This window comes from Dyella sp. LX-66 (assembly GCF_018599165.1).
In the GTDB taxonomy this organism is placed as follows: domain Bacteria; phylum Pseudomonadota; class Gammaproteobacteria; order Xanthomonadales; family Rhodanobacteraceae; genus Dyella_D; species Dyella_D marensis.
In genome coordinates this window covers 54,665-109,954 of sequence record NZ_JAHFVJ010000011.1, presented here as the reverse complement: position 1 = coordinate 109,954, position 55,290 = coordinate 54,665, and the positions used below count along the sequence as shown (strand labels likewise).

At 67.6% G+C, this 55,290-nt stretch carries 57 protein-coding genes (2 of these 57 only partly in view); 26 read left to right on the top strand and 31 right to left on the bottom strand.

The features are described 5' to 3' along the window. The 4 genes from minE to KK141_RS18725 form a co-directional block, all read right to left on the bottom strand. A protein-coding gene (minE, locus tag KK141_RS18740) for a cell division topological specificity factor MinE (RefSeq protein ID WP_167257787.1) crosses the window boundary here: on the bottom strand, positions 1–243 show its 5' portion. It extends 42 nt beyond the left edge of the window; 243 of the gene's 285 nt are visible here — the first part of the coding sequence; it begins with the start codon at positions 241–243; its stop codon lies off the left edge, out of view. Positions 244–248: 5 nt separating this feature from the next. Continuing rightward, complete coding sequence (gene minD, locus KK141_RS18735; protein WP_214572625.1) at positions 249–1,064, bottom strand: septum site-determining protein MinD; 816 nt, start codon at positions 1,062–1,064, stop codon at positions 249–251. An 81-nt stretch (positions 1,065–1,145) separates the two neighbouring features. Further along, positions 1,146–1,931, bottom strand: a complete 786-nt coding sequence (gene minC / locus KK141_RS18730; RefSeq protein WP_214572624.1) for a septum site-determining protein MinC — start codon at positions 1,929–1,931, stop codon at positions 1,146–1,148. After that, entirely contained in the window at positions 1,928–2,545 is a 618-nt protein-coding gene (locus tag KK141_RS18725; protein ID WP_214572623.1) for a GNAT family N-acetyltransferase, read from the bottom strand. The genes minC and KK141_RS18725 overlap by 4 nt, the downstream gene beginning before the upstream one ends. Positions 2,546–2,787: 242 nt before the next feature. Between KK141_RS18725 and KK141_RS18720 the strand changes: the two genes are divergently transcribed. The 7 genes from KK141_RS18720 (at position 2,788) to KK141_RS18690 (ending at position 11,033) form a co-directional block, all read left to right on the top strand. Then, on the top strand, positions 2,788–4,011 hold the full coding sequence (locus KK141_RS18720) for a sensor histidine kinase (RefSeq protein ID WP_167257783.1): 1,224 nt from the start codon (positions 2,788–2,790) through the stop codon (positions 4,009–4,011). Between the two features lie 121 nt (positions 4,012–4,132). Then, entirely contained in the window at positions 4,133–4,774 is a 642-nt protein-coding gene (locus tag KK141_RS18715) for a response regulator transcription factor (RefSeq protein WP_026635939.1), read from the top strand. Positions 4,775–4,999: 225 nt separating this feature from the next. Next, positions 5,000–6,346, top strand: a complete 1,347-nt coding sequence (locus tag KK141_RS18710) for a polyketide cyclase (protein WP_214572622.1) — start codon at positions 5,000–5,002, stop codon at positions 6,344–6,346. Between the two features lie 176 nt (positions 6,347–6,522). Further along, positions 6,523–7,476 (top strand): ABC transporter ATP-binding protein, encoded by a 954-nt coding sequence (locus KK141_RS18705; protein ID WP_214572621.1) that lies wholly within the window; start codon positions 6,523–6,525, stop codon positions 7,474–7,476. Beyond that, positions 7,473–8,207 carry an ABC transporter permease subunit gene (locus KK141_RS18700; protein WP_167257780.1) on the top strand — a complete coding sequence of 245 codons (735 nt, stop codon included), beginning with the start codon at positions 7,473–7,475 and terminating at the stop codon, positions 8,205–8,207. Before KK141_RS18705 ends, KK141_RS18700 begins: the two co-directional genes overlap by 4 nt. Further along, a complete protein-coding gene (locus KK141_RS18695) occupies positions 8,204–10,099 on the top strand; it encodes a GldG family protein (protein WP_214572620.1) in 1,896 nt (631 codons plus the stop codon). Before KK141_RS18700 ends, KK141_RS18695 begins: the two co-directional genes overlap by 4 nt. A gap of 79 nt (positions 10,100–10,178) precedes the next feature. Beyond that, positions 10,179–11,033, top strand: coding sequence for a cytochrome c oxidase assembly protein (locus tag KK141_RS18690; protein ID WP_214572619.1), 855 nt, complete (start codon positions 10,179–10,181; stop codon positions 11,031–11,033). A gap of 62 nt (positions 11,034–11,095) precedes the next feature. Here the strand turns inward: KK141_RS18690 and KK141_RS18685 are convergent, their stop codons facing one another. Further along, positions 11,096–11,566, bottom strand: a complete 471-nt coding sequence (locus tag KK141_RS18685; protein ID WP_214572618.1) for a copper chaperone PCu(A)C — start codon at positions 11,564–11,566, stop codon at positions 11,096–11,098. Then, positions 11,563–12,180: an SCO family protein gene (locus tag KK141_RS18680; protein ID WP_214572617.1), complete on the bottom strand. Its 618-nt coding sequence runs from the start codon at positions 12,178–12,180 to the stop codon at positions 11,563–11,565. The genes KK141_RS18685 and KK141_RS18680 overlap by 4 nt, the downstream gene beginning before the upstream one ends. 72 nt (positions 12,181–12,252) lie before the next feature. On the opposite strand from KK141_RS18680, the gene KK141_RS18675 reads away from it, so the two are divergent. Beyond that, complete coding sequence (locus KK141_RS18675) at positions 12,253–12,630, top strand: DUF423 domain-containing protein (protein ID WP_214572616.1); 378 nt, start codon at positions 12,253–12,255, stop codon at positions 12,628–12,630. 1 nt (position 12,631) lies between these two features. Here KK141_RS18675 and KK141_RS18670 read toward each other — a convergent pair whose 3' ends face one another. The 5 genes from KK141_RS18670 to KK141_RS18650 are packed head-to-tail and all read right to left on the bottom strand — an operon-like array spanning position 12,632 to position 16,518. Further along, a complete protein-coding gene (locus KK141_RS18670; protein WP_214572615.1) occupies positions 12,632–13,405 on the bottom strand; it encodes a CPBP family intramembrane glutamic endopeptidase in 774 nt (257 codons plus the stop codon). Positions 13,406–13,421: 16 nt separating this feature from the next. Further along, on the bottom strand, positions 13,422–13,802 hold the full coding sequence (locus tag KK141_RS18665; RefSeq protein ID WP_214572614.1) for a DUF3887 domain-containing protein: 381 nt from the start codon (positions 13,800–13,802) through the stop codon (positions 13,422–13,424). Positions 13,803–13,844: 42 nt separating this feature from the next. After that, on the bottom strand, positions 13,845–14,042 hold the full coding sequence (locus tag KK141_RS18660) for an Arc family DNA-binding protein (protein WP_167257772.1): 198 nt from the start codon (positions 14,040–14,042) through the stop codon (positions 13,845–13,847). A gap of 11 nt (positions 14,043–14,053) precedes the next feature. Further along, positions 14,054–14,926, bottom strand: a complete 873-nt coding sequence (locus tag KK141_RS18655; protein ID WP_214572613.1) for an SPFH domain-containing protein — start codon at positions 14,924–14,926, stop codon at positions 14,054–14,056. 59 nt (positions 14,927–14,985) lie between these two features. Continuing rightward, positions 14,986–16,518, bottom strand: a complete 1,533-nt coding sequence (locus tag KK141_RS18650) for a transglutaminase-like domain-containing protein (RefSeq protein ID WP_214572612.1) — start codon at positions 16,516–16,518, stop codon at positions 14,986–14,988. A gap of 247 nt (positions 16,519–16,765) precedes the next feature. On the opposite strand from KK141_RS18650, the gene KK141_RS18645 reads away from it, so the two are divergent. Then, complete coding sequence (locus KK141_RS18645; RefSeq protein ID WP_214572611.1) at positions 16,766–18,280, top strand: FMN-binding glutamate synthase family protein; 1,515 nt, start codon at positions 16,766–16,768, stop codon at positions 18,278–18,280. A gap of 10 nt (positions 18,281–18,290) precedes the next feature. On the opposite strand, the gene KK141_RS18640 is transcribed toward KK141_RS18645, so the two are convergent. From KK141_RS18640 to KK141_RS18625, 4 genes are all read right to left on the bottom strand, one after another. Continuing rightward, complete coding sequence (locus tag KK141_RS18640; RefSeq protein ID WP_214572610.1) at positions 18,291–18,998, bottom strand: arginyltransferase; 708 nt, start codon at positions 18,996–18,998, stop codon at positions 18,291–18,293. A gap of 100 nt (positions 18,999–19,098) precedes the next feature. After that, entirely contained in the window at positions 19,099–19,491 is a 393-nt protein-coding gene (locus KK141_RS18635) for a DUF2007 domain-containing protein (protein ID WP_214572609.1), read from the bottom strand. Between the two features lie 22 nt (positions 19,492–19,513). Continuing rightward, positions 19,514–20,377, bottom strand: coding sequence for an acyl-CoA thioesterase II (gene tesB, locus KK141_RS18630; protein WP_214572608.1), 864 nt, complete (start codon positions 20,375–20,377; stop codon positions 19,514–19,516). A gap of 82 nt (positions 20,378–20,459) precedes the next feature. After that, positions 20,460–21,017: an N-acetylmuramoyl-L-alanine amidase gene (locus KK141_RS18625; protein ID WP_214572607.1), complete on the bottom strand. Its 558-nt coding sequence runs from the start codon at positions 21,015–21,017 to the stop codon at positions 20,460–20,462. A 64-nt stretch (positions 21,018–21,081) separates the two neighbouring features. On the opposite strand from KK141_RS18625, the gene KK141_RS18620 reads away from it, so the two are divergent. From KK141_RS18620 to KK141_RS18610, 3 genes are all read left to right on the top strand, one after another. After that, positions 21,082–21,624 carry an alpha/beta hydrolase gene (locus KK141_RS18620; RefSeq protein WP_214572606.1) on the top strand — a complete coding sequence of 181 codons (543 nt, stop codon included), beginning with the start codon at positions 21,082–21,084 and terminating at the stop codon, positions 21,622–21,624. Beyond that, positions 21,621–23,816 carry a bifunctional 23S rRNA (guanine(2069)-N(7))-methyltransferase RlmK/23S rRNA (guanine(2445)-N(2))-methyltransferase RlmL gene (rlmKL, locus tag KK141_RS18615; protein WP_214572605.1) on the top strand — a complete coding sequence of 732 codons (2,196 nt, stop codon included), beginning with the start codon at positions 21,621–21,623 and terminating at the stop codon, positions 23,814–23,816. Before KK141_RS18620 ends, rlmKL begins: the two co-directional genes overlap by 4 nt. Before the next feature lie 144 nt (positions 23,817–23,960). Then, positions 23,961–24,314, top strand: a complete 354-nt coding sequence (locus KK141_RS18610) for a hypothetical protein (protein WP_214572604.1) — start codon at positions 23,961–23,963, stop codon at positions 24,312–24,314. Positions 24,315–24,394: 80 nt separating this feature from the next. Here KK141_RS18610 and KK141_RS18605 read toward each other — a convergent pair whose 3' ends face one another. Beyond that, a complete protein-coding gene (locus tag KK141_RS18605; protein WP_214572603.1) occupies positions 24,395–24,841 on the bottom strand; it encodes a DUF6491 family protein in 447 nt (148 codons plus the stop codon). A 252-nt stretch (positions 24,842–25,093) separates the two neighbouring features. Between KK141_RS18605 and egtB the strand changes: the two genes are divergently transcribed. Both egtB and egtD read left to right on the top strand, forming a co-directional pair. Further along, positions 25,094–26,341: an ergothioneine biosynthesis protein EgtB gene (gene egtB / locus KK141_RS18600; RefSeq protein WP_250901873.1), complete on the top strand. Its 1,248-nt coding sequence runs from the start codon at positions 25,094–25,096 to the stop codon at positions 26,339–26,341. Between the two features lie 14 nt (positions 26,342–26,355). Further along, a complete protein-coding gene (gene egtD, locus KK141_RS18595) occupies positions 26,356–27,333 on the top strand; it encodes an L-histidine N(alpha)-methyltransferase (protein ID WP_214572602.1) in 978 nt (325 codons plus the stop codon). 967 nt (positions 27,334–28,300) lie between these two features. Here egtD and mfd read toward each other — a convergent pair. After that, complete coding sequence (mfd, locus tag KK141_RS18590) at positions 28,301–31,759, bottom strand: transcription-repair coupling factor (RefSeq protein WP_214572651.1); 3,459 nt, start codon at positions 31,757–31,759, stop codon at positions 28,301–28,303. Positions 31,760–31,903: 144 nt separating this feature from the next. Continuing rightward, positions 31,904–32,518, bottom strand: a complete 615-nt coding sequence (locus KK141_RS18585; protein WP_214572601.1) for a GNAT family N-acetyltransferase — start codon at positions 32,516–32,518, stop codon at positions 31,904–31,906. Between the two features lie 182 nt (positions 32,519–32,700). Between KK141_RS18585 and KK141_RS18580 the strand changes: the two genes are divergently transcribed. Both KK141_RS18580 and KK141_RS18575 read left to right on the top strand, forming a co-directional pair. Beyond that, positions 32,701–33,087 carry an MmcQ/YjbR family DNA-binding protein gene (locus KK141_RS18580; protein WP_167253838.1) on the top strand — a complete coding sequence of 129 codons (387 nt, stop codon included), beginning with the start codon at positions 32,701–32,703 and terminating at the stop codon, positions 33,085–33,087. A gap of 16 nt (positions 33,088–33,103) precedes the next feature. Continuing rightward, the gene (locus tag KK141_RS18575) at positions 33,104–33,493 is read left to right on the top strand and encodes a VOC family protein (RefSeq protein WP_214572600.1); all 390 of its coding nucleotides are present in this window, start codon (positions 33,104–33,106) and stop codon (positions 33,491–33,493) included. Between the two features lie 10 nt (positions 33,494–33,503). On the opposite strand, the gene KK141_RS18570 is transcribed toward KK141_RS18575, so the two are convergent. From KK141_RS18570 to rlmJ, 3 genes are all read right to left on the bottom strand, one after another. Next, the gene (locus tag KK141_RS18570; RefSeq protein WP_214572599.1) at positions 33,504–34,412 is read right to left on the bottom strand and encodes a cation diffusion facilitator family transporter; all 909 of its coding nucleotides are present in this window, start codon (positions 34,410–34,412) and stop codon (positions 33,504–33,506) included. Positions 34,413–34,494: 82 nt separating this feature from the next. Continuing rightward, a complete protein-coding gene (locus KK141_RS18565) occupies positions 34,495–35,007 on the bottom strand; it encodes a Slp family lipoprotein (protein ID WP_214572598.1) in 513 nt (170 codons plus the stop codon). Positions 35,008–35,139: 132 nt separating this feature from the next. Next, entirely contained in the window at positions 35,140–36,015 is an 876-nt protein-coding gene (gene rlmJ / locus KK141_RS18560; RefSeq protein WP_214572597.1) for a 23S rRNA (adenine(2030)-N(6))-methyltransferase RlmJ, read from the bottom strand. Between the two features lie 158 nt (positions 36,016–36,173). Between rlmJ and KK141_RS18555 the strand changes: the two genes are divergently transcribed. The 4 genes from KK141_RS18555 to KK141_RS18540 all read left to right on the top strand — a co-directional run bounded on the left by KK141_RS18555 (position 36,174) and on the right by KK141_RS18540 (position 39,842). Then, positions 36,174–36,551, top strand: coding sequence for a hypothetical protein (locus KK141_RS18555; RefSeq protein ID WP_214572596.1), 378 nt, complete (start codon positions 36,174–36,176; stop codon positions 36,549–36,551). A gap of 81 nt (positions 36,552–36,632) precedes the next feature. Beyond that, positions 36,633–38,342 carry a copper resistance system multicopper oxidase gene (locus KK141_RS18550; RefSeq protein WP_214572595.1) on the top strand — a complete coding sequence of 570 codons (1,710 nt, stop codon included), beginning with the start codon at positions 36,633–36,635 and terminating at the stop codon, positions 38,340–38,342. Further along, positions 38,339–39,271 (top strand): copper resistance protein B, encoded by a 933-nt coding sequence (locus KK141_RS18545; protein WP_214572594.1) that lies wholly within the window; start codon positions 38,339–38,341, stop codon positions 39,269–39,271. Before KK141_RS18550 ends, KK141_RS18545 begins: the two co-directional genes overlap by 4 nt. 13 nt (positions 39,272–39,284) lie before the next feature. Then, complete coding sequence (locus KK141_RS18540) at positions 39,285–39,842, top strand: cytochrome c (RefSeq protein ID WP_214572593.1); 558 nt, start codon at positions 39,285–39,287, stop codon at positions 39,840–39,842. 104 nt (positions 39,843–39,946) lie between these two features. On the opposite strand, the gene KK141_RS18535 is transcribed toward KK141_RS18540, so the two are convergent. Together KK141_RS18535 and KK141_RS18530 are read right to left on the bottom strand one after the other, a co-directional pair. Then, complete coding sequence (locus KK141_RS18535) at positions 39,947–40,585, bottom strand: NAD(P)-dependent oxidoreductase (RefSeq protein WP_214572592.1); 639 nt, start codon at positions 40,583–40,585, stop codon at positions 39,947–39,949. A 64-nt stretch (positions 40,586–40,649) separates the two neighbouring features. Next, positions 40,650–41,528, bottom strand: a complete 879-nt coding sequence (locus tag KK141_RS18530; protein ID WP_214572591.1) for an MBL fold metallo-hydrolase — start codon at positions 41,526–41,528, stop codon at positions 40,650–40,652. Between the two features lie 113 nt (positions 41,529–41,641). Here KK141_RS18530 and KK141_RS18525 point away from each other — a divergent pair, with 113 nt between their 5' ends. Beyond that, the gene (locus KK141_RS18525) at positions 41,642–42,547 is read left to right on the top strand and encodes a LysR family transcriptional regulator (protein ID WP_214572590.1); all 906 of its coding nucleotides are present in this window, start codon (positions 41,642–41,644) and stop codon (positions 42,545–42,547) included. Here the strand turns inward: KK141_RS18525 and KK141_RS18520 are convergent. From KK141_RS18520 to KK141_RS18485, 8 genes are all read right to left on the bottom strand, one after another. Then, complete coding sequence (locus KK141_RS18520) at positions 42,537–43,460, bottom strand: DMT family transporter (RefSeq protein WP_214572589.1); 924 nt, start codon at positions 43,458–43,460, stop codon at positions 42,537–42,539. The genes KK141_RS18525 and KK141_RS18520 overlap by 11 nt on opposite strands. A gap of 113 nt (positions 43,461–43,573) precedes the next feature. Further along, positions 43,574–44,365 carry a siderophore-interacting protein gene (locus KK141_RS18515; protein ID WP_214572588.1) on the bottom strand — a complete coding sequence of 264 codons (792 nt, stop codon included), beginning with the start codon at positions 44,363–44,365 and terminating at the stop codon, positions 43,574–43,576. Positions 44,366–44,540: 175 nt separating this feature from the next. Beyond that, positions 44,541–45,248: a PadR family transcriptional regulator gene (locus KK141_RS18510; protein ID WP_250901862.1), complete on the bottom strand. Its 708-nt coding sequence runs from the start codon at positions 45,246–45,248 to the stop codon at positions 44,541–44,543. A 115-nt stretch (positions 45,249–45,363) separates the two neighbouring features. Continuing rightward, positions 45,364–47,493 (bottom strand): AsmA family protein, encoded by a 2,130-nt coding sequence (locus tag KK141_RS18505; protein WP_214572587.1) that lies wholly within the window; start codon positions 47,491–47,493, stop codon positions 45,364–45,366. A gap of 204 nt (positions 47,494–47,697) precedes the next feature. Continuing rightward, positions 47,698–48,633, bottom strand: a complete 936-nt coding sequence (locus KK141_RS18500) for a peptidylprolyl isomerase (protein ID WP_214572586.1) — start codon at positions 48,631–48,633, stop codon at positions 47,698–47,700. Between the two features lie 112 nt (positions 48,634–48,745). Continuing rightward, entirely contained in the window at positions 48,746–49,834 is a 1,089-nt protein-coding gene (locus tag KK141_RS18495; protein WP_214572585.1) for an alginate lyase family protein, read from the bottom strand. Between the two features lie 90 nt (positions 49,835–49,924). Continuing rightward, positions 49,925–50,818, bottom strand: a complete 894-nt coding sequence (locus KK141_RS18490) for an alpha/beta fold hydrolase (RefSeq protein WP_214572584.1) — start codon at positions 50,816–50,818, stop codon at positions 49,925–49,927. Next, positions 50,815–51,420 carry a TetR/AcrR family transcriptional regulator gene (locus KK141_RS18485; protein ID WP_214572583.1) on the bottom strand — a complete coding sequence of 202 codons (606 nt, stop codon included), beginning with the start codon at positions 51,418–51,420 and terminating at the stop codon, positions 50,815–50,817. Before KK141_RS18485 ends, KK141_RS18490 begins: the two co-directional genes overlap by 4 nt. A gap of 90 nt (positions 51,421–51,510) precedes the next feature. Between KK141_RS18485 and KK141_RS18480 the strand changes: the two genes are divergently transcribed. The 5 genes from KK141_RS18480 to KK141_RS18460 all read left to right on the top strand — a co-directional run. Further along, on the top strand, positions 51,511–52,440 hold the full coding sequence (locus KK141_RS18480) for a hypothetical protein (RefSeq protein WP_214572582.1): 930 nt from the start codon (positions 51,511–51,513) through the stop codon (positions 52,438–52,440). A 117-nt stretch (positions 52,441–52,557) separates the two neighbouring features. After that, on the top strand, positions 52,558–53,067 hold the full coding sequence (locus KK141_RS18475) for a helix-turn-helix domain-containing protein (protein ID WP_214572581.1): 510 nt from the start codon (positions 52,558–52,560) through the stop codon (positions 53,065–53,067). Positions 53,068–53,078: 11 nt separating this feature from the next. Next, positions 53,079–54,383, top strand: coding sequence for a S41 family peptidase (locus tag KK141_RS18470; protein ID WP_214572580.1), 1,305 nt, complete (start codon positions 53,079–53,081; stop codon positions 54,381–54,383). A gap of 59 nt (positions 54,384–54,442) precedes the next feature. Further along, positions 54,443–54,880, top strand: coding sequence for a tetratricopeptide repeat protein (locus KK141_RS18465; RefSeq protein WP_214572579.1), 438 nt, complete (start codon positions 54,443–54,445; stop codon positions 54,878–54,880). 15 nt (positions 54,881–54,895) lie between these two features. Further along, on the top strand, positions 54,896–55,290 hold the 5' portion of the coding sequence (locus KK141_RS18460; protein ID WP_214572578.1) for a hypothetical protein. Its footprint extends 28 nt past the window's final position; the window shows 395 of its 423 coding nt (coding positions 1–395); its start codon is at positions 54,896–54,898; its stop codon lies off the right edge, out of view.

Here is a 55,290-nt window from a genome sequence, read left to right as displayed (position 1 = left end):
GGGCAGGGCGACGGAGAGTTCCAGCACCTCGTGCCCGCTGTCGCGCTCGACGTTGATGTTGATCGCTTCGATGTCCACGTGGACATATTTCTTGATCACTTCGAGCAGCTCGTTGCGCAGCAGCGGCAAGTAGTCGGGCGCTCCGCGGGTGGAGCGCTCCTGCGCCACGATGATGCGCAGGCGCTCCTTGGCCACCACGGCGGACGGCTCAGGCCTGCGCTTGAGGAAATCAAGAATACCCATCGCGTTCAACCTCCGAATACGCGCTGGAAGAAGCCCTTCTTCTGCACTTCGAGGAAGCGCAGCGGGCGCTCTTCGCCCAGCAGGCGGGCCACGGTGTCGGTATAAGCCTGGCCGGCATGCGAGGTCTCGTCGAGAATCACCGGCACGCCCGAGTTGGATGCGGCCAGCACGTTTTCCGATTCCGGAATGACGCCGACCACCGAGATGCCGAGGATGTCCTCCACGTCCTTGACGCTGAGCATTTCGCCCACCGCCACGCGCGCGGGGTTGTAGCGGGTCAGCAGCAGGTGCTGCTTGATCGCGTCCTCGCCCTTTTCGGCGCGGCGGGTCTTGCTGGACAGCAGGCCCAGGATGCGGTCGGAATCGCGCACCGAGGAGACTTCCGGATTGACCACCACCACCGCGTGGTCGGCGAAGTACATGGCCAGGTGCGCGCCCTTTTCGATGCCGGCGGGCGAGTCGCACACGACGTAGTCGAAGCCCTCGTCGGACAGGCCCTGCAGCACCTTCTCGACGCCCTCCTGGGTGAGCGCGTCCTTGTCGCGCGTCTGGCTGGCGGCCAGCACGTAGAGGGTCTCGTAGCGCTTGTCCTTGATCAGGGCCTGCTTGAGCGTGGCCTCGCCGTGCACGACGTTGACGAAGTCGTACACCACGCGGCGCTCGCAGCCCATGATCAGGTCGAGGTTGCGCAGGCCGACGTCGAAGTCGATCACGGCGACCTTCTTGCCCTGGATGGCCAGGCCGGTGGCGAGCGAGGCGCTGGTCGTGGTCTTGCCCACGCCACCTTTGCCCGAGGTGACTACGATGATCTCTGCGGTCAAGGGTTCATCTCCCAGAATTTGTTTTTTGTAATGGTGTTGCGATTAGTAATGTCGCGATCGTTGCAGGCGGGCGGCGCCGCGTCAAAGTTTCGCGATCAGCAATTTTTCACCGTCGAGCCAGCATTGCACAGCCTGGCCTTCGAGGTCCTTCGGCAACTGTTCAAAGACGCGGTAGTGGCCGGCGATGGCCACGAGTTCCGCGCGAAAGTCGGACACGTAGATGCGCGCCTTGGCGTCGCCCTGGGCACCGGCCATGGCGCGGCCGCGCAGGCCACCGTAGATATGGATGCTGCCGTCGGCGATCACCTCGGCGCCGTTGGCGACGCCGCCGGTGACGATCAGGTCGCGATCGCGCGCATAGATCTGCTGGCCGGAGCGCACGGTGCCGTCGTGGTACTGGCCGCCGAGCCCGGCGGGCGCGGGTTCCGCCTCGCGCGCGGCGGGTGCGGGTGCCGGAACCGGTGCGGCGGCGGGCGCTGCCGGCGCCGGCGCGGCGGCCGGCGGGGCGATGCTGCCGCCGTCGGCGGGTTCGTAGGCGGCGCGGAACTTGGCCAGCAGCGGCAGGCCCATGCGGCGCGACAGCGCCTCGGTCTCGCTGGTGCCGTAGGCCAGGCCCACCGGCAGCATGCCGGCGCTGCGCACCGCTTCGAGCAGGGCGTCGACGATGCCGTCGTCGGGCAGGTTGAGCAGGTGGCTGAAGTCGAGGATCACCGCGGCGCGGGAAAACAGCTGCGGCGCGGTGCGCACGCGGCGCTCCAATTCCTCGAACAGCGCGGCGGCGTCGGGACGGCGCACGCGCACGCTGGCAATACCGACCTGGCCGAAGCGCAGGTCGCAGACATCGGTGGTATCCATGCGGGCATTCACGGGCGCCGCTCTCCAGCGAGGCGGCGCTTGTCATTGTTATGGGTGGGACGGGGACGCTCGGCCAGCCAGCTCACGTCGGGCAGGCCGCCGCGCTCCAGGTAGGTTTCGCGCACATAGGGGTAGCTGGGCAGTTCCTTGGCCAGCAGGCTGACCTGCGGACCTTCCTCGCCCATGCGCTGCTGGCCGACTTCCTGGAAGCCGTAGGTGCCGTGGAACAGCAGCACCTTGTCGTCGCGCGGCTCCAGGAACACCTCGCAGGTGAGCAGCGGCGCGCGCACTTCGGCGTAGCTGGTCACGTCGCAATAGAAGATGCGGCCCAGGCCGTGGCGGCGGTAGGCATTGGCGATGACGATGCGGTCGATATAGACGAACTGCGCATAGCGCTCGCCGAACCACTGGTAATTGGTGCTGTCGTAGCCGCCGCCCTCGCGCAGGGCGATCAGGAAACCGGCGATGTGGCCGTCGATCTCGGCCACGCGGAAATAATCGGCGTGGTCGTAGAAGTAACGCAGTTGCCCGGCGTCCAGGGCGAGGATGGTGCGCCCGGCGGCGTTGTTGAGCGCCAGCACGGCATCCAGGTCGTGCTCGCGCACGTCGCGGATGGCAAGGGCCATTCGTTGCTCCGCAATAGATGTTGCTAAAGAGATTGCTCGGGACAGACCGGCTGACGGCCCCACGTATCGGGGCGCATTATGACACGGGGGCAGGGGGCGCACATATCACGGCGCACCATGTAAAACCTTTGTAAAGCGCACAGTGCGGTGGCCGCGGGCCTGCCTGCCATGGCTTCTGGCAGGGATGGGCCAGTGACTTCTCGCGCATTGCACCACGGGACCTCCGGCCTATGATGCTTCGCATGCGATGGTCCAACTTCAATCATATCCGGCTGCTGCGCCTGACCGGCCTGTTCGCCTACGTCTGTTCCGGCACGCCGCTGATCATCCAGTGGGCGGTCGAGCGCATGGACCGGCTGCACCAGCCCAATTTCGCGCTGCTGCTGTGGTCGCTGTTCTATCTGCTGTTCGGCGTGCTGTACCTGCTGCTGACCAGCAACCTGGGCTCGCGCCGCAACCTGGGGGCGCGCCTGGTCGGCCTGACCCTGATCACCGCCTCGGCCCTGGCCGTGGGCTGGTACAGCCATAGCGGCCTGTCGGCGATCCTGATGGTGGTGTCCTCGGTGATCCTGCCGTGGCTGCTGCCGTTCTGGCTGAGCGTGGCGTGGATCCTGCTGCAGTGCCTGGGCCTGGCCGTGCTGTTCTCGACCTTCCCGGAATTCAACTACAGCGTGACCCTGGCCCTGCTGCAGGCTTGCATCTATACGGGCTTCTCGGCGGTGGGCTTCGTCGCCTCGGTCATCGCCAGCCAGCAGGCCGAGGAGCGCGAGATGCAGCGCCGGCTCAATTCCGAGCTGCGCGCCACCCGCGCCCTGCTGGCCGAATCCACCCGCATCGCCGAGCGCATGCGCATCGCGCGCGACCTGCACGACCTGGTCGGCCACCACCTCACCGCGCTCACTTTGAACCTGGAAGTGGCCAGCCACCTGAGCAACCCCGCCGCGGCCGAGCACGTGCTCAAGGCCCAGGCCACCGCCAAGCACCTGCTCAGCGACGTGCGCGAGGTGGTCAGCGAGCTGCGCCAGGACGACGCCATCGACCTGACCCAGGCGCTGCGCAGCCTGGTCGAAGGCGTGCCGGGCCTGAACGTGCACGTGGAGACGCCGCCGCGCTTCAGCGTGGAGGACCCGCGCCGCGCCCAGGTGCTGCTGCGCGTGGCGCAGGAAATCATCACCAATACCGCCCGCCATGCCGGCGCGCGCAACCTGTGGCTGGACTTCTGCTACGACGAAGCCGGCGTGCTGCAGCTGCGTGCGCGCGACGACGGCCGCGGCGCCGACCAGTTCCGCCCCGGCAACGGCTTGTCGGGCATGCGCGAGCGGCTGGCGGAATTCGGCGGCACGGTCCAGGTGGACACCGCCGCCGGCCAGGGCTTCGCCCTCAACGTCAGCTTGCCGCTGGGCGAGGAATCGGCCCTGGCGCATGCGCCGACCCGCTTCGAGCCGCCCGCCCTGAGCGTGTCGTGAGTCCGCACCGCCTGCCTTCAGCCATGCCAGAATGGGCGGCCGGCCTGGAAGGCCGCGCCGCTGTCTATCCCGTCGTCCCCGGCGATGGCGCCGGGGAACGCAATCGCTCCGAGGAACCGCGATGATTTCCGTGTGTCTTGTCGACGACCAGAACCTGGTACGCCAGGGCGTTCGCTCGCTGCTGGATCTGGCTGAGGACATCCGCGTCGTGGCCGAATGCGCCGACGGCGCCCAGGCCGTGCAGGACATCCCCCGCATCAAGCCCGACGTAGTGCTGCTGGACCTGCGCATGCCGAACATGAGCGGCCTGGAAGTGCTGCAGGCGCTGTCCGCCCGCAACGAACTGCCGCCGACCATCATCCTCACCACCTTCGACGACGACCAGCTGGTGCTGCAGGGCCTGAAGGCCGGCGCCCGCGGGTATCTGCTTAAAGATGTGTCACTGGAACAGCTGGTGGAAGCGGTGCGCACCGTCGCCGCGGGCGGTTCGCTGGTGGCGCCGATGGTCACCCAGCGCCTGCTGGCCGGCGTCGGCCGCATGCAGAACCAGTTCACCAGCCTCGAGCAGCCGGACCCGCTGACCGAGCGCGAGACCGAGATCCTGCGCCTGCTGTCCGGCGGCTACAGCAACAAGGAGATCGCCAACTCCCTGAAAGTGGCGGAGGGCACCGTGAAGAACCACGTGTCCAACATCCTCTCCAAGCTCGGCGTGCGCGACCGTACCCGCGCCGTGCTCAAGGCGCTGGAACTGGGCATCGTCTAAGGCCCCGCGCAGGCTCCGGAAGGCCCATTCCGGGGCCTTTCGGGGCGCCCTCCGGGGCGGATAGCGTTCCAGGCCATGAACCGGTACCATCGGTGGCTTCGGCGCTGGCCGACCCCTGTCACGAATGCGATTCCTTCGGGCTTTTCATAAGGAAGCGCATCCGTGCCGGACCGGTCTCCGGCGACGCACTCGTGCCGCCAAGAGAGATGTTCGGAGAGCCCTGGAATGATGCGTGTTCTTGAATTCATTGTTGCCCTAGTCATCGTCGTCGTGGTCGGCGTCGTGGTGGGCGTGATCATGCCTGGCAGTGGCCATGTGGAGAGGTCGCTGGTGGTCGGCAAGGACATGCGTCAGGTGTACGACGTGCTCGCCAATTTCCGCCGCTACCCCGATTTCACGGTGCAGCGCAAATACGACCGCAATACCCAGTTCACCTTCTCCGGCAAGGCCTATGGCCCGGGCGCGGAGCTGAGCTGGAGCAGCAACGACGACAAGGTGGGCAAGGGCAAGCTGACCGTTGCCACCGCCGAGCCGTCGTTCGACAAGATCGACTCGACCGCCAAGTCCGCCAAGATCGTCTGGAACCTGGACAACGACTGGCGCGGCCAGGACAAGCACTTCACGCTGGACCTGGATCGCCAGGGCAGCCGCGGCCAGCTGACCAAGATCACCTGGTCGTATGACGTGGCCTACGGCTTCAACCTGGTCGACCGCTACTCGAACCTGTACATCCACGGCGACCCGGATGCCTTCATCCAGTTCAGCCTGAACGATCTGCAGAACGTGCTGGCCTCGGTGCAGAACATCGACTACGGCAAACTGATCCCCTACATCGAGCAGACCCAGCCCACGCCGATGCTGCTGGTGTCCAGCTCGATCGAGCGCAAGGGCGGCCTCGAGGCGCTCAACGAAGCGACCGACAAGGCCGAGGGCCAGCTGCAGGCCGCCGCCAAGAAGCTGGGTGTGACCGTCACCGGTCCGCGCACCATCTTCACCACCAACTATGGCGACCAGACCTACACGTTCGACGTGGGCCTGCCGATCAGCGCCACCAGCCTGACCGTCAACGGCCAGAGCCACGAGCTGACCGCCGCCAAGGCGCCGGACCTCACCGCTCCCGCCAGCAGCGGCACCGCTGCCGCGCCGGCCAGCGACAACACCCCCGGCAACACCGACCGCTTCGGCCGCCTGATCGTCGACAACGACGTGCGTGGCGTGCTCGCCTTCGGCGGCCCGGCGCTCAAGGGCATCTGGAACGGTACCGCCGCCGGCGTGCCGCAGACCCGCGACATGCTGAAGGCCTACTCGCAGACCCACGGCTACAAGTTCGACGAAGTGGTCAACCGCCCGTACGACATCCTGGTCAAGCCGGAAGTGAAGCAGGGCGACCAGGTCACCAGCTACGCGCAGTTCGCCATCTACCTGCCGCTGACCGGCGACGCCCCGGAGAAGACCCCGGAGCAGGAAGCCAACCTGCAGCCGCCGTCGCTGGACACGGGCGCCACGCAGGCCCCGGCCTCGTCGGGCACCGCTGCCGCTCCGGCCTCGGCCGCCAGCGCCGGCCAGCAGTAAGCCTCAGCGCTGCGCAAGATCGAAAGGCCCTTCGTTCGCGAAGGGCCTTTTTCTTTGCGCGCGGTTTTTTGCACGGCGCGGCGGCGCGAACTTTTCCGCTTCGATGGGGTACATTGCTTCGTCGCTGCGCCGCTCGGGCCCACGACCATTCCGTCGTTTTTCCTTCCGCTCCGGACATGATCGAAACCGAACAGCTCACCCGTCGCTACGGCACGCTCACCGCGGTCGACGCGCTCAGCTTCCGCGCCGAACCGGGACAGGTGCTGGGCCTGCTCGGTCCCAACGGTGCCGGCAAATCCACCGTGATGCGCATGATCGCCGGCTTCCTGCGGCCCACCGCGGGCACCGCGCGCGTGTGCGGCCACGACGTGCGCAAGGAGTCGCTCAAGGCCAAGCGTGCGCTCGGCTATCTGCCCGAAGGCGCGCCCAGCTACGGCGAGCTGACGGTGCGCGAATTCCTCACGTTCATCGTGCGCTCGCGCGGCCTCTCGGCCGACCAGGGCTTCCGGCGCTTCGAGGAAGTGGTGGGCCATCTGCAGCTGGAAGAAGTGCTCGACACCTGCATCGAAACCTTGTCCAAGGGCCTGCGCCGCCGCGTCGGCCTGGCCCAGGCCATCGTGCACAACCCGCCGGTGCTGATGCTGGACGAACCCACGGACGGTCTGGACCCGAACCAGAAACACGCCGTGCGCCAGCTGATCGACACCATGGCGCGCGAGCGCACCATCCTGATTTCCACCCATCTGCTGGAAGAAGTGCACGCGCTGTGCAACCGCGTGGTGATCATCGCCAACGGCCGCCTGCTCGCCGATGCCACGCCAGCGGAACTGGAAGCGCGCTCGCGCTATCACGGCGCGGTGTCCTTCAGCGCGCCGGGCAGCGGCGTGTCGCAGGAGATGCTGGGGCGATTGCCCCAAGTGGCCTCGATCGAAGTGGATCCGCTGGACGGACGCATCACCGTGTTCCCGCGGCCGGGCGAACGCATCCTGGAACCGGTGGAATTGCTGCTGCGCCAGCAGGGGTTGGAAGTGTCGGAAATCCAGCTCGAACGCGGCCGCCTGGACGAAGTGTTCCGCCAGATCACCACCGGCCAGACCAGGCCCGAGCCCGTGCGCGAGGCCGGCGCATGAGCCCCGTGATGGCGGTCGCGCGCCGCGAACTGCGCAGCTTCTTCGTTACGCCGGTGGCGTATGTCTTCCTGGTGATCTTCCTGGTGCTGGCCGGCATCCTCACGTTCTATGCCGGCGATTTCTACGACCGCGGCCAGGCCGACCTGCAGCCGTTCTTCGTGATGCATCCCTGGCTGTACCTGCTGCTGGCGCCGGCGGTATCGATGCGCATGTGGGCGGAGGAAGCCAAGGGCGGCACGCTGGAGCTGCTGCTCAGCCTGCCGATGACGTTAGCGCAGGCCATGCTGGGCAAGTTCCTGGCTGCGTGGTTCTTCATGGGCATCGGCCTGCTGCTGACCTTCCCGATCTGGATCACGGTGAACTACCTGGGCTCGCCCGATAACGGCGTGATCGTTGCCGGTTATCTCGGCAGCTGGCTGATGGCCGGTTCCTTCCTCGCCATCGGCGCCTGCCTGTCCGCGCTGACGCAGAGCCAGGTGGTGGCCTTCATCCTCACCATGGTGGTGTGCTTCCTGCTGCTGCTCGCGGGCCAGCCGCAGGTGCTGGATTTCCTGCAGGGCTCGGTGCCGCGGCGCCTGCTCAACGGCGTGGCGCACCTGAGCCTGCTGCGCCACTTCGAGGCGATCGCGCGCGGCGTGCTGGACGTGCGCGACGTGCTGTACTTCGTGCTGTGCATCGCCTCCTGGCTCACGGCCGGCGTGCTGGTGCTCGACCTGAAGCGCACGCCATGAGCCTGCTGCGTCCCGCCTTCTCCCGCCGCGTGCGCGTGATCGGCCTGCTGATCCTGCTGGTGGCCGTGTCGGTGACCCTGGCCGTGGCCGGCAGCCGCTGGATGCGCGCCACGCGCTTCGATCTCACCTCGGACCGCCTCTACACGCTCACGCCGGGCACCGTGCGCATCGTGGACAAGCTGCGCGCGCCGCTGCGGCTCACCCTGTATTTCTCCGAGCACTCCACCCGCGACCTGCCGCAGCTGCGCAGCTACGAGCAGCGCGTGCGCGAGCTGCTGCAGGAAATGGTGGCGCGCTCGCATGGCCGCCTGCGCCTGCAGGTGGTGGACCCGGTGCCGTATTCGGACGACGAAGCCGCCGCCGAAGGCAGCGGGCTGAGTCCCCTGAGCGGCGGCACCAACGGCGAGCGCGTGTTCTTCGGCCTGGTCGGCACCACCTTGCCGGGCCTGCAGGACGGCGAGGCCGACAACGAGACCCGTCCCGGCGCCAAGAACCTGGCCATCCCATTGTTCGATCCGGGCCGCGAGACCTTTCTCGAATACGACGTGGCCAAGCTGCTGTACGAGCTCAACGAGCCGGCCAAGCCGCATATCGGCGTGATCAGCAGCCTGCCGGTGCAGGGCAATCCGGTGCTGGGCGAAGAACCCTGGACGGTGATCCGCCAGCTCGGCCAGCTGTTCGAAGTGAAGTCGCTGGACCCGAACAAGCTCGACCGCGTCAGCGACGACATCCAGGTGCTGCTGCTGATCCATCCCAAGCACCTGTCCGACGGCGCGCTGTATGCGATCGATCAGTACGTGCTGCGCGGCGGCCATCTGGTGGCCTTCGTCGATCCGTATTCGGAACTGGACACCACACCCTTCGTCGACAGCAACGGCGTGATCGACGACCACGACTCCGATCTGCAGCGCCTGTTCGAAGCCTGGGGCGTGCAGTTCGATCCGCAGAAAGTGGTGCTGGACCGCTCGCGCGCATTGCGCATCGAACTGGCCGACAACAGCGCGGCCAACCATCCGGCCATGCTTGGCCTCACCGGCCAGGAGCTCAACCACGGCGACGTCACCACGGCGAGCCTGCAGCGCATCAATCTGTCCAGCGTCGGTTATCTGGATCTCTCGCCCAAGGCCACCACGCGCCTGATCCCGCTGATGCAGACCACCACCGACGCCGAAGTGGTGCCGGCGCAGCGCGTGCGCGAAGCCACCACCGACCCCAACGCGTTGCTGGACGGCTACAAGGCCGACAACACCCGCTACGTGGTGGCCGGCCGCGTGCGCGGCAGCTTCCCCTCGGCTTTCCCGGAGCGCGCGAAACAGCCCGGGTTTATCGCGCAGGCCAATGCCGAAGTGATCCTGGTGGCGGATACCGACCTGCTCACCGACCGCCTGTGGGTGTCGTACTCGCAGAGCCTGCTCGGGCCGCTGCAGCTGAGCGCGCTGGCCAACAACGGCGACTTCGTCACCAACCTGGCGGACAACCTCAGCGGCTCGTCCGAGCTGCTGTCGATCCACGGCCGCACCAGTTCGCAGCGTCCGTTCACCCGCGTGCTGGCGCTGCAGGCAGCGGCGGACCAGAAGTTCCTGGCCAAGAAGCAGGAGCTGCAGCGCGAGCTGGCCGTCACCCGCAGCCGCCTGTCCGAACTGCAGCCGGCCAAGGCCGCGCGCAGCGACAACGCCAGCACCGAGCAGCGCGCGGAGATCGAGCAGTTCCTGCAGCGGCAGCTGGCGATCAACAAGGAGCTGCGCGACGTGCAGCACCAGCTCAACGCCGAGATCGACGCGCTGGGCATGCGCCTGAAGTTCCTCAATATCGTGCTGGTGCCGGCCCTGGTCACGCTGTTCGGCCTGGCTTACGGCTGGCGGCGCTCGCGCCGCAACCGGCGCCGCGCATGATGCGGGCATCTGCCGCAGTCCCGCCGGCAAGGGGCGGGACTATGCTTGGCGCCTGCCGTGCGCCGGGATCCGAACCGCGATGATGTCGAGCCTGCTCAAGTGGATCGTGCCCTGGGAGTTCTCCTGGGTCTTTCTGCTGAGCTTCGTGGCGATCTGCGCGCTGTATGTGCGCGGCAGCCGCCAGCTGCAGGTGAGCTTCAGCCGCAAGCTCTCGTTCTGGACCGGCATGGCCATCGTCTACGTGTCGCTGCACACGTACTTCGATTACTACGCCGAGCACGAATTCTTCATGCACCGCATCCAGCAGGTGCTGCTGCATCACCTGGCGCCGCTGCTGATCGTGGCTTCGTATCCGGGCACGGTGCTGCGCGCGGGCCTGCCGCTGGCGTGGCGCGCGCGTGCGCTGCGGCCGCTGGAGCGTTCCTGGCCGTGGCGCGCGGTGACCGGCGTGCTGCTCAACCCGGCGGTGGCGACGGTGCTGTTCGTCGGCTTCATCCTGATCTGGCTGATCCCGGCGATGCAGACGCTGGCGATGCTGGACTGGCGCATCTACCGCTTCATGAACTGGTCGATGATGCTCAGCGGGCTGAGCTACTGGTGGCTGGTGCTGGATCACCGCCCGCGTCCGCCGGGACGGATGACGCCGGGAGTGCGCGTGCTGTCGCCGGCCATCACCATGAGCCCGCAGATCCTCGCCGGCGCCATCGTCACTTTTTCCAAGAGCGATCTCTATCCGATCTTCGAGATCTGCGGCCGCGCCTTCGCCTTCAACGTGCTGACCGGTCAGCTGGTGGGTGGCGTGATCATGTGGGTGCCGGCGGCGCTGATCGAATCGATCGGCGGCCTGCTGGCGCTGCGGCAGTGGGTGCGCCTGTCGCGCAATGGGCGGATCAAGTCGAAGCGGCAGTTGCAACTCGAGCGTAGGTTGGGGTGATAACCCCAACAATGCGGTGCCAATGCAGATGAGCGATGTTGGGGTTGCCACCCCAACCTACGTCAGTGGTGATGCATTTCCGGCATGTCGCCACCATCCACCGTATTCGCCGGCTTGGCCTCGAACTCCGTATCCAGCGTGCTGCCATCGGCGAAGCGCAGCGTGACGCGCACCTTGTCGCCGACCTTCACCGGCGCGGCCGCCTTCATCAGCATCAGGTGATAGCCGCCGGGCGACAGCGCCGCCTTGCCGTGCGCGGGAATCGGCAGCGCATCGACGCTTTCCATGCGGCCCATGCCGGTGTCGGTGCTGCTCTTGTGCAGCATCACGTCGGCGTAGGCCGGGCTGCTGGCCGAGCGCAGCGACACGGGATGGTCGCCATGATTTTCCAGCACCACATAGCCGCCGGCGGGCAGGGCGCCGGGCATCACGCGGATCCAGCCGCGGCTCGCCGCGACATGCTCGGCATCGCCGGCACTGGCCGCGCCCGCGAACAGCAGGCCGGCGAACAGGAAAGCGCAGCGTGCGTTCATGGCTTGGCTCCGGGGTCGAGCAGCAGGTGCAGGTCGTGGACCAGGTCGTCCTGGGCGTCGGCGGCGGTGGAGAGCAGGCGCGCCTTGCCGTCGCGGTCGAACAGATAGATGGCCGAGCTGTGGCTCACTTCGTACTGGCCGTCGGCCTTGTCCGGTTCGCGCGTGTACGCGGAGCGATAGCGCTTGCTCAGCGCCTCCAGCGCGCGCGGTTCGCCGGACAGGCCCACGGCACGCGGATCGAAGGCGTTGACGTAGGCGTGCATCACGTCGGGCGTGTCGCGCGCGGGGTCGACGCTGACGAACAGGATGCGCGCGCCATCGGCGAGCGGCCCCAGGCGCTGCATCACCACGTGCAGTTGCGCGAGCGTGAGCGGGCATACGTCGGGGCAATGCGTGTAGCCGAAGTACAGCAGCACCACCTTGCCGCGGTAGTCGGCGCCGGTGACCGGCTTGCCGTGGTCGTCGACCAGCTTGAAGTCGAGGTCCGGCATATGGCCGGTGACATTGGTGAGCTTCCACGGCAGCTCGTCGCCGCGCTGGCAGCCGGCCAGCAGCAGCGCAGCGAGCAGCAGGGGGAGCAGGAACAGGCTGCGGACGAGGCGTCGGGGCTTCATGCGAGAATCCTGGATCGGCATCGCGCCAGCATACGACACCGGCACGGCCGCCAGCCCGAGGACTCCTTTCCCATGCGACAAAGTGTCAGTTCCGCCGCCGGCCTTATGGCCGGTTTCGCCGGCGCCAGCGCGGTGATCCTCGGTGCGTTCGGCGCGCACGCCTTGCGCGGCGTGCTGGACGAACGCGGCACCGAGCTGTGGCATACGGCCGTGAACTACCACGTGTGGCATGCGCTGGCCTTGTGCCTGGCGCTGTTCGTGCTCGACGCACCGCACCGGCGCCGCGCGGTGATCGCCTTCGCCATCGGCATCGTGCTGTTCAGCGGCAGCCTGTATGCGCTGGCGCTGGGCGCGCCGCGCTGGTTCGGCGCGATCACGCCGCTGGGCGGCGTGGCGTTTATCGCGGGGTGGTTGCTGCTGGGCTGGGGTGCGAGCCGGCGCGGCGCCTGACTCAGCTGCCGGCGAGTGCCGCCAGCGCCAGCTGCGCGCCGACGTGCAGCACCAGGTCGGCGCTGAAGTGCGCGGCCATCGCGTGTTCCAGTCCGTACTTCCAGAACAGCCAGCCGCAGGGCAGGCCGACCAGCGCATTCAAGGCAATGATGCGGACGTACGACAGCGGGCCGTGCAGCATGCCCGCGGAAGCGGCGGCAGGCAGATGGCCGGCGCCGAACAGCAACGCGGCCAGCACGATCGCCACGACATACATCCAAGGCCGCGCGCCGGCGCCCAGGCGTGCCAGCAGCCATACCAGCAGGCTGACCAGGAACAGGCGGCACAAGGTTTCCTCGGCGATGCCGCCGTAGAACGAAGCGAGCGCGCCGCGCCAGGCCTGATCCAGCAACTGCGACGCGGCGGCATGCACCTGGCCATGCCAGTCGAGCGCCAGCACCAGCAGGGCCGATGCGAGGCCGAGCACGATCGCCAGCAGCCATCTCGAGTTTCCCTGCGGCCGCGGCTCGCGGTAGATCCATGCGCGCAGCCACGGCGCACTCAAGCCATAACGCTCGCCCAGCCACAGGCCGAACCAGGCGAGCAGGCCGCACAGCACGCCCGCCTGCAGCGACTGCAGGATCGCCAGCAGCGGAACCGGTACCGGCAGCTTCGTCAGCCGCGGCATCAGCACGATCAGATAGGGAAACAGCGCCAGCGTGGCGATGGCCGCGGCGATTCCCAGCGCCAGGGCCAGTTTCAGCCGCGGCGCGCCGGTAGCGGGCAGGGCGGGCATGGTGGAGTCCTCGCGCTCAGTGGTGCGGTTGGATAAAGAACCCGGCCACCTTGCCTTGCGCATCGCAGGTGACCTTGGAGTCGATCGTGCTCTGGCCGTAATGCAGCGGCGTGAGCACGACGGTGAGATCGCCGGCCGGCACCACGGTCGCCGCGTCGCGCGCCCCGCGCTCGCCGAACTGCTGCGCCACCGCCGGCCAGATCTGGCCGAGTTTTTCCGGCAGCAGCCTGGCCTTCATGGTGTCGTTGAAATCGCCGGTGGCGCCGGCGTAGTCGCCTTTGTCGAGCGCGTCGAGCAGATGCGTCGAGGCGGTTTCGCACGGCGATTCGGCACGCGCGCCCGCCGCGGCGGACAAACAGATACCCAGGCAGACGATGACTGCCAGCGACTTCTTCATGGTGCGGTTCCCCTGTTCCTGTCGGTGTCGGTTTGCGTGGATTTAGGTGGGATCGTCCTGGTCGTCCGCCACCGGCGCGGCCTGGCCGGCCTTGAGGCGTCCGCTCTTGCGCAGCGCTTCGCGCAGTACGTATTCGATCTGCGCGTTGACGCTGCGCAAGTCGTCGTCGGCCCAGCGTTGCATCGCCTCCAGCACGGCGGGGCTGATGCGCAGCGGATAGGCTTTCTTTTCGGCCGGCACGTGCGACTCGCTCAGCCGCCGTAGAGCGTGCCGGCGTTGACCACCGGCTGCGTGGCGCGGTCGCCGCACAGCACCACCAGCAGGTTGCTGACCATGGCCGCCTTGCGCTCTTCGTCCAGTTCCACCACGCCCTGCTGGCGCAGGCTGTCCAGCGCCATGGCGACCATGCCGACGGCGCCTTCGACGATGCGTCCGCGCGCCGCCACGATGGCGCTGGCCTGCTGGCGCTGCAGCATGGCCTGGGCGATTTCCTGGGCGTAGGCGAGGTGGCTGATGCGCGACTCGATCACGCTGACGCCGGCCTTGTCCAGGCGCGCCTGGATCTCGTCGCGCAGATGGTTGTTGATCACTTCGCCGTGGCTGCGCAGCGAGGGCTTGCCGTCGTCGTGCGCGTCGTAGGGGTAGTTCTGCGCCATCTGGCGCAGCGCCGACTCGCTCTGGATATGCACGAAGTTCTCGTAGTCGTCGACCTGAAACACCGCCTCGGCCGTGTCCACCACCTGCCACACCACCACCGCGGCGATCTCGATCGGATTGCCGTCGCTGTCGTTGACCTTGAGCTTGCCGCTCTCGAAGTTGCGCACGCGCAGCGAGACGCGGCGGCGGGTGAAGAACGGATTGGTCCAGCGCAGCCCTTCCACGCGCACCGTGCCGGCGTACTTGCCGAACAGCTGCATGACCTGGCCTTCGTTCGGCGCGACCTGGAAGAAGCCCTTCAGCAGGAACGCGGTGAACACCAGCACGGCCACGCCACCGAAGAAGCTGGCCAGCGGCGGCTGGTGGCCGGCGGAACTGAGCACCAGCCAGATGCCGAAGGCGGCCAGCAGCAGGCAGAAACCGACGAACGGGATACCGGCAAGCGAAAAACCCTGACGCTCATTCATGGTGATACCTCCCTTGGATGGGAGGTATCTGATATCAAAATGATGTCATTTGCAAGTGCCTAGTGGCTGCCCCCGCCCCCGTTGCCCACCGGGGCGACCGGCGCCGCCACCACAGGAGCCGTGTTCATGAACTCCCAGGAGGGCACCACGTCGACGATCTGCATGGCGTTGAACAGGTTGGTGACGGCGAAGAAGTGCCAGGGGTCGCCGTCGCCGGTGTCCAGCGCGATATGTGTGCTGTCGAAGCGGCGCAGCGCCGCGTCGTAGCTTTGCCAGCGCCCGTCCACCCAGGCCTGCACCCATTCGTGCGGTACGAACACGCGCGAGGTGTTGGCGTAGCGGTCGGCGTAGACCATGCCGGTGACCACCCGCGCCGGAATGCCCTGGGCGCGCGCCATCGCCGCCAGCAGCACGGCGTATTCGGTGCAGTCGCCCTGGCGCGTGTTCACCACTTCCAGCGCCGAGGCGTAGCCGATGTCCAGGCCGTGCTGGGTGATGTAGTGGCTGACGAAGCTGCGCAGCCGGCGCATCTTCTGCCGGTTGTCCACCGCGCTGCCCACCGCCTCTGCGGCCAGCTCGCGGATCTCCGGGGCGTCGGACTGCAGCCAGTCGTTGGCGCGCAGGTCTTCCGGTTGCGGCGGCGCCTGGCCGCCGGCGTAGGCGTTGCCGATGTCGATCTGCCAGTCGTGGCCGCCCAGGTGCAGCACGCGCTGTTCGTCGGTGTTGATGATCGGCGTGGGGATGTCGCCCTCGATGGTCAGCCGGTAGCGCAGGAAGGAATCGCGCAGGTTCGGCGTCAGCGGCCGCGGCGAATCGACCATGGCGGCGCGGAACATGTCCACGTCCTGCTCCGGCGCGAGCGCGCAGGCCTGGTCGCAGGCGATCATTTCCAGCTGCCGCCCGAGCATCGAGATGATGCCCTTGCGCGCGCGGCCCTGGCCGTCCAGCCACAGGTCCAGGATCTGGTCGCCGCGGTCCTGGTGCAGGCGCTGGCGCTGGTGGCTGAGCGTCTCGGTGCCGCCGGGCAGGTCGACCGCCTCGTTGCCCATCACTTCCACCGCCACGTCCATCACCTGCTGGGTGGCGGGGTCGAACATTTCCATGCGGTAGCGCAGGCCGGGCTGCTTCGCGGCGTCGAGCATGGTGCGGCGCTGGGCGTCGTTGAGCAGGGCCTGGCCGGGCCAGGGGATATAGGCGTAGCGCGTGGCGCCGCCCACCGTGGTGGTGATGCGGAACGAGCCGTCGGCCTGGCGCTCGCCGTTCACCGTGCTGTCCATGGCGGACATCGAGGTGCGGGTGGAAAAGCCTAGCGGCTGGCCGGCGGTGCTTTCCACGCTGCGGATCATGTTGCTCAGCGGGATGCTCTTGCCGCTGCGGTTGAGGAGGATCGACAGCGTCTGGGTGGTGGTCACCGTGCCTTGCGCGGTGGCGCGGTCGATGCGCAGGTGGCCGATCTTGCGGCCGCCCAGCAGGACGCTCATCCAGGTGGTGTCGGCGGAGTTGCCGGGCACGCTGTCGGCGGCCATGGTCCCGGCGACGGGACACGGCAACAGCAACAGCACCAGCAATAGCTTGGCGGTCTTCAGTCGCATATGCGTATCCGTGGGGACGGCTTGGATGACAGTGAATGCCGACTTAAGGCTGTCGTCAATCCGCAATGCAGCGAGACCGCAGATGGGCTGGGGCAAGGCTTGCGGGGCGCTTACGGGAAGCGCGGCTTTTTGCGTTTCCGGGCCTGTGGCCGGAAGCGTTTTTCCGCCCGGCGATTGTGCGAGGATCGCCGGATTCAACCAACCCAACGGTGCGGCGCCGGCCGTGCCAACTAGGCAGGGAGCAGGCATGCAGTCCTCGGCATTTGCGCATTGGCTGGTAGTGATCGTGGAGACTTTCGCGGCGCTGTTCCTGCTGCTGCTGGCGATCGGCGTGATGGTGGTGCTGGTGGTGTGGCTGGTGGACCGCAACCAGACCTCCAACTCGGTGTTGCGCAACTTCCCGGTGATTGGCCACTTCCGCTACTGGTTCCTGCACCTGGGCGAATTCTTCCGCCAATACCTGTATTCCAGCGACCGCGAGGAAATGCCGTTCAACCGCGCGCAGCGCATGTGGGTGTACCGCGCCGCCAAGGACGTGGAAAACACCAACGCCTTCGGCTCCACCCGCGACCTGCATGCCGAAGGCCTGCCGTTCTTCGTCAACGCGCCGTTTCCCGCGCTGGGGCAGCAGCACGTGGTGCCGAGGCCGCTCACGCTCGGGCCCTATGCGCGCGAGCCGTACAGCCATTCGTCCTTCTTCAACATCTCGGCGATGAGCTTCGGCGCGCTGTCCGCGCCGGCGGTGCGCGCGCTGTCGATCGGCGCGGCCAAGGCCGGCATCTGGATGGATACCGGCGAGGGCGGACTGGCGCCGTATCACCTTGAGGGCGGCTGCGACATCGTGTTCGAGATCGGCACCGCCAAGTACGGCGTGCGCACGCCCGAGGGCAAGCTGGACGATCAGAAACTGTTGGACATCTGCAAGCACCCGCAGGTGAAGATGGTCAGCATCAAGCTGGGCCAGGGCGCCAAGCCCGGCATGGGCGGCCTGCTGCCGGGCGCCAAGGTGACGCCGGAGATCGCGGCGATCCGCGGCATCGCGGTGGGCGAGGACTCGCAAAGCCCCAACCGCCACCTCGACATCGGCAACGTGCGCGAGCTGATGGATGCGATCACGCATATCCGCGAACTCACCGGCAAGCCGACCGGCTTCAAGGCGGTGTTCGGCGGCATGGAATGGATCGACGAGCTGTGCGAGGAAGTGCGCCGCCGCGGCATCGAGAGCGCGCCGGACTTCATCATCGTCGACGGCTCCGAAGGCGGCACCGGCGCCGCGCCGCAGACCCTGATGGAAGGCGTCGGCCTGCCGCTGCGCGAGGCGCTGCCGGCGCTGATCAACACGCTGATCCGGCAAGGCCTGCGCGAGCGCATCAAGGTGATCTGCTCGGGCAAGTGCATCACCGCCTACGACGTGGCGTGGGCGCTGTCGATGGGCGCGGACTTCGTCAACTCGGCGCGCGGCTTCATGCTGGCGCTGGGCTGCATCCAGTCGCTGCAGTGCAACCGCAACTCCTGTCCCACCGGCATCACCACGCAGAACCCCAAGCTGCAGCGCGGCCTGGTGGTGACCGACAAGAGCGAGCGGGTCTATCACTACGCCACCAACGTGATGCGCGAGGTCGGCATCATCGCGCACAGCTGCGGCGTGGAAGAGCCGCGCGAACTGGACCGCACGCATTGCCGCGTGATGGGCGACGACGGCATCTCGGTGCCGCTGGTGAAGCTGTTTCCGTATCCGGAAGGCTATACGCCAAGCGCCTGAGGCTGCGGCCTCAGCGCTCCATGTCCACCCAGCCGTCGATGGTGCGGATCTGCAGCGGCTGGAAGTGGCGCTTGTAGTCCATCTTCGGATGGCCGTCGATCCAGAAGCCGAGGTAGATCCATGGGATGCCGCGGCGCTTGGCCAGTTCCACCTGCTGCAGGATGGCGAAGGTGCCCAGGCTGCGCTCGGTCACGTCCGGCTCGAAGAAGGTGTAGACCGCCGACAGGCCGTGCAGCGACACGTCGGTCACCGCCACGCCGAGCAGGCGCGGGCCTTGGCGCAGTTCCAGGAACAGGGTCGGGCTCCACGGCGCGGTGAGGAAGCGGCGGAAGTCGCTGGCGTCGGCCTCGTCCATGCCGCCGCCGGGATGGCGCTGGCGCAGGTAGCGCTCGTACAGCGCGTGCCGCTCGCTGTTGTAGCCGGCCATGGATTCCACCACCTGCAGATCGGCATTGCGCTTCAGGCAGCGCCGCTGCGAGCGGCTGGGGCGGAAGCGTTCCACGTCGATGCGGCAGGGCGTGCAGGCCCGGCAGCTGCTGCAGTAGGGAAAGTACAGATGCCCGCCGGCACGGCGGAAGCCGCGTTCCAGGGCCGGCCCGTACAGCTGGTCCAGATGCGGCGCCGCCGGATCGATCACCAGGTTCTGCGCCGTGCGGTCGGGAAAATACCCGCAGGCGTGAGGCAGGGTCTGGAAGAGGCGGACGCGATCGGAGCGCATGGCAGATTCTACGTCCGAGGCGGCTTGCCGTGACAAGCGTCTCAAATCCGCTGGGCCGGGCCCGTCCATACGCTGTAGGACGGTGTCCCCGGCTACCGGGTCAGATCACACCCATGTAGCGCAGCATCACCACCACGAAGGCGCCGGCCACCGCCAGCATCACGATCCGGCGCACCCGGTTGGCCACGCTGCCGCGGCGCGCGTCGGGGCTGGGGTTGCGGGCCAGGGCCAGTTCCTCGCCGTGGCGGATCACCGGTTCGATGCCCAGCTCGCGCAGCAGGGTGCGGGCGCGGGTGTAGTCGTCGGCCTTGCTGATCCAGACCTGTTCCCAGCGGTCGCGGTTTTCCTTGCGCTGGGAGTAGCTGAAGCGCTCGTAGCTGGGCTTGTTCCAGTTGGAGCGGTTCTCGATCGAGCATTCGATGCCGTGCTCGCCAAGCATGGCGGCGACGCGGTTGATGTTTTCGGGACGGGGCGAGGTATAGATCTGGCGCATGGGTCGATGTTACTCCGTCGGCTCAGGGGCGCAGCCGGATCAGGCCTTCCTGCGCGGTCGAGGCCACCAGCCGCCCGTCGCGGCTGAAGATCTGCCCGCGCGCCAGCCCGCGCGCGCCCTGCGCGGTGGGGCTGTCGAACGAATACAGCAGCCACTCGTCCACGCGGAACGGGCGGTGGAACCACAGCGCGTGGTCCAGGCTGGCCATCTGCACGTTGTGCGTGTAGTACGAAATGCCGTGCGGCAGGGTGGCGGTGCCGATCAGGTTGAAGTCCGAGGCGTAGGCGAGCAGGGCGCGGTGCAGCACGTCCGAATCGCCCACCGGCGCGGCCACACGGAACCAGATGTGCTGGTAGGGCGGGCGCTTGCTCGGATGCAGCTTGTCCTGCGGCCACACGTGGCGGAATTCGATCGGCGCTTCCAGGCCCAGCCAGCGCTGCAGTTTCTCCGGCAGCTTGGCCAGCTTGTCCGGCGGCAGCGGCTGCATCGGCGCGATGTCTTCCGGCGCCGGTACTTCGGGCATGGCGGTCTGGTGTTCGAAGCCGGTTTCCTCGATCTGGAACGAGATCGAGCCGTTGAGGATGGGCTGGCCGTGCTGGATCGCCACCACCCGGCGCGAGGAGAACGTACCGCCGTCGCGCGTGCGCTCCACGCTGTAGACGATCGGCGCGTCGATATCGCCGGCGCGCAGGAAATAGGCGTGCAGCGAATGTGCCGTGCGCGAGGAGTCCACCGTCTCCTGCGCAGCCGACAGCGCCTGGCCGAGCACCTGTCCGCCGAACACGAAGCGCGTGCCGATATCGCGGCTCTGGCCGCGGAACAGGTTGTCTTCCAGGCGTTCGAGCTGCAGCAGGTCGACCAGCTCGCGGACGTGGTTTTCCGTCATGTCTAAGCAATCCAAGGGGGAATCGGGCCGGCGGCCCGCGCCGCGAATTATAGCCGCGCCCGGCCCTTCACCCCGTCCCCCTTCAGCCCTGTGCCGGCAGGCGGTGCAGGCCGCTGCCGGCCAGCACCTGGTCCCAGGGGAACATCGGGCCCGGGTCGAGCTTGCGCGGCACCTCGCGGCTGGGGTCGTCGCTGGCCGGCAGGCGGGCCAGGTCCAGGTCCTCGTGGCCGGCGATATCGCGCAGCTTCGGAAATTCGCTGCGCAGGCGGGCCAGCAGGGCGCGCAGGGCGTCGATCTGGGCGGCCGGGTAGGGCTCGGTCATGGTCTGGTTGTCGGCATGCCACCAGTCCGGATAGCGGCCCCGGTTGACCAGCTCGATGCCGATCGAATGCGGATTGAAGCCGCGCACGTGGTGCGCCACGCGGGTGCCGGGCACGTAGCGCCAGGTCGAGCCGTCGCGGTCGATGTAGTAGTGGCCGCTGTTGCCGGTGCCGCTGTCGTGGACGATGCGCTCGCCGTATTCGCGGGCGGTGGCCAGATCCGGCAGCTCGGTGCAGTGGATGACCACCAGTTCGATGGCGTCGGCGGGGCGCTCGGGCAGGAGCTCGACGTAAGGCAGGAAGTGGTCGCGGATGTTCATTCGGGCGAGTCTCGCATGCGGCCCGGTATCATGGGCGCCTTGTACCTGCTCGTTGGAGACCGCGATGCGCGGCCAGATCATTCTTTCCCACGGTTCGGATTCCGGCCCGGATGCCACCAAGGTCAGCGCGCTGGCCGCCATCGCCGAATCGCTGGGCTGGTCCACGCAGCGGCCCGACTACCGCGAAGACGACCACCACGGCTACGCCGGCTCGGTGCCCCCGCGGGTGGCGCGCCTGCGCGCGGCCATCGACGCGCTGGACGCGCCGCCGGTGCTGGTCGGGTCCAGCATGGGCGCGTTCGCTTCGGGCCTGGCTTCGCTGGAGCGGCCGGTGGCCGGCCTGTTCCTGCTGGCCACGCCGGTGGCGATTCCCGGCTACCAGGCGGCTTTCGATCTGCGCCAGGACGTGCCCACGGTGCTGATCCACGGCTGGCACGACGACATGTGCCCGCTGGACGACCTGCACGACTTCGCCCGCCGCCGCAGCCTGCCGCTGCTGGTGCTGGACGACGACCATCGCCTGAGCTCCAGCGTCGACACCATCGGCGCGCAGTTCCGGGTGTTCCTTGACGGCATGTCCCTCGACGGCATGGCGGGCCTCCAGTGAGCGCCTACTTCGCCACCTGCCCCAAGGGCCTGGAATACCTGCTGCGCGACGAACTGGCCGCGCTGGGCGCCGAAGACGTGCGCGAGGCGCTGGCCGGCGTGTACTTCTCCGGCCCGCTGGAGATCGCCTACCGCGCCTGCCTGTGGTCGCGCCTGGCCAGCCGCGTGCTGCTGCCGCTGGCGGAATTCGACGCGGCGGACGGCGACGCGCTGTACGCCGGCGTGGAAGCCATCGACTGGTCGAAACACCTGGCTGCGCACGGCACCCTGGCGGTGGAGGCGGTGACCGCGCAGAGCAAGCTCACCCACAGCCAGTTCATCGCGCTGCGCGTGAAGGACGCGGTGGTCGACCAGTTCCGCCAACGCGACGGCTCGCGTCCGGACGTGGATACGGACGAACCCGACGTGCGCATCCACCTGCGCCTGCGCCGCGACCGCGCCACGCTGTCGCTGGATCTGGCTGGCGCACCGCTGCACCGCCGCGGCTGGCGCGAAATGCAGGGCGACGCGCCGCTGAAGGAAAACCTCGCGGCCGCGATGCTGGTCCGCGCCGGCTGGCCCGCCATGTATGCGCAGGGCGGTGCGCTGCTCGATCCGATGTGCGGCTCCGGCACCTTGCTGATCGAAGGCGCGCTGATGGCCGCCGACGTGGCGCCGGGCCTGCGCCGCGAATATTTCGGTTTCCTCGGCTGGCTCGGCCATGACATCGCGGTGTGGCGCAGCTTGCTGGAAGAAGCGCGCACGCGCGCCGAAACCGGCCTGCGCGCGCTGCGCCCGTGCTTCTTCGGCAGCGACTCCGATCCGCGCATGGTGCAGACCGCCAAGCGCAATGCGCAGGAGGCCGGCGTGTCCGGCTTCCTCACCCTGGATCGCCACGACGCGCTGCACGTGGCGCCGCCGCCCGGCTGCGAACGCGGCCTGGTCATCACCAATCCGCCCTACGGCGAACGCCTGGGCGAGCGCGAGGCGATGCCCAAGCTGTACCGCGCGCTGGGCGAAACACTGAAGCAGCGCTTCGCCGGCTGGCATGCCGCCGTGCTGGCCGGCGATGCGGAACTGGGCCAGGCCATCCCGCTGCGCGCGAGCAAGAAATACGCGCTGTACAACGGCGCGCTGGAAACCGTGCTGCTGCTGTTCGAGCTGCGCGCCGCCGCCGACACGCCGCGCGAAGCCAAGCCGCTGTCGGCCGGCGCGCAGATGCTGAAGAACCGGCTGGAGAAGAACGTCCGCCATCTGCGCAAGCGGCTGGAACGCGAAGCCATCCATTGCTGGCGCGCCTACGACCAGGACCTGCCGGAATACGCGGCGGCCATCGACGTCTACGGCGACGCCAAGGGCGGCCAGTGGCTGCACGTGCAGGAATACCGTGCGCCGGCCGACATTCCCGCCGAGACCGCGCGGCTGCGCCTGCGCGAGATCGTGCGCGTCGCAGGCGAAGTGTTCGGTGTGCCGCGCGACCGCGTGGCGCTGAAGACGCGCGAGCGCGGCAAGGGCGGTTCCAAGTACGGGCAGTTCGACCAGCGCGGCGAGTTCGTCCCGGTGGAGGAGGGCGGCCTGCAGTTCCTGGTCAATCTCACCGACTACCTGGACACCGGACTGTTCCTGGACCACCGCCTGGTCCGCGCGCGCCTGCGCGAGCTGGCCGAGGGGCGGCGCTTCCTGAACCTGTTCGCCTACACCGCCACCGCCAGCGTCTATGCCGCGGCGGGCGGGGCGCGCGACACCACCAGCGTGGATCTGTCCGGCACTTATCTGGACTGGGCTTCGCGCAATCTCGCCCTGAACGGATTCACCGGGACGAAGCACCGGCTGATGCAGGCCGACGCGATGGAGTTCCTGCGCCACGAACGCGAGCGGTACGGGCTGATCTACGTCGATCCGCCGACCTTCTCCAATTCCAAGCGGGCCGAGGACTTCGACGTGCAGCGCGACCACGCCCGCCTGCTGCTGGCCTGCGCGGAACGGCTGGCGGGGGACGGGGTGATCGTGTTCTCCAACAATTTCCGCCGCTTCACGCTGGATCGCGCGGCGCTGGAAGAGCGCTTCGAGATCGAGGACTGGAGCGCCGCCAGCATCCCGTTCGACTTCGCCCGCCGGGCCGATATCCACGGCTGCTGGGTGCTGCGCCTGCGGCCCGAAGAGTCGCCCTGGGGCGACAGCGTGCGGCACATTCACAACCGGGGTAAACGCTAGGAAAACGGGGTGAAAATGCTCAGTCCGGATTCAGCCCTCCGGCCCGAGCATGAGCACCGGCAGACAACGCCGGAACGGCCCTCCGCACCACCCTTTCCCGGGCCGCCCGCACCGTTGCCGCCGCTCTCTCGGAGACCGAAAGCCATGAACAAGTCGAAGCCTTCCAGCCTCAAGCGCGTGGTCCTCGCCGCCGCCGTGCTGCTGGGTTGCGCGGCCGCCGCCCCGTCCTTCGCCCGCAGCCACGTCAGCGTGGGTATCGGCGTCAATCTGCCGGGTGTCAGCATCGGCTACTCCGACGGCTACCGCGGTCACTATCGCCACCCGTATTACGGCGGCGGCTATTACGCACCGCCCGTGTACTACCGTCCGGCGCCGCGCGTGGTGTATTACGACGAACCGGTGGTGGTGGAACGTCCGGTGTACGTGCGCCGTGTGTACGAAGAGCGCGGCTACTACAGCGACGGCTACCGCACCAGCCGCTACTACGACGGTGATTGATTGCGCGGCGATCGATTTCGCCGCTATGCGCAAAAGAGAGCCCGGCCTAGGCCGGGCTCTTTCGTTTCATGGCGCGCCGGTCATGGCCGCGTCGGCGGCGTGCCGCCGTTGCTGAGGAAGCCGTGCTGCGAGGCATGCTTCTCCAGCTTCTCGAACTTCGCCTTGTCGATCTTGCTCACCGACTGGATCGCGCAGGGCGGCTGGTCGCGCGAGATCACGCTCTCGCCCACTTCGCCGCAGACCGCGCCCAGGCCGGCCGCGCGGTTGGAATCGTTGGCGCGGAACAGCAGCTGCTGGCCGATGCCTAAGCGCGGGCAATCGGCGGTGAGCTTGACCAGGTAGCGGTCCGGGCCGGTGCGTGCGATCACGGTGCGGTTGTCCACGACATACCATTCGTTGACGCGATCCGGACGCAGGCATTCGCTGACCGGACGCATCGGCTGGCGCTCGGGTGCCGGACCGTCGGCATGAGCCATGCCGGTGGCGGCAGTCATCGCAAGCAGCAACATGGCGGTGACGGTTTTCATAGGTGTACCTCTAGGGGTTGATGGAACTCCCTGTGCTACCCGTTGCCGGGGCCCTTGCCTGGTGAAACCACCGACGTCGTGCGCGCGCATTTGAGCGCTGCCCGGCCGCCGTGTGTCAAGCCTTTGCCATCGCCGGATCACGGAAATTGAACGGCTGCTACGGCAAGGTATCTGGATGCGGGTCCTCGAGTCGCCAAGCCCTTCCTATAACGTTCGACGGGGCATTTCGTTGCAACGGAGGCCCGCGTGAGCCTGTCGGATCTCGCATCGCGCGCCGGGTCGCTGGTGCAGCGTTTCCATCGCGTGCGCAGCCGCACCCTCGGCTTGTCGGCCGGCCTCAGCGCCGAGGACATGATGGTGCAATCCATGCCCGACGCCAGTCCGGCCAAATGGCATCTGGCGCACACCACGTGGTTCTTCGAGCAGTTCCTGCTCGCCCGCGATCCGGCCTGGCGTCCGCCGCATCCGGAATGGCATTACCTGCTCAACTCCTACTACCAGACGGTAGGGCCGATGCATGCGCGTCCGCGCCGCGGCCTGCTGTCGCGTCCCAGCCTGGATGAAGTGCTGGACTATCGCCGGCGTATCGAAGACGCCGTGGCGGAACGCATCGAAGCCGGCCTCGACGCCGCGGGCGCAGCTATCGTCGAACTCGGCCTGCAGCACGAACAGCAGCATCAGGAACTGCTGCTCACCGACATCCAGCACGCGCTGTGGTGCAACCCGCTGCATCCGGCCTATGACGCAGCGCTGCCGTCCGCGCAACACCGTGTGCCCGCCGCATCGATGCACTACATCGACGGCCGCGAGGGCATCGTCGAGATCGGCCACGACGGCCATGGCTTTTCCTTCGACAACGAAGGTCCGCGCCACCGCGCCCTGCTGCAGGCGCACGCGCTTGCCAACCGCACGGTGACGAACGAGGAATTCCGCCTGTTCGTGCAGGACGGCGGCTACCGCGAACCCGCGCTGTGGCTTTCCGACGGCTGGGCCACGGTGCAGGCGGAAGGCTGGCAGCATCCGCTGTACTGGCAGGACGACCTCGACAGCGCTTATGGCCTCGGCGGCATCCGCGCGCTCGATCCCGCCGCGCCGGTGTCCCAGCTCAGCTATTTCGAAGCCGACGCGTTCGCGCGCTGGGCCGGCGCGCGCCTGCCCAGCGAAGCGGAATGGGAAAGCGCGGCCTCCGCGCAACCGGTGCACGGCAATCTGCTGGACGAGCGCGCGCAAGCGCCGCGCGCCGCCAGCGGCGAAGGCCTGCTGCAGATGTACGGCGACGTGTGGGAGTGGACCGCCTCGCCCTATGTCAGCTATCCCGGCTTCCAGCCGTTGCCCGGTGCGCTGGGCGAATACAACGGCAAGTTCATGAATGCCCAATGGGTGCTGCGCGGCGGCTCCTGCGCCACGCCGCGCGAGCATATCCGCGCCAGCTACCGCAACTTCTTCCCCGCCCAGGCGCGCTGGCAGTTCGCCGGCCTGCGCCTCGCACGCGACCGGTAAGAGAGACAACAACAATGAGCCTGCAAGCCCTGGAACCCCGCGACGACGACCGTCGCCCGCCCGCCAGCGAACTGCTGGAAATCGTGCAGCGCGGATTGCGCGCGCAGCCGAAGCGCCTGCCGTCCTGGCTGTTCTACGACGAGCGTGGCAGTGAACTGTTCGAACAGATCTGCGAGCAGCCGGAGTACTACCTCACGCGCGCCGAGATCGCCCTGCTCGAAACGCATGCCGGCGATATCGCCCGCACGCTGGGGCCGGACGTGCGCCTGGTCGAATACGGCAGCGGCAATGCGGTGAAGACGCGCCAGCTGCTGGAGCACCTGGTCTCGCCGGTGTGCTACGTGCCGGTGGAAATTGCCTCTGAAGCGCTGGCCGCCAGCGTGCAGCGCCTGGCTGCGCGTTTCCCGTCGCTGCCGATGCAGCCGCTGCATGCCGACTTCACCCGCCCGCTGCGCCTGCCGATCCCGCCGCGCGCGCCGCGCCGCACGGTCATCTATTTCCCCGGTTCCACCATCGGCAATTTCGAGCAGCGCGAAGCGATCCAGCTGCTGCGCACCATGCGCGACGAAATGGGCGAGGCCGGCGGCGTGCTGATCGGCGTGGACCTGAAGAAGGATGCCGCGCGCATCGAGTCCGCCTACAACGACCGCGCCGGCATCACCGCCGAGTTCACCCTCAACATGCTGGCCCGCCTCAACCGCGAGCTGGGCAGCGATTTCCGCCTCGACGCGTATCGCCACCGCGCGCACTACAACCCGCTGGCCGGACGCATCGAGACGCACATCATCAGTACCTGCGAACAGAAGGTGCGGGTGGGGCGCATGCTCGCCAGTTTCGGCGAGGACGAGGCCATGCTGGTGGAGTACAGCTGCAAGTATTCGCCGGAGGATTTCGCGGCGATGGCGCACAAGGCGGGGTTGGAGGTGGCCACGGTGTGGCTGGATCCGGAGGAGTTGTTCTCCGTGCAGTATTTGGTGCGCCGTGCCGGCTGATTTCAGCTGGTTTTCGCGGGGGCGCGAATTGGCCGCTTATGCAGCGGGTAGTTCGGATGCGCGCCCTTTGCTCGTCATCCCGGCGTAGGCCGGGATCCAGTTTCTGTATCGCTTGGTTTTTGCGTTATCGCGATTTGGCCGCTTATGCAGCGGGCATTTCGTGCGCCTGCCGGCGCCCGAGTTACTTTCTCTTTGCTGGCTCAAAGAGAAAGTAACCAAAGAGAAATAGCCTTCAGAGCAACGGCCCGCGACGCGACTAGAAGGAGCGGTGGACGGCTGCGGTAGCCTGATTAACCTGGGTCTACACGAAACGACTGTGCGTTTACGTGGCGCGCTCTTCAACGTGCCGTCGCCGAGAGGACGTTCAAGAATCGAGGCCAGCTTTTGCTCCTCGTTCCTGCATGCCTCACGACTTCACCCCTCTCCCCTCCGGGGAGAGGGCAGGGTGAGGGGCCGGGCGGAGCGAAACGTCCGTCATGCTCCACCCGCAAAGGCCTAAAGATCGGCGAAGCCTTGCAGATTAGATTGAGGTGAGATCCAGCGCCGCGCTCTGCCCGACCCCTCACCCCGACCCTCTCCCCGGAGGGGAGAGGGGGAAGTGGGGTGGCGTCGCATACAGGAGCGAAGCGCAAAAGCTACCTCAGTCACTGAACATCCTCTCGGCCACGGCACGTTGAAGCACGCGTCATGTAAACGCACTGTGGTTTCGTATAGACCCAGGTTAATCAAGTTACCGCAGCCGCCCACCGCTCCTTCTAGTCGCGTCGCGAGCCGTTGCTCTGAAGGCCATTTCTTTTGGGTTACTTTTTCTTTGGGCCAGCAAAGAAAAAGTGACTCGGGCGCCGGCAGGCGCACGAAATGCCCGCTGCATAAGCGGCCAAATCGCGATAACGCAAAAACCAAGCGATACAGAAACTGGATCCCGGCCTACGCCGGGATGACAAGCAACGCGCCGGGATGATGAGCCTCAAGCGGGCCGCCGCGCCCCCAGCTGCACCAGAATCTCCTGCGCCGTGCGGATGCGCTCAGCCGCCCCCGGCAACTCCAGCAGGACCTTCAGCTTGTCCTGTCCATCCAGCTTGTACACGCGCGGCTGGCCCTGGATCAGGCGGATGATCGCCATCGGATCCACCTCGGGCTTCTCGCGGAAAGTGATGCGGCCGCCGTTCGGTCCGAAGTCCAGCTTGCGGATGCCCAGCGGCGTCGCCATCAGCTTCAGGCCGGCGATGGCGAACAGCGTCTTGGCCTGCTCCGGGAGCAGGCCGAAGCGGTCGATCATTTCCACCTGCAGGTCGCGCAGCGCCTCGTCGTGGCGTGCGCTGGCGATGCGCTTGTAGAGCGTAAGGCGGGTGTGCACGTCGGGCAGGTAGTCGTCGGGGATCAAGGCGGGAAGATGCAGTTCCACCTCGGTCTCGTGCTCGGAGCTGAGGTCGAAGTCCGGCAGCTTGCCCGACTTCAGCGCACGCACCGCGCGCTCCAGCAGTTCCGTGTACAGACCGAAGCCGATCTCCTGGATCTGCCCCGACTGCTCGTCGCCGAGCAGCTCGCCCGCGCCGCGGATTTCCAGATCGTGGGTGGCCAGCGTAAAGCCCGCACCCAGTTCTTCGAGCGAGGCCAACGCCTCCAGGCGCTTCTCCGCATCCGCCGTCATCGCCTTGCGGTCCGGCACAACCAGGTAGGCATAGGCGCGATGGTGCGAACGTCCCACGCGGCCGCGCAGCTGGTGCAGCTGCGCCAGGCCGAAGCGGTCGGCGCGGTCGATGATGATGGTGTTGGCGGTGGGGATGTCGATGCCGGTCTCGATGATGGTGGTGCACACCAGCACGTTGAAACGCTGGCGATGGAAGTCCGCCATCACCTGTTCCAGTTCGCGCTCGGCCATCTGGCCGTGGGCGATGCCGATGCGCGCTTCCGGAATCAGCTCCTGCAGCTCGCGCGCGGTGCGCTCGATGCTTTCCACCTCGTTGTGCAGGAAGTACACCTGGCCGCCGCGCGCCAGCTCGCGCTGGAAAGCCTCGCGCACCGTGGCCGGGTCCCACGCACTGACGAAGGTGCGCACCGCCATGCGGTGCGCCGGCGGCGTGGCGATCAGGGACAGGTCGCGCAGGCCGCTCATCGCCATGTTCAAGGTGCGCGGGATCGGCGTGGCGGTCATGGTCAGCAGGTCGACTTCGGCGCGCAGCTTTTTCAGCTGCTCCTTCTGGCGCACGCCGAAGCGCTGCTCCTCGTCGACGATCACCAGGCCCAGATTCTTGAAGCGGATATCCGGCTGCAGCAGCTTGTGCGTGCCGATGATCACGTCGATCTGGCCTTCGGTCAGGCGCTTCAGCGCGTCGTTCACTTCCTTGGTGGACTTGAAGCGCGACAGCACGTCCACGCGCACCGGCCAGTCCGCGAAGCGGTCGGCGAAGTTGCGGAAGTGCTGCTGCGCCAGCAGGGTGGTCGGCACCAGCACCGCCACCTGCTTGCCGGCGGTGGCGGCGGCGAATGCGGCGCGCAGCGCCACTTCGGTCTTGCCGAAGCCGACGTCGCCGCAGATCACGCGGTCCATCGCGCGCGGCGCGGCGAGGTCGCCGAGCACCGCGTCGATGGCCTGCGCCTGGTCCGGGGTTTCCTCGAACGGGAAGCTGGCGCCGAATTCCTCCACCAGCTGGCGGTCGATCGGCAGCGATTCGCCGCCGCGCGCTTCGCGCTGCGCATAGATGGCCAGCAGCTCGGCGGCCACGTCGCGCACCTTCTCCGCCGCCCTGCGGCGCGCGCGCTCCCAGGCGTCGCCGCCCAGTGAATGCAGCGGCGCCAGTTCGGGCGCGGTGCCGGTGTAGCGGCTGACCAGGCCCAGCTGCGCCACCGGCACGTAGAGCTTGTCGCCCTTGGCGTATTCGATGGTGAGGAACTCGCCCTCGGTGCCGCCCAGCTCCATCGACACCAGGCCCTGGTAGCGGCCCACGCCGTGGTCGACGTGCACGATCGGCGCGCCGATGGTCAGCTCGGTGAGGTCGCGGATGATCGCGTCCGGATCGCGCGCCGCGCCGCGGCGGCGCTTGCGCTCGGTGCGTACACGCTCGCCGTAGAGCTCGCGCTCGGTGAGTACGGTGATCGCCGGCGCTTTAAGCGCGAAGCCCTGTTCCAGGCCCGCGATGGCGATGGCGAATTTCGGTCCGCTGCCGTCCGCCGCCAGGAAGCGCGGCCAGCCGTCGATGCTGTCGGGCTTCAGCCCCGCCGCGGCCAGCGTCTCGATCAGCGCCTCGCGGCGTCCGGCCGAATCGGCGGCGATCAGCACGCGGCCCGGATAGCTGCCCAGGAAATGGCGCAGCGAGGTGCCGGGTTCTTCGCCCTTGCGGTTGAGCGGCAGTTCCGGCGCCGGCTGGGTGCCGATGTCGGCGGCGTGTTCGTGGCCGCTGGGCACCACTTCCACGCGCAGGCGGCGGTTGAGCTGTTCGCGCAATTGTTCCGGCGGCAGATAGAGCTCGGCCGGCGGCAGCACGGGGCGTTCGATGTCGTGCGCGCGCTGGTCGTAGCGCTCGCCGGTCTGCTGCCAGAACTGCTCGGACGACTCCAGCGCGCCCTCGCCCAGCACGAACACCGCGCCTTCGCCGAGGTAGTCGAACAAGGTGGCGGTCTGCTCGAAGAACAGCGGCAGGTAGTACTCGATGCCGCCGGGCGTCACGCCTTCCTTCATGTCCTGGTACAGCGGGCAGCGGCGCACGTCGATCGGGAAGCGCTCGCGCAGCTTGCCGCGGAAGTCCTTGGCGGCCAGCTCGGTCAGCGGGAATTCGCGCGCCGGCAGCAGCTCCACTTTTTCCACCGGCTGCTGCGAGCGCTGGGTTTCCGGGTCGAAGCTGCGGATCGATTCCACTTCGTCGTCGAACAGCTCGATGCGGTACGGCTCGCCCGCGCCCATCGGGAAGATGTCGATCAGCGCGCCGCGCACGGCGAAGTCGCCGGGCTCGGCCACCTGCGGCACGTTGCGGTAGCCGGCCGCTTCCAGCCGGCGCTGCTCGGCGGAGAGATCCAGCTTCTGGCCCTTCCTCAGCACCAGGCCGGAGCCGGTCACGTGGCTGTGCGGCGCGATGCGCTGCATCAGCGTGGCCACCGGCACCACCAGCACGCCGCGCCTGGTCGACGGCAGGCTGTAGAGGGTGGCGATGCGCTGGGAGACGATCTCCGGATGCGGGCTGAAGATGTCGTAGGGCAGGGTTTCCCAGTCCGGGAAATGCAGCACCGGCAGGTCGCCGGCGAACAGCTTCAGCTCGTCCTCCAGCGCGTGCGCGCGCTGCGTGTCGCGCGTCACCGCCACCAGCAGGCCGGCGTGCGCGCGGGCGGCTTCGGCCACCAGCAGGGCGCGCGAGGAGCCGTGCGGCGGCGTCCAGTAGCGGCGGTGCTTGGGTGTGGTGGGAAGGGCGGGGAGAAGAATGGGACTGGGCATGTCGCGCTGGCGTTCCGTGGGTTCGGCCAGGACGGCCGCGCCGGTGAAAGCGGGCAAGTGTAACGCGACCGCCCCGGCGAGCCGGGGCGGTCGGAAGTCATATGGGAGTTTGCCGCGGTGTATGCGCCGCCGCCGTGCAGCGGTTCAGAGCCGCAGGGAGATCTGCGTGGTGCCGGGTTCTTCCGGGCTGAGGCGGCGCACGAAGCCCAGTTCCTTGCACAGCTGCAGCATCGGGCGGTTCTCCAGCAGCACATAGCCCCAGAGCTCGGCCAGGCCGCGCTGGCGGCAGTCGTCGACCAGGCGCTGCATCAGCAGGGCGCCCAGGCCGACGCGGGCCCAGTCGCGCTCCACCACCACCGAGAACTCCGCGCTGTTGGCCGCCTCGTCCACATAGATACGGCCCACGCCACGCATTTCCGCCGGCTGCACGGTCTCGTCCATCAGCACGTAGGCGCTTTCGATGGCCGGGTCCACCCGGCTCAGCCGCTGCGCCATCGGCGCCGGCAGCTCGGACATGGCGTGCAGAAAGCGGCGGCGGATGTCCTCCGGCGACAGCCGGCCAAAGCAGCGCTGCAGCGCGGCCACGTCGCCCGGTTCGATCGCGCGCAGGCGCAGCTCACGGCCGTCGCGGGTGCGGACCAGCTCGCCCTTGGACGAGGTGCGGACTTCCGCCAGCCGGGGGCGGGTGAAGCGCTTGTTGCTGGGCGGGGGCAGGGGACGACGGGCGGGGGACATATCGGTAAGGAAGTTCGCAGCCATGGTCCGTACTTTACCGTATTGTGTGCATCGCAACATGAACAAAACTGATTTACAGGCGCGGCTTTACGTCGCGCTTGAGCCCGTTCATGTTGCGGGCCGGCACGCTTCCGGGGAGACGGCCTCCGGCCGAATCGCCACAATGCGCGGACGATCGGCCAGATGGCGCCGACAGGGAGCGAGGCATGGGCAAGGCCGGCAAGGGCATGACGGTGGTTCAGCTGGAAGCCCTGTGCGGGGCCTGGCCGGGAGTGACTCGCGACATCAAATGGGGCGAGGACCTGGTCTTCAGCGTGGGCGGCAAGATGTTCGCCATCACCCGCGCCGAGCAGGCGGCCCACGGCCACCGGCTGGCGCTGAAGGTGGCGGACGACCGCTTCCTGGAACTGACCGACCAGCCGGGCATCGTCCCCTCGCCCTATTTGGCCCGCGCGCACTGGGTCGCCGTGGTGGAGCCGGAGCGCTTCGCCACCGGCGAGCTGGAAGCGATGGTGCGCGACTCCTACACCCTGGTGCGCGCCAAGCTCACCAAGAAACTGCAGAAAGAGCTGGCGCCCCTGCCGCCGGCCTGAATCGACGGGAATAACGATGAAACAGCATCTCGGCGCCCTGGCGCTGCTCGTGGCCGATTACGACCAGGCCATCGCCTGGTACACCCGCGTGATGAACTTCGAGCTGATCGAAGACACCCGCATGGACGAGGAAAAACGCTGGGTGGTGCTGGCGCCGCGCGGCTCCACCGAAACGCGCCTGCTGCTGGCGCGGGCCTCCAACGAGGAACAGCGCGCTTCGATCGGCCACCAGGCCGGCGGGCGCGTGTTCCTGCTGCTCAACACCGACGATTTCTGGCGCGATTACGAGCGCATGAAAGCCGCCGGCTGCACCTTCTGCGAAGAGCCGCGCGAAGAGCCCTACGGCACCGTGGTGGTGTTCCAGGATCTCTACGGCAACAAGTGGGATCTGCTGCAGCGCAAGTAAGGCGTTGCGCTCAGTCCGCCACGTCCGGCTCGAAGAAGCTCCACGCCACATCGGGGAAGCGCGCCTTCATCGCGTGCTCCACAGCATTGATGTTGTGGATCAGCGCGAGATTGTCCGCCGCCGGCGCCATGCGCGCCTTCACCGAGACCATCACGTCCGAGCCCAGCTGCAGGGTGATCAGGTTCAGCACCTCGGCCACTTCCGGTCGCTCGGCCAGGAACGCCAGCAGCTCCTGGCGGCGGCGCGGCTCCACGCCCTGGCCGATCAGCAGCGCCTTCACTTCCACCGCCACGGCGATGGCGACCACCACCAGCAGCACGCCGATGGCGATGGTGCCGACCGCATCGAACAGCAGGTTGCCGGTGAGGATGGTGGCGAGGATCGCCAGCAGCGCCAGCGCCAGGCCGAGCAGGGCGGCCAGGTCTTCGCCGAAGATCACCAGCAGCTCGCTAGAACGCGTCTCGCGGAACCACTGCCACAGGCCCAGGCCGTCGCGCGCCTTGTTTACTTCCTGCATGCAGCCGCGCATCGAGATGCCTTCCATCACGATGCCGAACACCAGCACGCCCACCGCCAGCCACGGACGCTGCAGCGGCTCGGGCGAACCGAGCTTGTGCACGCCCTCGTAGATGGAAAACATGCCGCCCACGCTGAACAGCAGGATGGCCACCAGGAAGGACCAGAAATACAGCGCGCGGCCCCAGCCCAGCGGATAGTCCTCGCTGGGCGGACGCTTGGCCTGGCGCATGCCCAGCAGGAGCAGGCCCTGGTTGCCGCAGTCGGCCAGCGAATGGATCGCCTCGGCCAGCATCGCGCCGGAGCCGGTCAGCACCGCGGCGGCGAGCTTGCTGAGAAAGATGGCGAAGTTGGCGCCCAGCGCCAGCAGTACCGCCTTCAACGAATTCGCATGACCCGACATCAGATTCTTCCCTGAAACCCTAAGTAGTGAATGAAGCGCGCGTCAGCGGATGCCGACGCCCATGCAGTGAATAAAGCGCGCGTCAGCGGATGCCGACGCCCACGCCCACGCCGAAATGCACGTTGTTCTTGCCGCTGCTCAGCTCATTGGCGGTCCACACGTGCGACTGGTTCACCTTCACCAGCGGGAACACGTAGGGCGCCTCGCCGACCTTGCCGGCGCGGCTGCCGTTGATCTGGCCGTCGATGGTCATCAGCGCGCCGGCCGGATAGTCCATCGGTTCCACATAGCCGGGCATGGTGGCGATAAAGCGGCCCAGGCCGCTGTCGTTCGCCTTCGGGCGCTGCGAGCCGTCGAGCGGGTAGGCCAGCACTTCGATCTCGCTGCGGTCGGGCAGGTTGCGCACCGCCACCACGCGGCCGCCCCAGATCACCGGCGCATTGCTGTAGTGCTCCGGCGCCTCGGCCACCTTGAACGGCGCGGCGGCGAGGGTGCCGGTGGATTTGTAGATCGGCGCGGGCGCGCAGGCGCTCAGGCCGAGCAGGGCGGCGCCGGCCGCCAGGCGAAGGACGAGGTGGACGTTCGGCATGCGCATGGTCGGTCTCCTGCGTGAGGTGGGACGGCCCGGATCGAGTGTCGGCGCGGGTGCGCGCCAGATCGAGTGTCCGCGCGAGTGCGCGGACGCGGCGCCAAGCTTAGCCGCGGGGCGGCCGGGGGCGATAGCGGCTCAGTCGGCTTCCTGGATCAGCCAGTCCAGCTTCCAGTTGGCCGGGCGCTCCTGCGACAGCAGCCGGCTCATCGCGCGCAGCGGTTCGCGCAGCACCTCGTCGAACTTCCACGGCGCATTGAGGATGACCATGCCCGAGCCGTTGAGGCGCAGCGGCGAGTCGTCCGGACGCAGCAGCAGTTCCGCGCGCAGCGCGCGGCGCACGCCGCTGTGCTGCACCCAGCGCAGGAACGGCTGCACCTGGCTGCGCAGCTTGATCGGATACCACACCGCATACACGCCGGTCGGCCAGCGCAGCAGCGCGGCTTTCAGCGCCTGCTCGATGGTACGGTATTCGGCTTCCTGCGCTTCGTACGGCGGATCGATCAGCACCAGGCCGCGCTTTTCCTTCGGCGGCAGCAGGCCTTTCAAGGCTTCGTAGCCGTTGCGCTCGTGCACGTGCACGCGGCGGTCGTGATGGAACAGCTCGCGCAGGCGCGTGGCTTCGTCGGTCTGCAGTTCGCACAGCTGCGCGCTGTCGATCTCGCGCAGGGCGTTGGCGGCCTGCAGCGGCGAACCCGGATAGAGGCGCAGCCCGTCCTTGTTGCCGGGCAACGCCAGCACCGAGTCGAGCCAGTGGCGCAGCAGCGGCGGCAGCGGGCCGGAAGGGGTGCTCTGGTGCAGGTCGGGGAACAGCAGGCGGGCGATGCCGTCCTTGTATTCGCCGGTCTTGCCCGCTTCGGCGCTGTCGAGCGCATAGCAGCCGCTGCCGGCATGCGTGTCGACCAGGCAGAACGGCGTGGGCTTGGCCTTCATCGCCTCGATCAGGGCGAACAGCACGGTGTGCTTGAGGACATCGGCGAAATTGCCGGCGTGGTAGGCGTGGCGATAGTTCATTCCGCCATTGTAGGTTGGGGTGAGCCCCAGGCGAACCCCAACGTTGCCGCCATGTTGGGGTTCGCCTGGGGCTCACCCCAACCTGCGCCATGCGGTGAAGCCGCTTGAAGCCAACTCCAGAGTTGTTCCCCCTGGTGCCCGCTGGCATCCTCCGGCCCATGTTTCATCGCCTCCTGCCATCGCTACGCCGTTCCCGCGCCCTGTTCGCGCTGGCGCTGTGCGCGTGGCTGCTGCTGGCGGGCATGGCCTGGGCCGCGGGCGGCTGCTGCGACGACATGCAGCCGGCGCCGGCCAAGGCGATGCAGATGGACGGCCATGCCGGCATGCATGGCATGCACGACGCGCAGCCGCAGGCACCGCATACGCATGGCCACGCGGCGCCGGATTGCACCTGCGCGCATGCGCCGGCCACGCTGGATGGCGTCGCCATCGTCGCCGCCGCGCATCCTTCGCCCGAACGCTTAGGTGCGCCGCGCGGCAGCGAGGCCGCGCCGCAACAGCCTGCCAAACCTCCGTTGAGACCTCCGTCGGCCTGACTGTCGTGCATGGCGCGGCCGCTTGCCGGCCGCTCTTTATCCATGCCTGCGCGGCAGGCACGAGCATGACGGAGTTTCACCATGAACAAGCAAGAACCGCGCGGCTTCCAGCTGCCGCGACGGCGTTTCGTACAAGGCCTGGCCCTCGGCGGCGTGGCCGCCGGCCTCGGCCTGTGGCGCGGCGATGCGCTGGCACAACTGGCCAGCGCGCCGCGCGCCGAACTCAGCGGCACGCATTTCGAACTGGAGATCGGCGAGCTGCCGGTCGATTTCACCGGGCGGCGGCGCATCGCCACCGTGGTCAACGGACAGTTGCCCGCACCCCTGCTGCGCTGGCGCCAGGGCGACACCGTCACCCTGCGCGTGCGCAACCGCCTGCCGGTGACCAGTTCCATCCACTGGCACGGCATCGTGCTGCCGGCGGACATGGACGGCGTGCCAGGCATCAGCTTCGACGGCATTCCGCCGGGCGGCGAATACCTCTACCGCTTTACCGTGAACCAGGCCGGCACCTACTGGTATCACAGCCATTCGCGCTTCCAGGAGCAGATCGGCCTGTACGGCCCGATCGTGATCGAGCCGCGCCACGGTGAACGCCATGCCGTGCAGCGCGACTACACCATCCTGCTGAGCGAGTGGACCGATACCGACCCCGAACGCATCTACGCCAACCTCAAGAAGCAGAGCGACTACTACAACCTCGGCAAGCGCACCGTCGGCGAATTCGCGGGCGACGTGCGCCGCCAGGGTTTGAGCGGTGCGCTGGCCGAGCGGCGCATGTGGCAGCAGATGCGCATGGACCCCACCGACCTCGCCGACGTTTCCGCCATGGCCTACACCTATCTGGTCAACGGCCGCGCGCCGGCCGGCAACTGGACCGGCCTGTTCGCGGCGGGCGAGAAGGTGCGCTTGCGCTTTATCAACGGCTCGTCGATGACCTTCTTCGACGTGCGCATTCCCGGCTTGAAGATGACCGTGGTCGCCGCCGACGGCCAGCCGGTGGAACCGGTGACAGTGGACGAATTCCGCATCGGCACAGCCGAGACCTACGACGCGATCGTGGAACCGGCTGCCGACCGCGCCTGGACCATCTTCGCGCAGAGCATGGACCGCAGCGGCTACGCCCGCGCCACGCTGGCGCCGCGCGCGGGCATGGCGGCAGAGGTGCCGCCGCTGGATCCGCGCCCGCTGCTGAGCATGGGCGACATGATGGGTTCCATGGGCCATGAGGGCATGAGCCACGACATGGACGGCATGGGCCACGGCGGCCACGGCATGGCGGCCATGCCCACGCTGAAGACCGGCGTGGAAGTGGACATGCGCGTGCCGCAGCCGCGCCGCAATCTGGACGATCCCGGCGTGGGCCTGCGCAATACCGGCCGCCGCGCGCTCAGCTATGCCGACCTGCATGCGGTGGATGCGCCGATCTCGCCCGAGGTGGACCGCGAACTCACCCTGCGCCTGACCGGCAATATGGAACGCTACCTGTGGTCGTTCGACGGCACGCGCTTCTCCAACGCCGAGCCGTTGCGCCTGAAGCACGGCGAGCGCGTACGCATCACCCTGGTCAACGACACCATGATGACCCACCCGATCCACCTGCACGGCATGTGGAGCGAGCTGGAAAACGAGCATGGCGATTTCCAGGTGCGCAAGCACACCGTGGTGGTGCAGCCGGCGCAGCAGCTCAGCTACCGCGTCAATGCGGATGCGCTGGGCCGCTGGGCTTATCACTGCCATCTGCTCTACCACATGGAGGCGGGCATGTTCCGCGAGGTGGTGGTGGCATGAGGACGAAGCGCAATGCACTTGCCGCGCTGCTCTTGATGTTGCCGTTCGCCGCGGCCGCGCAGGACGCCATGCAAGGGCACGAACATCATCATCCGCCGGCGCCCGCCACGGCTCCCGCCCAGCCGCAGGCGATGGACGATATGCCTGGCATGCAGATGGATCCGCAAGATGAACATGCCGGCCACACCATGCCGATGCCGGTCGCGTTGCCGCCGAACGACCACGTTCCGCCGCCGCCACCGCAACACCAGCCCGCGCCGATGCCGCCGGAGCACATGGTGGACATGATGCAGATGGACGATCTGGCCAAACGCGGCATGTGGCTGTTCGATCGCCTCGAACGCACGCGCAGCGTCGGCGGCGACTACGCCACCGCATGGGAAGCCGAAGGCTGGTGGGGCAGCGACACCAACCGCGTGTGGTTGCGCACGGAAGGCGAGCGCAGCGCGGAAGGCACGCAGGATGCGCGCGCCGAAGTGCTGTGGGGCCACGCGTTCAGCACGTTCTGGGATTGGCAGCTCGGCGTGCGCCACGACTTCGGCCACGGCCCGGACCGCCAATGGGTGGCCGCGGGCGTGCAAGGCCTGGCGCCGTACTGGTTCGAAACGCAGGCGACGTTCTACGCCGGTACGCGGGGACGCACCGCCTTGCGCCTGCAGAGCAGCTACGACCTGCGCTTTACCCAGCGCCTGATCCTGGCGCCGGAGCTGGAAGTGAACTTCTACGGCAAGGACGACCCGCAACGCGGCATCCGCGCCGGCCTGTCCGAGGCCGAAGCGGGCCTGCGCCTGCGCTACGAATTCAGCCGCCGCTTCGCGCCATACATCGGCGTGAACCACACGCGGCGTTTTGGCCAACCCAATGGTCTGCTCACCGGCCTGCCGCGTCGCGAGACGACCTGGCTGGCCGGCGTGCGGCTCTGGTTCTGAGGAGGACCCTGCGATGAAAGCTTTGCTGTTGTTGCTTGTGTTGGCGGTGGTTGCCGCCGTGGCCTTCGTGTATTCCGGCGTCTATCCGATCGGCGCCGATCAGCCGCATTGGACGGTGACCGAGCGCGCGGTGGAAGTGCTGCGCGATCGTTCGATCGAGAAACAGGCCACCGGTACTGCCGTGCCCGCACTGGACGATCCGGCGCGTATCCGCCGCGGCGCCATGCATTACGCCCAGATGTGCAGCTCCTGCCATCTCACGCCCGGCATGCGCGATACCGAATTGCGCAAGGGCCTGTATCCGCAGCCACCGGACCTGGCGCGGCATGGCGTGCACGACCCGGCGGAGGCGTTCTGGACGATCAAGCATGGCGTGAAGATGAGCGCGATGCCGGCATGGGGCCGCAGCCATGACGATGCGGCGATCTGGGACATGGTGGCGTTTCTGCAGGTGCTGCCGAAGCAGGATGAGGCGGCGTTCGAAGCGATGGCGGGATCGGCGGGGGACGATGGGCATGGTGGTCGGCATCATCACCACGACGAGCATGACGATCACGACGACCATCATTGAGCATCGCGTAGGTTGGGGTGAGCCTAAGGCGAACCCCAACGTATCGCCACGTTGGGGTTCGCTGACCGCTCACCCCAACCTACGCCCAAGTGAAGGCGAGTCGATCAGTAGGCCAGCGTGATGCGCTTGTTCTCCGCATCCCGCTTCTCCACGCGATCCAGCAACCCGGCCGCGTAATCGGCAATCGAAATCCGGCTATTGCCTTGGGCATCCACCAGCAACTGCTCGCCACCGACGCGATACTTGCCGGTGCGCTCGCCCGGCTCGATCAACGCAGCGGGGCTCAGGTACGTCCACGTAATGCCCTGGCTGGCACGAAACACTTCCAGCGCCTTGCCCTGCGCTTCCGCTTCCGGCTTCCACGCCGCCGGGAAGTGCGCGTCGTCGATCACCCGCTTGCCCGGCGCGACTTCCAGCGTGCCCGCGCCGCCCACCCAGAACAGCCGCTGCACGCCGGCCTTGGGCAGGTTCCCGATCAGCACGCGGGCGTTGGCGGGCACCAGCTCCGGATCGCCATCGCGGCGCGCCGACAGGCTGGCCACCGCGGCATCGGCGCCGCGCACGGCGTCGCTCCAGCTTTCCGGCTTGGCCACGTCGCCGGTAACCACGGTGAGCTTGGCGTTCTTCTGCGGCAGGCGGGTAGCGTCGCGTACCACCGCGACCACGTCATAGCCGCGCGCGAGCGCTTCGTCGAGGATGCCCTGGCCGATATGGCCGGTGGCGCCGAACAGTGCGATTTTCATAAGCGAACTCCGGTGAGGGACAGTCGATAAAGGGAGGGGGAGGTTGCGGACGACATGCTGTGGCTTACGGCCACTTCATCTCGCCCTTGCTGACTTTGGCGCTCAGTTCCAGCGACGCTTTCTCGCCGGCCTTGGGGTAGCGCTTTTCCATCGCGGCGACGAGCGCGGCGGCGTCCTTGGCCTTGGCGGCTTCGGCGTCATAGGCCTGGATGTAGCCGCGGGTGTAGCGCACCTGGTTCAGGTCGAATGGCGCGCCGGCCTGGTAGTGGCCGGGAATCACCTGCGCCGGCTTGAGCTGTTCGATGCGATCCAGCGTGGCGAGCCACTGCGCATGCGAAGCCGGCGTCTGCGTATCGGCCATCCATACGTGCAGGTTGCCGAACACCACCACGCCGCCGACCACCGCCTTGAGCGAGGGAATCCAGACGAAGCTGCGCTCCGGCGTGGGGCCGTCGAGGCCGACGATGTCCAGCGCGCGCCCTTCGAGCGTCAGGTGACTGCCTTCGAGCACGTCCGGCACGACCAGGGTGGCAGGTGCATCCTGCTTGAGGATCGGGCCCCAGTACGCGAGCTTCGCCTTCGAAGAGGCCTGGATATGCTCCACGGTGGGTTTGCTGGCGACGATCTTCGCGTCGGGGAAAGCGGCGTGCAGCACGTCGAGACCGAAGTAGTAATCCGGGTCGCCATGGCTGATGTAGATGGTGGTCAGGTGCCGGCCGGAGGCCTTGATCTTCTGCACCAGCTTCTGCGCATCGCCCTTGGCGAACTGCGCATCGACCAGCACGGCATCGTGCTCGCCTTCGACCAGTACCGAGGCGACCGGGAAGATGCCCCGGTCGCCGGGGTTGTAGACGTCCAGCTTCAGGGGCTGGGCGGCGTCCTTGGCCTGGGCCGCGCCGGCCAGGGCGAGCGACAACAGCAGGGCGGTGCGTAGCTTGCGCATGGGCGTGTCTCGCGATGGGAACGGGGCGAAGCATGCGCCGATCATTGATACGGATATACGTATCAACCGGTAATTCACTGTAAAGTCTGGCTTGACAGTGAGCGGAGGCGCGCATGGCGCACGAGGTCAATCTCAACCGGCTGGCGGTGTTCGCGGCGCTGGTGCGCGCCGGCTCCTTCACCCGCGCGGCGGAGGAGCTGGGCATGACCAAGGCGATGGTCAGCCAGCATCTGGCGCGGCTGGAGCAGGAACTGGGCGTGACCCTGCTGGTGCGCAGCACGCGGCGCATGTCACTGACCGAGGCGGGCGCCACTTTCCACGCCGACTGCGTGCGCATCCTGGCCGATGCCGAAGCGGCAATCGAACGCGCCGGCGAAAGCCGCGACGCACCGCGCGGCACCTTGCGGCTTACCGCTTCGCTCGACTATGGCATCGCGGTGGTGGTGCCGCGCCTCGCCAGCTTCATGCGGCGCTATCCGGCAGTGCAGGTGGACCTGGTGCTGAGCGACCACATCACCGACGTCATCGCCGAACGCTTCGACCTGGCCATCCGCGGCGGCTGGCTGCGCGATTCCACCTTGCGCGCCACGCGGCTGGGCAGCTTCCGCCAGCTGCTGGTCGGCGCACCGGCGTATCTGGCCGAACATGGCACGCCGCGGCGGCTGGACGATCTGGCCGCGCACGGCGCGATCGCGATGTCCGCGCTGCCGGTGCCGCTGCGCTGGCAGTTCACCGGCCCGGGCGGCGCGCGCCGCACTATCCGGCTGCGGCAGGCCGCGCAGGCCAACAGTGCCGCCGCGGTGCGCGGTCTGGTGCTGGCGGGCACGGGCATCGCGGTGCTGCCGGACTACCTGGTGGAAGAAGACATCCGCGCCGGGCGCCTGGTCGCGCTGCTGGCGCAGTACCGCCTGCCGGAAGGCGGCGTGCATGCGGTGTATCCGGGGCGCAAGGCGCCGGCCAAGGTGCGCGCCTTCATCGACCATCTGCAGGGCGAGATGGAGCCGCCGCTTACTCGATGACGTTGTGGCTTTCGGCGGTGCCCAGCAGTTCCGGCTGCGCCGCCTTGCCGCTGCGGCGATGGAGCAGCGGGTGCACGAACACCGCGGCCAGGATGATCGCCACGCCGAGATAGAACTTGCCGTCCAGCTGGTGCTGCTCGCCCAGCAGCAGGATGGCCAGCACGATCGCGTAGACCGGTTCCAGGTTCGTCACCATCTGCGTGCCGAACGCGCTCATGTGGCGCAGCGCCACCAGGGCCAGCGCGAACGGCAGCAAGGTGCAGCCGAAGGCCAGCAGCAACAGCAGGGCCGCGTCGTGCGCGCCGGGCAGCACGAACGAAGGACCGGGCAGCAGCGGGGCGAGCAGGGTGAGGAACAGCGCGCCGGTGCCCAGCTCGATGCAGGTCACCGTCAGCGGATCGGCGCGGTCGACGTAGCGCTTGTTGAACGCGCCGAACAGCGCCACCAGCAGGGCGGACAGCGTGCCCACCGCGATGCCGATGCGCATGTCCGCCGGCACGCCGCCGGCGACCAGGGCCACGCCCGGCACCACCGCCACGCCGATCAGTAATTCGCGCGGATCGAACTTGCGGCCGGCGATCCAGGGTTCGACCAGGGCGAGAAACACCGGGCCCAGCGCGATGCACGTCGCCGCCACCGAAGCGTTGGCCAGCTTGATCGCCGCGTAGAAGGTCAGCCAATGCAGCGAAACGAGCGCGCCGATGCCGGCATAGGCCCAGCGCAGCCGTACCGGCATGGCTTTCAGCCCGCGGCGCACCTTGGCGATCAGCAGCAGCGACGCCGCCACCAGCAGCATGCGCCACCACACCAGCGGCAGCGCCGGCAGGGTGATCAGCTTGCCGAGGATGGCGGTGAAGCCCCACAGCAGGACGCAGAAGTGGATCTGCAGGCGGGCTTTGGTGACGGATTGCATGCCCGCATTGTAGGTTGGGGTGAGCCATAGGCGAACCCCAACAGTGCGCAACGTTTGAAGTTGACGATGTTGGGGTTCGCCTATGGCTCACCCCAACCTACGCCGACGGCGGCTTACTCGTCCTCGTCGTCCGTGCCGTCGGCTTTCCAGTAGCCGGTTGCACGCACCCATTCCTTCGGCACACCACGCTCCGCAAGCATCAAGCGCATGTTGCGCGCACGCCGCGATTCGGCTGCGATCCAATAGAACGCATCGCCCTTCGGCGACACGCCGCGCAACGCGTCCTCCAGCAGCGTGCTGGCTGCGGCATCCACGCCGTCTCGCTCGAACCACTGCACATCGCACGGGGCATCGGTGAACAGCACCTGCCGGTCGGAGGCCTCCGGCACTTCCACCAGCACGGTCGCCGACACCGACGCCGGCATTTCCTCCAGCCAGCGGCCGATCGCCGGCAGTCCGGTCTCGTCCGCCACCAGCACGTAATGGTCGAAGTCGTCCGCCACCACGAAGGAACCGCGCGGGCCGCCCGCACCGATCACATCGCCGACCTTGGCCGCATCCGCCCAGGTCGAGGCGGGGCCGTCGCCATGCAGCACGAAATCCACGGTCAGCTCGCCATGCACGGTGTCGTGGTGGCGCGGCGTGTAATCGCGCATCGGCGAAGGATCGGCGCCGGGCGGATATTCGAGGCCGTTCGGCCCGCGCTTGGGAAACACCAATTCGCCGGCATCGTTGGGGAAAAACAGCTTGACGTGGTCGTCCGGCGCGCCGCTGAAAAAACCTTCCAGCTGCTCACCGCCGAGCACGATGCGCTGCATATGCGGCGTCAGCCGCTCCACGCGCCGCACTTCGAGCCGGCGCATGCGCACCTCGTGCATCACCCTGCGGGATTCGTGTCTGCTCATGAAAACCTCGGAACGGAAGGGGAACGCCACCGCGCATGGCGGGGCGGAAACCGGGTGGCTGGCCGAGGGGCGTGGCGCCGGAGGGAAGGTCGCGAATGCGGATGTGGGCCGCGGCGACGGGTATTTCAAGCCAGGCCGCGGCACCGCGCGGCCTGGCGGCATGCCATGGCGCGGATTACTCGCGGCGCGAACCCGCGGCGATATCGGCGGCGGCCTTTTCCAGGATCGAGGCGACGCGCTGCGTCTCCGCCTTGCTCCAGTCGGAGGCGCCGCGCATCAGCAGCGCATGCTTGAGCGCGTGCATCGCATTGCGGATCGACATCGGCATCGACATGCGTGCCGCCATGCGCGCGCTTTCCTCGGTGCGGCTCATCACCGCTTCCACCGCCGCGCGGTTCTCGTCCAGGAAGCTGCGGCCGGCATCGGTGATGGCGTAGAGCTTGCGGCCGCCCTGTTCGTTCTCGACCTGGGCATGGCCCAGTTCCTCGAGCATGGTCAGGGTGGGGTAGATCGCGCCGGGGCTGGGCGAGTAGTGGCCGTGGAACATCTCTTCGATCAGGCGGATCAGCTCGTAGCCGTGGCGCGGCTGCTGCTCGATCAGCGCCAGCAGCAGCAGCTTCAGGTCGCCGTGGCCGAACATGCGGCCACCGCCGCCGCGGCGGCCACCGCCGCGCAGGCCGGCCCATTCGGCGAAGAAGTCGCCGCCCATGCGGTCGCCGAAGTGATGGCCGCGGCCGAAGTGGCGTTCGTAGCGTTCCTGGCGCTCGCCGCCATCCCAGTCCATGTCGTCGGCCTGGAATGGATGGAAGCGTTCGCGCATGTAGTGGTGGTGCAGGTGGTGGTATTCGCGGAGGGCGTGGAAGAAGTGGCGGGGGCTGCGCATGATGAGTTCCGATATATCGTAAGTTGGCGCTGACGATATATCGGAAGAATATCGAGTGCAAGTGTCCCGCCGCCTCGGCGCGATATATCGTTTAACCCATAAGTTATTGATGCGGTTAGTGCGAAGGCGTCTTGCCCGAGCGCACCTGCTGCAGCACCTGCTGGCAGGTATTGGGCTGGCCTCCCTGACTGGCCACCACCAGCGGCAGCAGGGCCGCGGCCGGCGCCGCGAGCAAGCCCAGGGCCACCGCGCCGCCGCCGCGCAGCAGCAGCGGACCGGTGTGCACGCCCACGTCGGGATTCTTCAAGGTGCCGCGCACGTACAGCGGCGAGCGCAGGGTGAAGATGCGCAGGCCCTTGCTGTGCGGCTTCACGTCGAGGTCCATCTGCTCGGTGGCGAAGTTCACCTTGCCCTCGACATTGATCAACGCGTCCTCGGTGTCGAACACGAACAGCCGCGTGTTGAACACACCGTCGTTGGCGGCAAGGTCGGAGGCGGCGCAGTTGATCTTCACCACTTTGTCGCCGAACAGCTTGCCGATCACGATATTGCCGACGTTGAGGCCGGCGGTCTCCAACAGGTTCTTGCTGATCGCGCCATCGTTCATCAGCAGCTTGAGTTCACCGTCCGCGCTGCCGAGCAGGGCGGCGACGGAATTGCCGCGCGCCTTGAGATCGGCGTCGCCGTTGATCTCGCCGAAGCTGGTGTTCATGGCCTGGAAGGTCGGGAACAGCTGCTTCAGCTTCAGTCCTCGCAGGCGCAGATTGATCGCGCCGCGCATCGGCGCCTGGCTGCCGTCCAGGCGGATGGTGCTGCCGACGCGGCCGCCGGCCACGCCGAAGTCCAGCGGGTCGAGCAGCAGCACGCCGTTGTCCATCACCACGTGGGTCTGCAGCGAATCGATCGGCAGATCCGCGCCGCGCACGATGCGCGCGCCGGTGAAATGCACGTCGGCATCCATGGCTTTCCAGCGCTCGGTGCGGAACGGTTCCACCGGCAGCACCTTGTCGGCCGGCTGCGGGGTGGCGTCGCCGCGGCGCTGTTTCTCCGCGTTGGAATCGGCGCCAATCAGCGGCGCCAGATCGGCGAACTGCAGCAGTTGCGAGCGCAGCGTGCCGCTGAGCTTGGGCCGCGCGCCGCCGGTGACGAAGTCCAGGCTGCCGGCCAGGTCGCTGCCGCCCACGCGGCCGCGGAAGTTGCGATAGCTGAAATGGCTGCCGCCGCGCGCGAGCTGCGCGGTGAGATGGCCTTCGGTGGCGTAGGGCGGCGTATCCGGCAAAGTCACGCCGGTGATGGCGTAGAGCTTGGCCATGCTGGTGCCGGAGAACCACAGCTTCACGTCCAGCGCGCCCAGATGCAGCGGATCGGTCAAGGTGCCGACCAGGGCGATATGGCTGTCGCCGATATGCACGTCGGCCTGCAGCGGGAACGGGCGTTCAATGTCCTGCAGTGCGATCACGCCGCCGATCTTGCCGCTGCCCTTGAGCGGCGCGCCTTGATAGCTGCCAGTCGCCTGCCAGGCGAACAGATAGGCCGTGCGCGAAGCCTTGGCATCGACCTTGTCCTCGTCCTTCTCCTTGCTCGCCGCCAGCGCCTTGCGCGCCGCGCCGCCGGCCGTGCGTGCGGCCTGGTCGCGCGCATCGTCGGACTGCTGCTGCATGATCTGGTCGAACGGGATCGCCTGCTGCAGCGGTTGCACGTCCACCTGCAGCTTTACCTTGCTCACCGCATCGTCGTAGCCGATCTGGCCGCGGTCGAAACCGATCGCGCGCAGATCCATCTTCCACGACGAAGGCTCATCGCTTTTGCCGAAGGCGAAATCCCAGTTGGCCTGGTCCGGCGCCTGCCGTTCGAGATCGACTACCGGGTGCTCCAGCTGCACGCTGGGAATGACGATGCGATGCGCCAGCAGCGGCAAAGGCGCCACGCGCACGCGCACGGCGTCCAATTGCGCGAACTGCGGCTGCTTTGCCCATTCCGGATTGGCGATGCGGATATCGCGTGCGATCAGTTCCGGCCACGGAATCCATCCGCCCAGGCCGCTTTCGCCGGGCTCGCGCCGCCATGCCACGCTGAGGTCGCCCTGGATCGCGAACGGGCGGCCCACCGCCTGGCTGACCTTGTCGTTGATGGTGGGCTTGAGGCGGTTCCAGTCGTAAGTGGCGATCACCAGCACCGCGATGGCTATCAGCACCACCGGCAGTGCGGCCAGCGACCAGATCAACACCTTGCGGCTTCGCTTCATGCTTTTCTCCCGCGCCACTTCCATCGCGACAGATAACCGCATGCGCGAAAAAATTGTGTATGTGCGGGGTCCTGCGCTCAGAGCCCGTTCACGCTCGCCGCGACGGGCTGATCCATCGTTTTGCAGCGATGGGCTGCCTGACGGCGACGATGTTGGGGTTCGCCTGCGGCTCACCCCAACCTACGCCAGGCGCTGAGGCAGTGCTCAGGGCTTGGCTTCGCGCACCGGGATATTGATGCTGCACAGGTCGATCTTGCCCGCCGGGTTGCGATAGAAATCGTCGCGGCGGTTGCGCTTCGCTTCGATCAGCGCGGCGAAGGTGGCGCTGTCGGTGCGCAGCACTTCGATACTCGGACGCTCCTTCGCCGGCATGTCGGCAGCGAGCTTTACCGATTCGATGGTGGTGCGCTGTTCCGGCTTCTCGTAGAAGCCCAGCGGGCCGGTGCCGCGCGGGAAGGCCGAGAGAAACTCCATGCCCTGGATCACGCGGCCGGCCACGGCGAGATTGCGATCCAATCCGCGCGGGGCCTGGCCGATGATCGCGTACAGCGAACTGCCGCTGCCGGTGTCGGGGCCGACATCGCGCGCCACGCCCACCGCGCCATAGCAATGCGTCAGCCACTCCTGCCCGCTGGCCTTGTCGCGCGCGGCGGGGAAGCCTTCGCTGAAGCCCACTTCCGGTGCATACACGTCGCCGTCCGGCAGCGCGGTCCACGGCAGCTTGGCATCGATCGGGCGGGTGTATTCGGAGGGCACGGTCTTCTTGGCCTTGCCCAGCGAGCGCACCTTGTTCTTGTCGCCCTTGTCGTCGTCTTCCGGATCGCCCCACTGCGTAACGAAGTTGTCCTGCACGCGGATGATGGCCAGGCCGTCGAAGTAATGCTCATGCACCAGGGTGCGGATGTTGTCCGCATGCAGCGGAGTGAAATCCGGCGCCAGCTCGATCAGCACCTTGCCCTGCGGCAGGCGCATCTCCAGCAGGTTGTTCGGATCGGGCTTGCGCCATTCGGCGGGCTTGGACTGCTGCAGCAGCTCCTTCGGCGTCGCCGACTTGGTCGACGGAGGCGTGTCGGCCAGGGCCGGCAGGGCCAGGGCGCAGAGCAGGGAAAGGCCGAGCAGGCGCGGAACGGGTCGGGACATGGCGGACCTTGGCGGTGTGGTGGAAACCCGCCGGAAGGTAGCAGAGTGCGCGGCCCGCGACGCGGGCCTCAGGTCATTGGCCTGGGTCACTGGCCGGGGTCATTGGCCCGGGTCATTGGCCGTAGGAGCAGGCGCCGATCCAGTCCGGTGGGGCGGTGGACAGCCGCTGCGCCACCGGCAGATAACTGTTGTCCAGTTGCGCCGCCAGCCAGTACAGCGAGGCCGCGCTCTTCGGATCCCATGGGCCGCTGTAGCCTTTCTCGCCGGCCTTCTCGCGATCGCGGTCGAACTTCACCTGGGTGTGCACGAACTCTTCGTGCGTCTTGCTGCCCTCCGCAAAGGGACGCAGCCAGTCCAGCGCCTTGGCCAGCGAGGCGCCCTGCGGCGTGGCGTAGTGCAGCCAGTCGTCACCGAAGGGCTTGGCGGCGAGTGCGGCGGCAACCAGCGGTTGCAGGTCGTACACCACGTAATGCAAGGCGTCGCGTTCGGCAAAGTCGATCACTTCGCCGTTGGGCTTGATGTTGTCGGCGACCTGGCGTTCGAACAGTTCGTGCGCGGTTTTCAACATCGCCTGATCGCCGAGCGCGGCGGCGGCGAGCGTCACCAGCTTGATGCGGTGGCTTTGCCAGTTGTTGGTCGCGGTGCCGGGCCTGTGTTCCGCGGGAAAGGCGCGGATGCGTTCGATATAGCCATCGCCGAGCTTGCGCAGCAGGGCGCGGGTGGCGTCGCGCGTCGATGCGGGCAGGGCGGCGGAGGTCAGTACATAGGCGTCGATCAGGCCGTCGAGATTGGTTTCGTCGATCGGATTGAAATCCGGCTGATACGTGTTCGACCAGGCGGCGAGATAGGCGTCGACCTGATGCAGATAGCGCGCATCCGCGCTCAAGCGCCAAGCCAGCGCTGCCTGCCGCATCAGCGGCCAGTCGCGTTCGGCTTCGATGCTCTGGTCACGAATGCCCTGGTGCGGCAGCGTGCCTTCGGTGTGCACGTGGGCGAGCGCGTGGGGCTGGTCGTCCAGGTGCTTTTCGGCGGCGGCGAGGATGTTCCTGGCGGACGCATTCTGTTCGCCTGCGCCGGGTGCCTTGGGTTGGCATAGGGTGATGGCGCGCGGTGGCGTCATGGTTCCGCGCATCTGCGCGGTGGCGGAGGCGGCGAACAACGCCGCGATGGCGAGCGACAACGCAATCGATCCACGTGGCATGACGGCTCCCGGCCTTCCTTTTGCGCCAGTGTGCCGCGCCGCGCGCCTGCCGGATGTGAGGCAAGTTCCTGCGGTCAGCCGCGGTCCGGGTTATACCGAGGGCTGCGTCGCGCTGGCCCCACGCGTGCCGAACCATGCCAATGCCTCCTCCCACAGCGGCTGCGCGTGCTGGCGGAAATAGCCCATATGACCCAGCGACCCGAAGCCTTCCTTCTTCGCATCGACGTCGCGGCGTTCCAGCGGCGCCTGGCGATAACCGCCGACGAAGGCATCGCGCGAGCGCGGCAGCGCCCACAGATCGTCCAGCGCATTGGCGGCGACGATCGGCGTGCGCACGCGCGCATAGACGTCGGCGATATGGGACATCGCCGGATCGTCGAAGAAGTAATGCGGAAAGCCGCACCAGCGGCGCCAGTCGCGATACACGCCCATCGGCAGGTCCTCGCCGGCGCCCAGCGATTTCCAGGGCATATAGCCCATCAGCCGGGTCAGCACCGGCAGCAGTACGTTCCACGCCAGCCAGATGCGCGTGCGTTCGGGCTGCGGCATCCAGCCGTGCCAGCCGGCGCCGACGCCGAACAGATAGGCGCCGGCGAGGCGTTCGTGATTGGGCAGCAGGCCCAGCGCGTGGCCGCCGAAGGAGTGGCCGATGAGATACAGCGGCGTCGCGTCGGCGGCGAAGTGGTCGACTGCCGCGGCAAGGTCCAGCGTGGCCCAGTCGAGAAAGCTCATCTCGAAGCCTTTCAGCCTGGCCGGGCGCGAGGCGCCGACGCCGCGGTAGTCCATGGTGAGCACGGAATACCCGCGCGCATTGGCGAATTCGGCGAAGCGGCGGTAGAAACCCTGCGGCACGCCGGTGGCGCTGCCCACCACGATGCGCGCGGTTTCGTCGCCATGGGCGCGATAGAGCACGGCGCCGAGTCGATAACCGTCCTGCGCCACCAGGGTGAGCGCCTGGCCAGAAACGGTGGGTACGGCATTCATGCGCGAGCTCCTTTCGCCTGAGCCAATTCGACACGCAACAAGCCCAGCAGCATCTCCACCGTATCGTTGACGGGTCGGGCGCTGCCGGCCACGCGGGCCTGGATCAGCGAGCCTTCGTAGGCGGATACGATCAGCGCCGCCAACTGCGCCGAGCGTTTTGCCCCGATGCCGGCCTTGGCCAGCATGCCCGCCACCAGTTCGCGGAATTCGCCGAAGGCCTGCGCCAGCGACTGGCGCAATTCGGTATCGTCCGGCGTGGATTCCAGCGAGATGGCGGCGAGCGGACAGCCGCGTTCGAAGCCGCTGCGCTCCAGGCGCTTGTGCGCGTGGTTCCACCAGGTCTTCAGCGCCTCCACCGGATCGGCGCTGGTATCGGCCAGCTGCCGCAGGCTTGCCTTGATCTGCAGCGTGCCGGCTTCGATCGCCGCCACCGCGAGGTCGGCCTTGCCGCCAGGAAAGTGGTGATACATCACGCCTTTCGGCGCCTGCGCCTCTTGCAGGATTTCGCTCAGGCCCACGCCGTGCAGGCCTTTGCGCTGCAGCGAATCGAACATGGCCGCGACCAGGCGTTCGCGGGTGCTGGGAGTGTCGACGGTTTTCATGGTGGCTGAATCTATAGACCGGTCGGTCCAGTTGTCAACGTGCCGCCTGCACTAGGCTTGTGCCCAGGATCAGCCCCAGGGTGAAGGACCATGTTTCGCGCCACCAACATCCATACCGGCCAGGACGTCGATGCCGAAGACCTGTGGTCGATGGAGCCGGTCGACCCGGATGGTTTCGTCTGCCCCGACTGCGGCTCGAAGGTCTATCCCACTTCGTACCGTCCGGAAAACCTGCGTCGCGCCCATTTCGCCGCCAAGCCGAAATGCCCGCCGTGGTGTCCCAGCAATGGCGAGGCGGACCTGCTCAAGCGCGCCCGCACGGAATCGCTGAGCGAGGACGACGGCAGTTTTCCCGGCTATATGCCGGCGGGTTTTCGCCTGCCGGTGGAAACGGCGCCGGCCGAAGGCGCGCCAGGTGCAGGCGCCATCGAAGGCGAAGGCAAGGCACGCCGTGCACCCGCCGCGCCGCCGGAGCAGGGCGCACGCCAGCGTCCGCGTGTCACCACCAGCTTTCGCGATATCTGCCGCGCCTATCTCAATTTCCCCAACGACCGCCATCGCGAGCTGCACTTTCTCGATCTGTACGGCACCACTTACGACGAAGTGATCTGGCGCCTGCGCACCAAGCAGGAGCATCTGATCCGCTATCCGATTCCCCATCTTTTCCACGGCCCCATCGGTTGGCGTGCACCGGAAGTCACCGACGACCACGCGCTGATCGAGATGGACGTAAAGGAATGGCACGACGGCAAGCCCGGCCGTCCGTACCAGGTAAAAGTGCTGTGGAGCGACTGGACCCAGCGCCAGCGCAATGCCCTGCTGCGCGAAGTGGAAACCGCCAGCAACGAAGCCAAGGACCTGAAGAAAGCCGGCAGCAAGGATCGCAGCCTGCTGTTCTTCGTCGGACAGCAGGAGAAGGGCGACGACGCCATCTTCGTGGTGACGGAGCGCAAGCTGATCTGCTGCCTGACCGGTTTCGACGGACGGCCAGGCGCGGCAGGCGCCAAGCGCAAGGCCTGACCTGAGGGCGCGCCGCAAGTAGCGCGCTGCGCTCCAGCCACGCCGTCCATGACCAACGACACGGTGCCTCTCCCGACACTTGCGGGAGATATAACAGCGCTTATACGTTTCACCGCCATGACGCTTCCAAAGACCGCCACCCTGGGCACGCTGCTGCGGCACCTCACCGAATTGCTGGACGGTTCGGTGGAGGACGCTTATCGCTCCCTCTCCCTCGACTACCGGCCGCGCTATACACCGGTGATGCGCGTCCTGCTCGCGCAGGGGCCGGCTTCGATCCGCGCGATTTCGCTGCGCGCCGGCATCACTCATTCGGCGGTGAGCCAGACCGTGGCGCAGATGGTGCGCGCCGGCCTGGTGGCGCTGGAACCGGGCGGCGACGCGCGCGAACGCATTGCCGCGCTTACGCCGGCGGGCGAAGCGATCGTGCCGGCGCTGCGCCGCCAATGGGAAGCCACCGAAGCCGCCGCCAGGACGCTGGACCGGGAACTGCCGATGCCTTTGACCGCCCTGCTGCGCGATGCGATCGACGCACTGGAGCGGCGGCCCTTCCGCGAGCGCCTGCAACGCGCCGTCTCTGCCAAGCCCTCTCCACGCAAACCGAAGCCCGGGAAATCATCCAAATGAAACTGTTGGCCATGGCATGTGCAAGCCTGTTGAGCCTGGCGCCCCTCGCGGCATCGGCGCAGCAAACATTGACGCAGAAGGAGCGCGACGCGGCGATCCAGAGTGTCGAGAAGCTGATCCAGGAACGCTACGTCTTCCCCGCGCTGCGCCCGGCGATTGTCGCCGCGCTGGAAAAGCAGCGGCGCGCGGGCCGCTACGATACGGACGATGCCCGCGTGTTCGTCGACCGCATCACCGAGGACCTGCGCGCCGCCGGCAAGGACCGGCACCTGTGGATGAGTGTCGATCCCGCCGGCTACGCGGCGGCGCTGCGCTCGTCGCAGGATGACGAATCCGGCGACGATCCCTACTGGCGCGAGCGCGCCGTGCGCAACCACCACGGCCTGGTGGAGATGCGCATCCTGCCCGGCAATATCCGCTACCTGCGCATCGCGGAATTCGCCTGGGTGCAGGACAGCACGGGCCAGGCTTACGACGAGGCCGTGCGCTTCCTGAAGGACGGCGATGCCATCATCATCGACCTGCGCAACAACCCCGGCGGATCGCACGGCGCCGTGCAGTATCTGGTCAGCCACTTCCTCGATCCCGACGTGCTGGAATACACCTTCTTCGAAGGGTCCAAGGCGCCGAAGCAGTCCCGCACCGTCAGCTACCTGCCCACCGGCCGCATCAAGGACAAGCCGCTGTATGTGTTGACCAGCCGCGGCACGGGTTCGGCCGCCGAAGCATTCGCCTATGACGTGAAGCAGTTCAAGCTCGGCCAGCTGGTCGGCGAGAACACCGCGGGCGCCGCCAACAACAATGCGCTGTTGCCGGTGGCGCCGTACTTCGTGCTGAGCGTTTCGTTCGGCCGTCCGGAACATGCCATCAGCAAGGCCAACTGGGAGCACGATGGCGTGGCGCCCGATGTCGCATCGGCACCCATGCTGGCCCTGGAAACCGCGGAGAAGCAGGCGCTGGACAAGCTGGCGGGCAATCCCAAGGCCAGCGAGGAGCAGAAGCGCGATTACCAGTGGGCCCTGGTCGGTGTCCAGGCAGCCCTGCACCCGGTGCAGCCGGATGCTGCCGCGCTGGCTCCTTTCGCCGGCAGCTACCGCAGGAGCGGACCCAATGCGAACGCCATCACCGTGGTCCAGCGCGACGGCTCGCTCTGGATCACCCTGCCGCACTGGCCCGAATCGCGCCTGCAGCCACTCACGCAGGACACCTTCGGTGTAGACGGCGTGGAGACGCTGCGCGTGCGCCTGACGGGAAAGACCCTGGAAGCTCTGTGGAGCGATGAGGACAAGCCGCGGATATATCAGCGCGAAGGCTGAGGGCTTATGCTTTAATCGCCCGCAACAGCGAGGACTGTCGCTCGCGCAAGGAGGCGATCATGAGCATCCCCGAAGCCTTGATGGCGGATATCGAACGGCTCTGCGCCGAAGGCGACGAACAGGTCGGGCAGGGCAAGCTCGGCGAGGCCTACACCAGCTACATGGCCGCCCTGCAACTCGTGCCCGAGCCGGCCGAACAGTTCGAGGCCACCACCTGGATCCTCGCTGCCCTCGGCGATCTGTACTTCCAGGCCCAGGACTACGATCAGGTCGTGACCGTGCTGGGCGATGCGATGCATTGCCCTGGCGCCATCGGCAATCCGTTCCTGCATCTGCGCCTGGGCCAGGCCCAATTCGAGGTGGGCAACGAAGTACGCGCGGCCGACGAGCTATGCCGCGCGTATATGGGCGGCGGCAGCGAAATCTTCGACGAGGACGATCCGAAGTATTTCGCTTTCCTGAAAACCAGGATCCAGGCACCGGCCGCGGGCTGGTAACGCCAAGGGCCCGGCATGGACATCCCCTCGCTGATGTACGAAACCGTCTCCTCGCTCGCCTGGTCGATGTTCGAGGCGAGCGAAGCCGGGCAGGCGGCTGTCTATTGGCGCAGCTATAACGCCTTGCTCGCCTATTGCGAGGAACAGGACGCGCAAGGCGTGCGCCATCCGTTTCCGTGGGAAACACTGGCCGACTTCACGCACGACGATCTCGCCGCCGTGCCGCTTTATCTGCATGCGCTGGGGCAGGCCGAACAAGCCGATGCTTATCGTGCGTCGATTTTGTTGGAACTGGCCAGGCGCTATGTGGGTTGCGGGCAACCCGAGGCCGCCTGGGGTTGTGCTTCGCAGGCGAATACACACGCCGCTTCGGTGGACGATGTGGATCTGAAGCGGGACATCAGCGTTCT

Coding starts and splice junctions, on each gene's coding strand:
- KK141_RS18725 (WP_214572623.1), bottom strand. CDS start 2,545: ATGGCCCTTGCCATCCGCGACGTGCGCGAGCACGACCTGGATGCCGTG.
- KK141_RS18720 (WP_167257783.1), top strand. CDS start 2,788: ATGCGATGGTCCAACTTCAATCATATCCGGCTGCTGCGCCTGACCGGC.
- KK141_RS18715 (WP_026635939.1), top strand. CDS start 4,133: ATGATTTCCGTGTGTCTTGTCGACGACCAGAACCTGGTACGCCAGGGC.
- KK141_RS18710 (WP_214572622.1), top strand. CDS start 5,000: ATGATGCGTGTTCTTGAATTCATTGTTGCCCTAGTCATCGTCGTCGTG.
- KK141_RS18705 (WP_214572621.1), top strand. CDS start 6,523: ATGATCGAAACCGAACAGCTCACCCGTCGCTACGGCACGCTCACCGCG.
- KK141_RS18700 (WP_167257780.1), top strand. CDS start 7,473: ATGAGCCCCGTGATGGCGGTCGCGCGCCGCGAACTGCGCAGCTTCTTC.
- KK141_RS18695 (WP_214572620.1), top strand. CDS start 8,204: ATGAGCCTGCTGCGTCCCGCCTTCTCCCGCCGCGTGCGCGTGATCGGC.
- KK141_RS18690 (WP_214572619.1), top strand. CDS start 10,179: ATGATGTCGAGCCTGCTCAAGTGGATCGTGCCCTGGGAGTTCTCCTGG.
- KK141_RS18685 (WP_214572618.1), bottom strand. CDS start 11,566: ATGAACGCACGCTGCGCTTTCCTGTTCGCCGGCCTGCTGTTCGCGGGC.
- KK141_RS18680 (WP_214572617.1), bottom strand. CDS start 12,180: ATGAAGCCCCGACGCCTCGTCCGCAGCCTGTTCCTGCTCCCCCTGCTG.
- KK141_RS18675 (WP_214572616.1), top strand. CDS start 12,253: ATGCGACAAAGTGTCAGTTCCGCCGCCGGCCTTATGGCCGGTTTCGCC.
- KK141_RS18670 (WP_214572615.1), bottom strand. CDS start 13,405: ATGCCCGCCCTGCCCGCTACCGGCGCGCCGCGGCTGAAACTGGCCCTG.
- KK141_RS18665 (WP_214572614.1), bottom strand. CDS start 13,802: ATGAAGAAGTCGCTGGCAGTCATCGTCTGCCTGGGTATCTGTTTGTCC.
- KK141_RS18655 (WP_214572613.1), bottom strand. CDS start 14,926: ATGAATGAGCGTCAGGGTTTTTCGCTTGCCGGTATCCCGTTCGTCGGT.
- KK141_RS18650 (WP_214572612.1), bottom strand. CDS start 16,518: ATGCGACTGAAGACCGCCAAGCTATTGCTGGTGCTGTTGCTGTTGCCG.
- KK141_RS18645 (WP_214572611.1), top strand. CDS start 16,766: ATGCAGTCCTCGGCATTTGCGCATTGGCTGGTAGTGATCGTGGAGACT.
- KK141_RS18640 (WP_214572610.1), bottom strand. CDS start 18,998: ATGCGCTCCGATCGCGTCCGCCTCTTCCAGACCCTGCCTCACGCCTGC.
- KK141_RS18635 (WP_214572609.1), bottom strand. CDS start 19,491: ATGCGCCAGATCTATACCTCGCCCCGTCCCGAAAACATCAACCGCGTC.
- tesB (WP_214572608.1), bottom strand. CDS start 20,377: ATGACGGAAAACCACGTCCGCGAGCTGGTCGACCTGCTGCAGCTCGAA.
- KK141_RS18625 (WP_214572607.1), bottom strand. CDS start 21,017: ATGAACATCCGCGACCACTTCCTGCCTTACGTCGAGCTCCTGCCCGAG.
- KK141_RS18620 (WP_214572606.1), top strand. CDS start 21,082: ATGCGCGGCCAGATCATTCTTTCCCACGGTTCGGATTCCGGCCCGGAT.
- KK141_RS18610 (WP_214572604.1), top strand. CDS start 23,961: ATGAACAAGTCGAAGCCTTCCAGCCTCAAGCGCGTGGTCCTCGCCGCC.
- KK141_RS18605 (WP_214572603.1), bottom strand. CDS start 24,841: ATGAAAACCGTCACCGCCATGTTGCTGCTTGCGATGACTGCCGCCACC.
- egtD (WP_214572602.1), top strand. CDS start 26,356: ATGAGCCTGCAAGCCCTGGAACCCCGCGACGACGACCGTCGCCCGCCC.
- mfd (WP_214572651.1), bottom strand. CDS start 31,759: ATGCCCAGTCCCATTCTTCTCCCCGCCCTTCCCACCACACCCAAGCAC.
- KK141_RS18585 (WP_214572601.1), bottom strand. CDS start 32,518: ATGGCTGCGAACTTCCTTACCGATATGTCCCCCGCCCGTCGTCCCCTG.
- KK141_RS18580 (WP_167253838.1), top strand. CDS start 32,701: ATGGGCAAGGCCGGCAAGGGCATGACGGTGGTTCAGCTGGAAGCCCTG.
- KK141_RS18575 (WP_214572600.1), top strand. CDS start 33,104: ATGAAACAGCATCTCGGCGCCCTGGCGCTGCTCGTGGCCGATTACGAC.
- KK141_RS18570 (WP_214572599.1), bottom strand. CDS start 34,412: ATGTCGGGTCATGCGAATTCGTTGAAGGCGGTACTGCTGGCGCTGGGC.
- KK141_RS18565 (WP_214572598.1), bottom strand. CDS start 35,007: ATGCGCATGCCGAACGTCCACCTCGTCCTTCGCCTGGCGGCCGGCGCC.
- rlmJ (WP_214572597.1), bottom strand. CDS start 36,015: ATGAACTATCGCCACGCCTACCACGCCGGCAATTTCGCCGATGTCCTC.
- KK141_RS18555 (WP_214572596.1), top strand. CDS start 36,174: ATGTTTCATCGCCTCCTGCCATCGCTACGCCGTTCCCGCGCCCTGTTC.
- KK141_RS18550 (WP_214572595.1), top strand. CDS start 36,633: ATGAACAAGCAAGAACCGCGCGGCTTCCAGCTGCCGCGACGGCGTTTC.
- KK141_RS18545 (WP_214572594.1), top strand. CDS start 38,339: ATGAGGACGAAGCGCAATGCACTTGCCGCGCTGCTCTTGATGTTGCCG.
- KK141_RS18540 (WP_214572593.1), top strand. CDS start 39,285: ATGAAAGCTTTGCTGTTGTTGCTTGTGTTGGCGGTGGTTGCCGCCGTG.
- KK141_RS18535 (WP_214572592.1), bottom strand. CDS start 40,585: ATGAAAATCGCACTGTTCGGCGCCACCGGCCATATCGGCCAGGGCATC.
- KK141_RS18530 (WP_214572591.1), bottom strand. CDS start 41,528: ATGCGCAAGCTACGCACCGCCCTGCTGTTGTCGCTCGCCCTGGCCGGC.
- KK141_RS18525 (WP_214572590.1), top strand. CDS start 41,642: ATGGCGCACGAGGTCAATCTCAACCGGCTGGCGGTGTTCGCGGCGCTG.
- KK141_RS18520 (WP_214572589.1), bottom strand. CDS start 43,460: ATGCAATCCGTCACCAAAGCCCGCCTGCAGATCCACTTCTGCGTCCTG.
- KK141_RS18515 (WP_214572588.1), bottom strand. CDS start 44,365: ATGAGCAGACACGAATCCCGCAGGGTGATGCACGAGGTGCGCATGCGC.
- KK141_RS18510 (WP_250901862.1), bottom strand. CDS start 45,248: ATGCGCAGCCCCCGCCACTTCTTCCACGCCCTCCGCGAATACCACCAC.
- KK141_RS18505 (WP_214572587.1), bottom strand. CDS start 47,493: ATGAAGCGAAGCCGCAAGGTGTTGATCTGGTCGCTGGCCGCACTGCCG.
- KK141_RS18500 (WP_214572586.1), bottom strand. CDS start 48,633: ATGTCCCGACCCGTTCCGCGCCTGCTCGGCCTTTCCCTGCTCTGCGCC.
- KK141_RS18495 (WP_214572585.1), bottom strand. CDS start 49,834: ATGCCACGTGGATCGATTGCGTTGTCGCTCGCCATCGCGGCGTTGTTC.
- KK141_RS18490 (WP_214572584.1), bottom strand. CDS start 50,818: ATGAATGCCGTACCCACCGTTTCTGGCCAGGCGCTCACCCTGGTGGCG.
- KK141_RS18485 (WP_214572583.1), bottom strand. CDS start 51,420: ATGAAAACCGTCGACACTCCCAGCACCCGCGAACGCCTGGTCGCGGCC.
- KK141_RS18480 (WP_214572582.1), top strand. CDS start 51,511: ATGTTTCGCGCCACCAACATCCATACCGGCCAGGACGTCGATGCCGAA.
- KK141_RS18475 (WP_214572581.1), top strand. CDS start 52,558: ATGACGCTTCCAAAGACCGCCACCCTGGGCACGCTGCTGCGGCACCTC.
- KK141_RS18470 (WP_214572580.1), top strand. CDS start 53,079: ATGGCATGTGCAAGCCTGTTGAGCCTGGCGCCCCTCGCGGCATCGGCG.
- KK141_RS18465 (WP_214572579.1), top strand. CDS start 54,443: ATGAGCATCCCCGAAGCCTTGATGGCGGATATCGAACGGCTCTGCGCC.